A 57,671-nucleotide genomic window follows, 5' to 3' on the forward strand; every position below is an offset into this window, starting at 1 on the left:
TCATATGCCGGGAATCAACGGGATCCAGGCAATGCGGGAAATACGAAAATTCAATACGACAGCACTTTTTTATGTAGTATCTGCTTATGACAAGTTTGATTATGCAAAAGAGGCGATCGATCTTGGCGTGGAGCGTTATCTGACAAAGCCGATCTCCAAGGCAAAGATCATCTCCGCGGTGGAAGAAGCCATCGAGAAGGTGGATAAGAAGAGAAATCAGAGAAGCAACCTGTTGAAGATCCAGGAAAAACTGGAAACGGTCATCCCTGTTGTGGAAAACAGCTTTGTAGGAAGCCTTTTGTTCCAGCAGGAGGAACAGACAGCAGACTACTACCGGCAGCTTCTGGATATCGAGGAAAAACAGGGCTATGTCATGGTCATCCAGTTTGGCCAGTCGTATGAAAATGGTAGGCTGATAAGCCCTGTCGGAATGAATGTGAAAGCACAGAGTTTTTATGATGAGCTGAGGGATGTGGTGAAATCCTCTTTTTCCTGTGCAGTGGGATCGGTGATGTCAAACCGTATTCCGGTGATCGTGCCGTGCAGCCTGCCTGAGAATCCATATGAAGAAAGGATCGACCTCGTGGAACAGGCGAGAAATCTTGTGTCAAGGCTGGAAAACAGGATCGATGCCAGATTTCGTATCGGACTTGGCAGGATCAGACCTATGCGGGAATTGGAGCGCTCTTACCGTGAAGCACTCCGCGCGCTGAACGGAAGCAAGAGCAGAGTGATCCATATCGAGGACCTTTCGCAGAACGGTGTTTATGATGAGGAGTTTCCTGTCGATATGGAGAAACGGATCTTCCGTTATCTTGGTGATGGGGACGAAAAGAAATGTGTACAGGAGCTGAATACGTTCTTTGACTGGATGCTGGAACATTACGCGGAGGATATGAACAACATCCGTCTGAAGGTTCTGGAATACATTATCTGGGGCGAAAAGATCGCTTTTGAGGCAGGTGCTGTCAACTATGGATTCAGCTACAGGCGGGATTATCTGGATGTAGCGATGGCATGCAGCGGTTACGAAGAACTCAGAAGCTGGTTTCTGGATAAGATGGTCAACATCTGTCGTTCCATCCGTGATCAGAAAGAGGAACAGTCGAATTCCGCTGTCAAAAAGGCAATGCTCTACATCCAGGAAAATTTCAGCAAGGACATTTCACTGGATGAAGTTTCCGGTCAGGTAAATATCAGCCCTTATTATTTCAGCAAGATCTTCAAGGAGGAAACGGGCGAGAACTTCATTGAATATCTCACTAGGATCCGAATAGAAAAAGCGAAAGAATTCCTGAAACAGCCGGAAGTCAGCGTCAAAGAAGCCGGCGTAAAGAGCGGCTATACAGACCCGAACTATTTCAGCAGGATCTTTAAGAAGCAGACAGACATGACTCCAAGTGAATTCAAGACGAGGTACGGAAAATGAAAAAGAAAAGAGGGATAGCTCTTCTTATAACTGCCCTGATGTTTGTTCTTTGCGTGACAGGATGCGGAACACAGAAAATTGAGACAACAAAAAAAGAAACAACAGAAGAAAAGAAACTCCAGATCGGACTCAGTTTTGATTCCTTTGTGATCGAGAGATGGCTTCGCGACCGGGATATGTTCGTATCTACGGCACAGGGGCTTGGGGCAGAAGTAAATGTCCAGGTGGCAGGCGGTGATGTGGATGAACAGATCTCACAGATCGAATACTTTATCCAGAAGGAAATGGACGTGATCGTGATCATCCCGATCGACGGAGATGCTCTGTATGATGTGGTAAAAGAAGCGAAGGACAAGGGGATCAAAGTAGTCTGCTATGACCGGATGATCGCAAATGTGGATGCAGACCTCTATATCACGATCGACAATGAGATGGTAGGAACCCTGATGGGAGAGGCTTTGGTCGAGGCATGCCCGGACGGTGGAAATATCTTCGCGATCAACGGTTCTCCTACGGACAAAAATGTAGAGGAGGTAGAACTTGGTTTCCGTAAGGCTCTGAAAGGAAGCAAACTCAAGATCGCCTATACAGGATACTGTGATAACTGGCTCGCTGAGATGGCAGCAACGCATGTAAACAAAGGCCTTGAGGTGACAGACGACATTGTGGGCGTGATGTGCGGCAATGATGATCTGGCAAGCCAGGCAGTCAAAGTCCTGGCAGAAAACCGTCTCGCAGGACAGGTGGCACTGGTTGCGCAGGATGCAGACCTGGCAGCCTGCCAGCGGATTGTAGAGGGGACACAGACCATGACAGTCTACAAACCGATCGAGCAGGAGGCAAGCACAGCGGCGATCCTCGCAGTGGCACTCGGAAACGGTACAGACATTACCTCAAAAGACTGTGAGATCCCGGTCACAGAGACCACAGATGACGGTTCCGGCGAGATCCCATATTACAAGATCACACCGATCGCAGTGACTGCAGAAAACATGGACGAAGTCATCGTGGATGGAGGATTCCATTCAAAAGAAGATGTATATCTGAATGTAAAAGAATAAAAGAGATGTAATAAGAAAAGGAACCTCGTACAGCGCTTTGGAACAGGCTGTGCGGGGTTCCTTTTTGAAGGCTTTGATTTAGATGACCGGCAGAAAGTTACTGCTCGATCCCTTCCATATAGGAATTATAGATATCGGGATTGATCTTTTCCCTGATGGAATCGTAAACGCCCTGAGAAGCCTCGCGGATCTCTTTGCGTGTCTCATCAGAAAGTTTGATGATCTGTGTTCCGCTGTCCTCGATCACGGCGACTTTGTCTGCGATTCTGGCATCGGACTGTTCTCTTGCGTATTCTGTGGCAAGCTGGGCAGCCTCTGTCATGATCTCCTGTTCATCCTCCGGAAGATCCTTGAAGAAATCGTCATTGACGATCAGGGAGATCAGATGCGGAAGATGGTTGGTTTCTACAACATAATCCTGCTGTTCATAGAGATTGTTGGAAACGATGACCTCGTATGGGTTTTCCTGTGCATCGATGGTGTGCTGCTGCAGGCCGATGTACACTTCGCTGAAACTCATCGGGGTTGGGTTTGCACCAAGCGCTTTCCAGAAAGCAAGATGGTAGCTGTTTTCCATGGTACGGATCTTCTGGCCTTTAAAGTCTGCAAGGCTGTTGACCGGTTTGTTTGTACTCATAACACGGAAGCCCTGGTCTGCCATACCAAGAAGATGATAGCCGCCTTCGGTATAGACGTCGCTGATCAGGCTGTTGAACTGTGGATCGTCGATCTTTTTACGGCAGTCATCCAGAGAATCGAATACGCACGGAAGGTCAAATACAGCAAGGTCGCTCATGAAGGAAACCTGAGGTGCAGTATTCTGAACGACAAACGGAATGTCGCCGTCTGCACAGGTCTCCAGAAGGTCACGGTCACCGCCGAGGGTGGAGTTTGCGTAAACCTGAATCTTCATTTTGCCGTTGCTTAAGTCTGAGACTTCTTCTGCAAACTTCTCGGCGAAGATCTGTGTTACGGTATCCTCCGGGCTGGCGGTTGCCAGCGGCCAGGAATAACGCTGTACTTCTTCATCGGAAGAGCCGCAGCCGGTAAGGGCAACGCTCAGGATTCCAGCTGCAGCCAGTACCGGGACTGTACGGAGGATACGACGGATTTTTTTGTCTGAATTATAAGTAGTAAATTTTTTCATCTTTCTCCTCCTATAAGATTCCAATTGAGATCGCCGGAATAAAAGTGATCAGAAGAAGGGCGATTAGGAAGAATACGATCATTGGCATGGCTTTTTTGGCGATTGCCATGACTGGAACATCGGTAAGGGAACTTGCAACGAACAGATTGACTCCAATTGGAGGAGTAACAAATCCGATGGCAAGGTTTACAACCATGATCACACCAAACTGGATCGGGTCCATACCGATCGCCTGCACGATAGGGAGCAGAATCGGTGTAAGGATCAGGATTGCCGGTGTGGTATCCATAACCATTCCGACAATCAGGAGGAACAGGTTGATGATCAGCAGGATCGCAACCGGGCTGTGGAAGTTGTTCAGGATAAATTCACTGACTGTCTGTGGAACCTGCATCAGAGTCAGGACTCTGGAGAATGCAGTGGAAGCAGCCAGGATGAAGAGGATTGGGGTGAAAGTACGGATCGCTTCCACCAGGATTCCCCAGATATCGCGGATATGGATGCTCTTGTATACAAAAAGGCTGATGATCAGTGCATAAAATACAGAGATAACAGCGGCTTCTGTCGGAGAAGCGACACCGCTGTAGATACATCCAAGGATGATGACCGGGCTCAAGAGAGCGAAGAAGCTTTCTTTGAGCACTTTCAGAAGTCCTTTGTCATGAAGCTCCTGAACTTCGGCATGGATCTTGGCTTTGTCCTCGCCGTAGCGTTTGCAGTGATAGATCGCATAGATCATGAGCAGGGCTCCGATCATGAGGCCAGGGACGATTCCGGCAAGGAACAGGTCGCTGACGGAAGCACCGGATGCCATACCGTACATGATGAACGGGATACTCGGAGGGATGATAACCCCCAGGCCTCCGGCAACGGCAACGATTGCAGTGGAAAATGTCAGGTCATATCCCAGATTGGTAAGGATCGGGATGGTCATACTTCCTACGGCTGCAACAGTAGCCGGAGCAGATCCGGAGATCGCACCGTAGAAAAGGCAGGTTACGATAACGGCACACGGCATTCCTGCTGTGAATTTACCAAGAAAGTAAGCGAAAACATCGAATAATTTCTTGGAGATGCCGCCTTTTGCCATGATGATACCGGACAATACGAACATTGGGACGGCGAGCAGCGGAAAAGAATCCAGACCGCCGAACATCGCACGGATCAGATATTTGGCACCTACCGTAAAGGAAGGATCACAGATGGAAGGAAGAACAGATGTAATTCCCAGTGTGATCGATACCGGAACAGCGATGACCAGTAATAAAACAAAAATGATAAATAAAACAACGACTGGCATTAGTGTTCCTCCTCATTTGAATTCTTGATGGTGTTGATACGGTTGTCAATTCCTGCACCGATGGCCTGTTCAGCAGGAGATTCTGCATTTGCCTGGATGAAGGACTCTGGTGTGTTGCGCTCCGGGTGAGCCGGGTCAAAGACATTTTCACCTCTTGCTACGCGGAACTCGATGATCCAGCGCTGCAGGACGCGGAATGCGACCAGGATGAAAGATACGAACGGAGCCGCCTGAATGTAATACATCGGGATGCCGCAGGCCGGGGAAAGCTGTCCGCTGTGCACAGAAGACATCATATAGGACCAGGCAAACGGGATCATGTAGATAAAGAAGATGAGTTCGAAGGTGTGGTTCACAACCTTGAAGATCGCCTTGCCTCTGCGTGGGAAAATTGCAACAAACTGTTCGATCTTGATCGACAGGCATTTCTTGCTGCAGTAGCTGACGCTCAAAAAGCCGCACCAGATAAACAGGTATCTGGTGAGTTCCTCAGACCAGGACAGGGACATTCCAAGAACGTATCGGCATAATACCTGAATACCCATGATCAGTGTCATGGCGATCAGAAAAATGACCAGAATAAATTCTTCGAGGTTTTCGTCCAGCCAGTGAAGTGTTTTTTTCATGGATGACCTCCCTTAAAAGTAAATATAGATGCTTTTCCACAATAACTGTTTAATGCTTTACAGTTATAAAACACCGGTATTTCTATTGTAAATAAAAATACCGGCGTTTTCAAGAAGTAAATATTATATAATGCGATTTGGCTATATTACATAGCGTTATGAAGAAGTCCAAGGACTGTGTTCAGATCGTTTACTCCCATCTGTCCCGGTGCGGATGCTTTCTTTGCTGCACCAAAAGTCATGGAAGAACCAAATACTTCACCGCAGAGACGGCTGATAACGCCGGTGCCTGCCATGGACATTGTGATGATCGGTCTGTCTGCATAGTCTGTAGCCATTTCCTCTGTTGCAGCCAGAAGTGTGAGAACGTCTTTCTTGTTCTGTGGCATAACTGCAATTTTCGGAATGTCTGCGTTCATGTCCTGCATCTTGCGGAGACGATAGATGATATCTGCTTTTGCAGGAGTCTTGAAGAAGTCGTGGTTGGAAGCGATAACCTTAACGCCTGCTGCGTGAGCACCGTCGATGATCTTCTTAACAATCTCATCACCTGTGAAGATCTCTACGTCGATCAGATCTACATATCCGGTCTGAGCTGCTTTGATGTTGAGTTCTGCATAAGCTTCCGGCTCGATCGCTTTCTCGCCGCCTTCTTTGGAAGTACGGAATGTCATAAGAAGCGGGATGTTTCCAAGTGCTGCACGAAGATCCTTGAGTACATCTTCTACTTTTGCAAAATCAAAAACGCCTTCAAACCAGTCTACACGCCATTCAACAACATCAACCGGAATAGAATCAAAGGTTTTTGCTTCTTCGATGATGTCTTCTTTTGTAACACCAACGATAGGAACGATAATCTTCGGTGCGCCTGCGCCGATCTCGATATCACGGATTTTTACTGTATTCATGATTTGGGTCCTTTCTATTTAGTTGGCTTTTCACCCTTGGTTTTCATTTTAGTTCTCTGCTTCAGCAAGTGCAACCATTTTTTTGTAACGGATGTTTACATACAGTCCAAGTACAACACCGACTGCTGTAAGAACGATGTTCATTGTCATAACCTGAGATGGCTGCATTTTGGATGCTGCTGTCAGGATCGTGTAGTTGCAGAGGGAAGATGCGATCATAACGAGCGCGGTTACAGTTCCCTTGATTTTAGGGAAGAGCATGTTGCATACGGAAGTTGCAATCTGCAGAAGTCCGCCTGCGCCTGCCCATCCGATGATGAATGCACCGGCGATCATAAGTGTCTGGCTCTGTCCCATAAGTACAACGATCAGAGTTGCAAGGCAGATAACCGGGTAGATCACGATAAAACGAACGTCTTTGATCTTTCTTGTGAGCAGTGCTGTTACAACAAGTGCGATCAGGGTTCCTGCTGAGTAATAGGTCTGCATGATAGACGGGTCAGCCCAGCCTACGTTTTCTTTTGCAAAGTTCTGTGCACAGTTCAGCCATAACTGGAAAGTACCTGTGCAGGTGAATCCGATCAGGATCATAGCTATGGATTCAAGTGAGAAATGAGTATGTTTCAGGCTGTCGATAAGTCCTTCTTTCTTGCCGGCTGCTTTCTGGTCTGCATCCGGAAGCGGGAACAGGAATACCAGTACAAAAAGTACAAGGTAGATGATTCCACATCCGAAGAATAAACGGTTGTAGGAAGTAAGTCCTGCAGCAGTAGTAGCTACGGTTGCACCGAGTACGAATGGAAGCATCATCTGAGCGATAGCGATGAAGAATTTGATTCCCATTGTAGCAACGCCAGGAGCTTTGTAGATGATCTCGGAAACTGCCGGGTAGATACCTGTATCAAGGAATGAGTTTGCGATACCGCCGACGATCGCGCATACATAAGCGATTGTGTATCCGCCGTTTGTTCCGGCATTAAATGCGAGTGCCAGACCGACCAGATAGATCGCATAGGAAGCACTTCCAATCGCTGTGGAAATACGGCGTCCTAATTTGTCTGAAAGCGGGCCTGCAAAAGGAAGGGCGATCAGTCGTCCAAGACCTAATGCTGCTGAAATTGCGGTGATTGCCATGGCTTCCACACCCCATGCGGTTGCCAGAGCTTCCTTAATAACTGCCTGTCCTAAGATAGAACATCCAACACCGTGGATAAAATAGTTCAAGTACAGGATCAATGCACTTGGCAGGTACTTTTTGTTCATGGTTCTCTCCTTTTCCTGTGAAACATTTGTTTTTTTTACTTGTGTTTTGTTCTGTCACAAACAATGAATGCCTTTTTTAATGAAAAGCTTTTATCAAAAGCCTGTTAAAAAAATAACATTTATCTGTATTTTAACAGGTACAATTCGTGTAGTCTAATGCTTTTAAAGCGAAAAACCAATGCATTGAATGCATTAATGTGATATACTAGGAACAAAATTATAATGATTAATGAAAGTAGAAATCCGGGACAGGATATTGGGGAATATATTTATATAGGAGGAATCAATCATGACACTGAATCAGATCTTGTATTTTCAGAAGGTCGCACGGCTGGAAAATTATCATCAGGCAGCAGAAGAACTGTATATTTCGCAGCCGTCTCTGAGCCGTTCCATGGCAGCCCTCGAGAGCGAGCTGGGAGTTGCTTTATTTGAAAAAAAAGGCAGGGGCGTAACACTTACAAAAGCGGGCAAGCTTTTTCTGGAACATGCAGACAGGATTGCAGGAGACTGTGACGTGGCAGTGGGGAAAATGCAGGAACTTTCTTCAGATGGCGGAAAGATCGATATCGGTTATATTTTTCCGCTTGCGGGGCATTATATTCCTCATAAAGTAAGGAAATTTCTGAACCAGGAAGAAAATAAGAACGTAGTCTTTAATTTCTGGCAGAATCATACACCGGCAATTGCCGAGAAGGTTCGTACAGGCGAGCTGGACGTTGGTTTCGGCGGTTATCTCAAGATGGATGATATGGAGTTTTTTCCGCTCAGCGCACAGGAGCTGGTGATCATCACGCCGAAGGAACATCCCCTTTCAGAGATGCAGGAAGTTCCGCTGGTGGAACTGGACCATTACCCGGTGATCGGCTATGAGAGTGCATCCTGGATGGGAACTTATGCCAAGTATCTGTACAGGAAATATCAGGTAAATCCGAATACGATCGTGGAATGTCCGGATGAATATTCTATAGTATCTCTGGTAAGGGAGAATTTTGGTATCGCACTGATGCCGCAGACGGATATCCTTCTGAATGCAGACGGCATCAAGATCCACAAGATCATGGGGCTTGAGATCTACCGCCAGGTTTTTATGTTCTGGATGAAAGACAGATATCGTCTGCCGGCAGTGGAGCGTTTTATCAAATATATGAAGGAACAGCAGGCAGATGATGCAAATGATACCGAAAACGTATCAAAAATTTATTTGAAAGATATTGTTAATTTTTAATACAAAGAGTTATGATAAAGGTGTCACAAACAAAGGATGGCCACTCACATTATGAATATGATGTTAAATGAATAAGGAGATTATTTCATGAAGAGTGAATACCCAAAGATTTTTGAACCTATAACAATCAAAAGAACTACTATCAAGAACCGTATCGCAATGACCCCGATGGGAACAAACTATGGTGAGACAAGCGGTGAGATGAGTAACCGTCACATGAATTATTACTCACTCCGCGCAAAAGGCGGCACAGGTTTAATCATTCTGGAAAATGCCAACATTGAGTATCCGGTAGGATCCAACGGCACCAGCCAGATCCGTATCGACCACGACAGCTTTATGCCGCGTTATTATCAGCTCGTAGAAAACCTTCATAAGAATGGTGCTACAGTAGCGATCCAGGTAAACCACGCCGGAGCTTCAGCCTCTTCTGCAAGAACCGGAATGGAGACCGTTTCTTCTTCCAATATCCCGACAAAGGCCGGCGGAGAAGTTCCGCGTCCGATGACAAAGGAAGAAATCCTTACAACTGTTAAGAAATATGGAGAGGCTGCAAAGCGTGTCCAGGCGATCGGTTTCGATGCGATCGAGATCCACTGCGGACATTCTTATCTGATGAGCCAGTTCATCTCCCCTTACTATAATAAGAGAACAGACGAGTTCGGAGGTTCCGTAGAGAACCGTCTTCGTTTCCCGCGTATGGTACTCGAAGAAGTTCGTAAGAACGTAGGACCTTGGTTCCCGATCATTGTTCGTATCTCCGCAGAAGAGAGAGTACCGGGTGGAAACACTCTGGAAGACACTCTGGAATATCTGGAATATCTCGATGAGTTCGTAGATATGTACGATGTTTCCTGTGCCCTGAACCCATCTCTTCAGTATCAGATCGACTCCAACTACCTTCCGGATGGATGGAGATCCTACATGGCAAGAGCCGTAAAGGACAAATTCAAGAAACCGGTTATCAATGCAGGTAACTACCGTGATCCTAAGATCGTCGAGAAAGTTCTCGAGAGCGGCGATGTAGATATCGTCGGAATGGGACGTGGCCTTATCGCAGAGCCAAACTGGGTTAAGAAAGTTGAGAATGGCGAGGAAGATCTTCTTCGTAAATGTATCTCATGTAATGTTGGATGTGCCGGAAACCGTATCGGTGTTAACCGTCCGATCCGTTGTACAGTCAACCCGGCTGTACCGGAAGGCGATATCTATAAAGCACTCAAAGTCAACAAGAACTGCAATGTTGTAGTTGTTGGTGGTGGTACAGCAGGTCTGGAAGCTGCATGTACAGCAGCAGAAGTAGGCTGTAACGTATTCGTTCTGGAGAAGAAGGATCACCTTGGAGGTCTCTCCACATTCATCTCAGATCTTCCGAGCAAGACCCGTATGAAAGATTTCCCGAAATATCTGGAAGCCCGTGCAGCCAGACTGAAGAATCTTTATGTTTTCCTGAACACAGAAGCAACTGTTGACAAAGTAAAACAGTTCAAACCGGACATCGTTGTAAACGCAACAGGTTCTGTACCGCTTGTCCCGCCGATCAAAGGTCTCAAAGAAAACATCGAGGCCGGAAACGTGGCTACGATCTTTGATATGATCAACAACCTGAACGCCGGCAAATATCCGGATGAAGCATGTAAGGGCAAAAAGGTCGTTGTAGTCGGCGGTGGATCCGTTGGACTTGACGTTATCGAATATTTTGCACCTCGCGGAGCAGAGTGTACGATCATCGATATGCTTCCTCAGATCGGTATGCTTGCAGACCCGATCACCAAATGTTCCATGCGTGAGACTCACGACAAATATGGTGTTAAGGAATATGTAAACACAGCACTTCAGGAAGTGAAGGAAAATGCATTCACAGTAAAACTTCCGGACGGACAGATCAAGGATATGGAATTCGACCTCGGCTTCAACTGCCTTGGAATGCGTTCCAACAACCCGGTACTTCCGGAACTTGAAGAAGCTTTCAATGATACAGATACTTATGTATACACCATCGGTGATTCCGTTCGTGCCCGCCGTATCATGGAAGGTACCATGGAAGGCCGTGCAGTACTGAACGTACTGGAGTCTCAGGGATTCCTGCATCTGGAACCACTTGAATAAATGATACCAAGGGAGCAAAGTTTTTATTAAAAAGAAAAGAGGAAAAAATCATGCCAAACGTAACAGGACATACAGAATTAGTAGGATTAATGGCTTACCCGATCCGTCACACACAGTCTCCGACAACTCATAACCTCGCATACGACAAAAACGGCGATGACGTTATCCAGCTTGCATTTGAAGTAGACAACGATTCCCTCAAAGACGCTGTTCAGAGTATCCGTGCTCTCAAAATGCTTGGATCCAACATCTCCATGCCGAACAAAACTGTTGTTCACAAATATCTGGACGAAGTTGATGAAGCTGCCAAATTATGCGGTGCTATCAACACAGTTGTAAACATGCGTGACGAAAACGGACAGGTTACAGGAAAACTCAAAGGCTACAACACTGACGGTATGGGATACTGGCAGGGACTCAAAGAAGAAGGCATTGATTTCAAAGGAATGAAGATGGTTCTGATCGGAACCGGCGGAGCTGCTACAGCAATCGCAGTACGCGGAGCTCTTGACGGAATCGCAGAGATCGAGATCTTCAACATCAAAGATAAATTCTACAGCCGTGGAGAAGAGATCGTTGACCTGATCAACAAGAACACAAACTGCAAAGCTACAATGAATGACCTTGCAGATCATGACCTCCTCAAAGAAAAAATGCATGCAGCAGATCTGTTCTGCGATGCAACAGGTGTAGGAATGCACCCACTGGAAGACCTTTCCAACATCCCGGACACTTCTTTCTTCAAGAAAGATCTGATCGTAACTGACACAGTTTACGCACCACGCGAAACTGTTATGATGAAACAGGCAAAAGAAGCAGGATGCGAAAAAGTTTACAATGGTATGAGCATGATGCTGTTCCAGGCACTCATCGCCATCAAACTTTACACTGGAAAAGATACTCCGGTAGATTACATGAAAGAAAAACTTGGAATCTAAATAGAAACCAGGAAAGCCATGGGGATGAAACTTCGTCTCTGTGGCTTTTTTAAATGTTCTGCTTGCTTTATCACTTTAAAGTGTGTATAATGAGAGCTATATACAGGTGAGCGAAATCGCCAAATTTTGATACGCGGAAAGGAATATGGATTATGTCAAAACATATCACAGGACACACCGGATTATTATGTTTACTTGGAAGCCCGGTCGCACACAGTGTTTCTCCGGAAATGCACAATGAAGCATGCGATCAGCTGGGGCTGGATTATACATATCTTGCATTTGATGTACCGGAAGATAAGATGCCGGAAGCAGTTCAGGGGCTTCGTACCATGGGCGCAAGAGGCTGGAACATTACCATGCCGGGCAAGAATATCATGTGCAAACTTGCAGATAAAGTATCTCCTGCATCTGAGATTTCAGGAGCATGCAATACGATCGTTAATGATAACGGCGTGCTGACTGCTTACACAACAGACGGTGTTGGATTTATGAGAGCAGTTGCTGAGAACGGTGTAGATATCATCGGCAAGAAAATGACTCTTCTCGGTGCCGGCGGAGCAGCTACAGCGATTCTGGTACAGGCTGCACTGGATGGCGTAGCAGAGATCAATGTGTTTAACGTGAGAGACAACTTCTTCGGAAGAGCTGAGGAGATCGTTGCGAAACTGAATGAGCGCACAGACTGCAAGGTAACTCTGCATGACTTCTCAGATCCGGAAGTACTTCGTGCTTCTATCGCAGAGAGCGCAATCCTTGTAAATGGTACTTCTGTTGGAATGGCTCCGAATGTAGACAGAACGATCATCACAGATACAAGTATGTTCCATAAGGATCTGTTTGTATTCGATGTAATTTACAATCCGCAGGAAACAAGACTGCTCCGTGAAGCAAAGGAAGCAGGATGCAAGACTGGTAACGGTATGTATATGCTGCTGTATCAGGGAGCTGCGTCCTTCAAGCTTTGGACGGGTGAGGAGATGCCGGTGGAGATCATAAAGGAGAAGTATTTCTCTTAGGAAGAGGAAATGTTTGGCTTGAGAAGCCGAAAATAATCGCCAAGGGGACTTCGCAGTCCCCTCGGCACACCCCTCGCCTGGGCTTTCGACGGGACGAATGGTAGTAGGAAAGATACAGAGTTCTTCGTTGTGGAGGACGGGAGGGTGTTGACTTTACTGAGGTTGAAAATTGTGAGGTTATGATTGAGTTAAGGTGGTTTTCGTAGAGGGTGATGCCATCTTTTTTTTGTTTCTTTTTTTATTTGTAGTGGTGAAGATGGAATGGAGGTGTAGGAGAATGGAATCCAGATCAGATGAACTTTATCATGTGTTGTGCGAAAAGGGGTATCCGGACGACTTTTGCCGGGAAATTGCTTATAGGCAGATGAATACGGATTATACGGCTACGCGGATGTTAGGCTACCTCTACCGGGTCTCTGATCCCCGCCCGGAGGACGTAGTAGACGAAATGCTCGCAATCCTGATCGACCGCGAAGCGATTATCAAAAAGAAAGAACTGGAGCACGCTCAGGCAACTATAAATCACGTTTATCGAGAAGGACTGTGAAAATATGAAAACATTAGAGCAATTCAAAGCAGAACAAATGACAGATAGGGAATTCGCTACGAAGTACGAAAAGATTCGCCTTGAACTTGAGAATGAAAAAACAAAAATAGAGGCAGAATATGAATTGAAAAATAATGTGGAATAATAAGAAAAAAGCACTGAAATCATGATGATGTCATGAGTTCAGTGCTTTTTTCTGTTACAGACTACTTAAGAAATGAAAGATCAATCTCCCCATCGAAAACGGTAGTAGCCGGTCCTGTCATATATACAAGGTTTTCCTGGGGGTTCCAGAGGATCTGGAGGTCGCCGCCGAGGAGTTTGACGGTGACTGGTTCACCTTCATCGACGAGTCCGTTCAGAGTGGAGGCTACGGCTACGGCGCAGGCACCGGTGCCGCAGGCGAGGGTTTCGCCGGAACCGCGCTCCCATACACGCATCTGGAGCGTGTGGCGGTCGATGACTTTGACAAATTCTGTGTTGATACGGTCCGGGAAATCAATGTGATTTTCGAATTTCGGGCCGATTTTTTCGATTTCGAGATTGTCGATATCATCCATATATACGATCGCATGTGGATTTCCCATAGAAACACCTGTGATACGGTAAGTAGTACCATCCACATCCAGCGGCTCGTTAATGACCTGCTCTTTGCCGGAAACAATCGGGATCTGGTTTGCAGTCAGGATCGGTGAGCCCATATTTACTTTAACCAGGGCAACCTTGCCGTCATCCCCAAGTGTCAGATCCAGATACTTAATACCGCTCTTGGTTGCAACAGAGATGCTGGTTTTGTCGATAATGCCGTAATCATAAGCATACTTGGCAACGCATCTGATCCCATTTCCGCACATAGCACCCTGAGAGCCATCGAGATTGTACATATCCATTTCACAGTCTGCCACATCAGACGGTTTGATCAGAATTAGACCATCTGATCCGATTCCGAAATGGCGGTCGCTGACGAATTTTGCCACCGCAGACGGATTGGTTACTGTTTCCTTGAAGCAATTCACGTATACATAATCGTTGCCGATCCCGTGCATTTTTGTAAATTTCATATAAATCCTCCTGTTTATTAAATATTCTCCCCATTCAGTTGCAATATCTTTAGTAAAACGCTGGATAAACTTTCCAGCACCATAGAACCATAGTATAACGGAAAAATGTTATAGTTTTGTGAAGATTAACTAAAAAATACTCAAAATTCTTATGAATAACGCCTAAACACTTTCTATAATAATCCGGAATCTACGGAACCAGCTCCTGCATCTTTGGAAACGGTCCGAGACTGCGTTTCAGAATTCCAGTCACCTGTGCGATCAGAATACCATAATTCGTGATCGGCACGCCCTGATCCTGGCAGCATGCGATGCGGTATTTCATTTCGCGTTCATTCAGCATGCAGCCGCCGCAGTGAACGACCATTTTATAGGAAGAAACATCATCCGGGAATTCTGTGCCGGAAGTAAATTCAAATACAGGTTCTTTTCCTGTATAGTTTCGGATCCACTCAGGCATCTTGCAGGTTCCAATATCTCCACATTGACGATGATGCGTACATCCTTCTGCGATCAGGATATGGTCGCCATCCTCGATAGAAGAAAGTGCGGCAACGCCTTTCAGCTGTGTCTCCAGTTCTCCTTTATATCTTGCAAAAAGAATAGAAAACGAAGTCAGAGTGATATTCTCCGGCACATCTTTTGAAACACGCGCAAATGCCTGGCTGTCAGTGACAACCAGTTTCGGACAGACACCCTGCGCCAGAAAATGATCCAGAGTACTTTTTAACTCCGTATCCCGCACAACAAGGGAAAGTGCGCCACGTTCCAGAATATCACGGATCGTCTGCTGCTGCGGCAGGATCAGACGGCCTTTCGGTGCGGCCTTGTCGATCGGGACGACCAGGATCACCAGATCAAGCGGCTCGATCAGATCCTGGATCAGTGGATACTGGTGTGTATCTTCCGGTTTCAGAGTGGCGATCTTTTCTTTTAGTTCCTGGATGTTCATGCCATCAGCTGCACTGGCCAGAACTTCCCCGGCGCGGACTGACATTGCGAGATTCTTGATCTCTTCGACAGAAAGAAGATCAATCTTATTGTAAACAACAAGATACGGAATGTGCTTCTCATGGAATTTATGAAGAAGCGCAAATTCCTCTTCACCCTTTCCAGTGGTGCTGTCCACGACCAGGATCGCAATATCCGTCTTGTTCAGGACCTGATAGCTTTTGCGCACGCGAAGCGCACCAAGTTCGCCCTCATCATCAATCCCCGGTGTGTCAATGACAACCACAGGGCCAAGCGGCAGCAGTTCCATGGATTTGTATACAGGATCCGTCGTAGTTCCCATCACAGAAGAAACGATCGCAAGATCCTGTCCGGTCACAGCATTGATCACACTCGATTTCCCGGCATTTCTTTTTCCAAAAAAACTGATATGTACCCGTTCAGAAGCAGGTGTCTGATTCATTCCCATAACTCTTCCCCCTTTGCCTTCGAAAAAAGATTACAGAAAATAATCCGAAAAAACAGGAAAAATTTACTGCAATATTTTAAATTATGAAAGTGTTTCTTTCTATTATAAGAAAATACAGAAAAATATGCAAGTATGAGAAGTGCATTTCTGCGTAAAAAGCGACAATGCTAAAATTTTTGTATTGCACTAAAAGAAAGAATTGCTTGTATTTTCTGCGGATTATGATACAATAAGAAAAATGAAGAGGAATTATGCATTTTTTCTGCATAAATATTCCAGGAAAACGAGGAGGAAAAGAAGATGAACTTAAAGAAAATCACAGCAATCGCTCTTGGTGCAGTTATGACTGTATCTATGGCAGTACCGACATTTGCAGCAGACGATGTAGAGACCGTTACAGATGGCAAACTTACAGTAGCAACAAGCCCGGACTTTGCACCGTATGAATTCTATTCTATCGATGATGACGGCAACCCGACACTGGCAGGATTTGACATGGATCTGGCTAAGTACATCGCAGACAAGATGGGACTGGAACTGGAAGTAGTTCCGATGGACTTTGACGGTGTATTAAGCGAACTTGCTCAGAAGAACGTAGACCTTGGCATGGCTGGTCTTTCCCCAGATCCGGCACGTGAGGATGCTATGGAGTTCTCAGACCTGTACTATCAGGGTGGACAGTCCTTCGTAACTGTCAAAGACAAAGCAGATCAGTTCAAATCTCTTGAAGATGCAAACAACAAGGATTACTCCATCGGAGCACAGACAGGTTCTATCCAGCTTGATCTTGCAAACGAGAACACACCGGATGCTGATATCGTATCTCTTCCTAAGGTTACTGACCTTATCACAGAGCTTCTGACAGGTAAGATGGATGGTGCATTCATCGAGACAGCAGTAGCAGAGAGCTATCAGAAGAACTATCCGGATCTTGTGATCGTATGTGATGTACCGTATGATACCGTAGGATCTGCAATCGGTGTTTCAAAAGGAAACGATGCACTTCTCAAAGCTGTAAACGCAGCGATCGCAGATGCACTTGATGACGGTTCCATGGACAAATTCATCGCAGATGCAACAGAGCTTGCAGCAGGTCAGACATATGAAGGAACACTGGACGACAACGGTGCAGTTCCGGAGACAGATGACACTGCAGAAGATGCTGAATAAGCAGATCAACCTGACTGGTAATACAAGCAATGGATAATGGATTCCTCCCCAGAACTGATGGGGAGGAATTTTGCTGACGATCAATTTATTACATTATTAAGAAAGGAATTTTTATGGACAGTTTTATTAAATTATCTAATTTTGGCAAAATTGCCCCATATGCACAGCTGTTCAGACAGGGACTTCTGGTAACTGTACTGTTATCCCTGTTCACCGTTGCGATCGGTTTTGTGCTCGCACTGATCCTTGCGCTGATGCGTATGTCAAACATCCGTCCGTTCCGCGCTCTCGCAGTAGACCGTAATGGACATCTGAGAGAGGGAGGACCGCTGGTATGGCTCTCAAAATTCAATCCCCTTTCTTTTATCGCAACTGCATACGTTGAGATCCTTCGTTCCACACCTGTACTGGTACAGATCTTCATCATCTACTATGGTGTGTTCGGAATGATCGACCTTCCGTCTTTCCAGATGTTTGGATTTATCAAATTCAACAGATTTTTCCCTGGTGTCGTTGCACTTGGAATGAACTCCGGTGCTTACCTCTGTGAGATCATCCGTGCAGGTATCCAGTCCATCGATCAGGGACAGACAGAGGCAGCCCGTTCTCTGGGACTTTCTCAGACAATGAACCTGCGTTACATCATTCTTCCGCAGGCACTCAAGAATATCCTTCCGGCGATTGCAAATGAATTCGTTGTTATCATCAAGGAATCTGCGATTACATACACCATCGGTGTACAGGATATCATGTCTGCAGTAAACGCAGTCAAAGGTGCGACCTTTATCATCATCGAGCCTCTGCTGGTAGCAACAGCGATCTATTTCTGCCTGTGCTTCCCGACCTCCAAACTGATCGCATATTTCGAAAGGAGAATGAGCCATGGCGACAAACGATAGTATGATCCAGGTAAAAAACCTCAAGAAACATTATCACAGGGGCGCGATCAAGGCTCTGGATGATGTGACAGTCAACATCAACAAAGGTGATGTTATGGTAGTCATCGGACCGTCAGGTTCCGGTAAATCCACTTTTCTTCGAAGCCTGAACCTTCTGGAAGAGCCGACAGACGGTGAGATCATCTTCAACGGTGTGGATATCACCAAGAAGAAATACAAGGACGCTTCCGGCAAGACTGTAAAGCTCAACATCGACGATCTTCGTCAGAAAATGGGAATGGTGTTCCAGCATTTTAACCTGTTCCCGCATATGACGATCCTTGACAACATGACCCTGGCACCTATGAAGGTCAAAGGTGTTTCCAAAGAAGATGCCGAGAAAAAAGCTCTGGAGCTTCTTGCACGTGTAGGACTTGCTGACCGTGCCAATGCATATCCGATCCAGCTTTCCGGCGGACAGAAACAGCGTGTTGCGATCGTCCGCGCACTTGCAATGGAACCGGAAGTCATGCTGTTTGACGAGCCGACTTCCGCACTTGACCCGGAGATGGTAGGAGAGGTTTTGGATGTTATGAAAGAACTTGCGAAGGAAGGCATGACCATGGTCGTGGTAACACACGAGATGGGATTTGCAAGAGAGGTTGGAAACCGTGTACTTTTTATGGCAGACGGGAAACTTCTCGTAGACGGAACACCGTCAGAAATCTTTGATAACCCGAGCAACCCGCGTCTGCAGGAATTTTTATCCAAAGTTTTATAAAATCAACAAAGATTAACGAGAAGGTAACCGGAAGATTCTGGTTGCCTTTTCGTGAATAAAGATAAATCATGTCGAAAGAAGGTATTATATTATGACAGCAGAAAAACAGTCTGCACTGCAGACGATCGAAGAAAAAAAATCTCTGATCACCGGTATCGCAGATAAGATCTGGGGATTTGCAGAGCTTTCCCTCCAGGAATTTAAGTCAGCCGAAACCTACTGCGAAGCTCTGGAAAAAGAGGGATTCGAAGTGGAGCGTGGAACCAGCAATATCGAGACGGCTTTTGCGGCATCTTATGGCCACGGACGTCCGTATATCGGAATCCTCGCAGAGTATGACGCGCTTTCAGGGCTTTCTCAGGAAGCAGGTGCAACTGAGCGAAAAGAGATCCACGTCGGCGGTAACGGCCATGGATGCGGACATAACATCCTTGGTGCAGGAGCTTTTGCGGCAGCACTTGGAGTGAAAGCATATCTTGAGAAAAATGACATTTCCGGAACCGTGATCCTCTATGGCTGCCCGGGAGAAGAGGGCGGTGCTGCAAAGGCATTCATGGCGCGTGACGGAGTCTGGAAAAAACTCGACGCAGCCCTTACCTGGCATCCGGAAGACGTCAATGAAGTTGCAACCGGTTCCTCCAACTCCTGTATCCAGACACAGTACAAGTTTACAGGAATCGCCTCTCACGCGGCAGGAGCCCCGGAGATGGGACGAAGCGCCCTTGATGCAGTAGAACTTATGAATATTGGCGTGCAGTTTTTGAGAGAGCATATGAGCGACAAGGCAAGGATCCATTATGCGATCACAGACGCAGGCGGATGCAGCCCGAACGTGGTACAGCCTCGTGCAAGCGTCCTCTATATGGTACGTTCCAATCATGTGGCTGAGGCGGTAGAACTCCAGAAACGTGTCGACAAGATCGCAGAAGGCGCGGCTCTGATGACGGAGACTACTTACGAGAAGAAATTTATCGACGGACTCGCCGATACCGTGAGCAACTTTGCCCTTGAGCGCGTCCTCTATAAAAACTTCAAAGAACTGGGCGTTCCGCAGTACACAGACGAGGAGAATGCTTTCGCAGATGCACTCGTAGAAACCTACGATCACAGCGCGGTTCCTGGTGTTGCGGCAGAAAACGACGAGGAAGCGAAAGAACAGGTGGAGAAGATGCAGAAAGAATATGGACATGCAATGAATGCATTCCTGACACCTCTCTATCAGAAAGATGCGTTCAAAGCAGGGTCTACGGATGTTGGAGATGTAAGCTGGCTGACCCCGACAGCACAGATCCACGTTGCGGCATGGCCAAACGGCTGCCCGGGACACAGCTGGCAGAATGTTTCCTGTGACCGCACAGAGATCGGTCATAAAGCGGCCCTGTGTGCAGGAAAAGTCCTCGCAGCGACCGCGATCGATCTGTTTGAAGATACTTCACTTCTGGATGAAGCAAGAGCAGAGTTTGAAAAACGTACAAAAGATGGATATGTATGCCCGATCCCGAAAGATGCAGTGCCGGTCATCCCGGACTGATCTGGACGATAAAAGAAGATAAAAAAGAACCGGCTCCGGTGCAGGATAAAGCACACGGGAAACCGGTTCTATTTGATTACGGAATAAAATCCTGTTATTCGGCTTCTTCCATTTGGGCACGAAGGGCACTTAATTCCTTCATTTCCTTATAACAGTATTTGATGATCTCCTTACGGGTGATGATGCCAATAAAAGACCCCTTGTCATCTATGACAGGAACATAGTTCTGGTTGATGGCACGATCCAGAAGATCCTCCATATCTGCGTCCGCATGAACCGGCTTGTAAGTGGCACGGCGCGGGATCGCCATGATGGAAACATCCTCCATCTGCTTCAGGTCTGTGATATTGATGTTGAGACGCTTGATTCCCCACAGAAGATCTCCCTCGGAGATCGTTCCGGTGTATTTACCCTCTTTGTTAAGGATTGGGATACAGGAGAATTTTCGGTGCTCCATCTTCTCGACGGTCTGACGAAGTGTTTCGTCCTCAAATATATAAGCAACGTCACTCTTAGGTGTTAAAAAAAACAAAATATTCACAATCAGTACCTCTGTCTTTCTATACTCATTCAGTGTATCTGGCTTGGTTTATAGTTCAGATGCTCTTATTATGATAGTATGCAGGGTACAGAATGTCAATTGTTTAAATATTAAAAATTGGTGAAAAATCACTATAAATCCTGAAAAATAAGAAGGTTTTACAGCAGATTTACTCCGCCTTCCTCTGCTGCTTTGCGCACAGATTCCGGCCAGATGGATACATGTACTTCACCGATATGAGCTTTGCGGAGGAAGAACATACAGATACGGGACTGGCCGATACCGCCGCCGATGGTATATGGCAGTTCTTTGTTAAGGATCGCTTTCTGGAATGGAAGCTCTCTGCGGTCGTCACAGCCTGCTTCTGTGAGCTGGGAGTCAAGAGAATCCTCATCAACACGGATACCCATAGAAGAAAGCTCCAGAGCGATATCAAGAACCGGATAGTATACAAGGATATCTCCGTTCAGTTCCCAGTCATCGTAGTCCGGGGCACGTCCATCGTGACGCTCTCCGTTGGATAAGGTCTTACCAACCTGCATAAGAAAGACAGCACCTTTCTCCTTGACGATCTTGTATTCTCTTTCCTTTGGTGTCAGATCAGGATACATGTCAACCAGTTCCTGAGTGGAAACGAAAGCGATTTCTTTAGGAAGAATCTCTTCAATGTAGTCATACTGGACAGCCATGTATTTCTCTGTCTTGCGGAGAACGCTGTAGATGGAGCGAACGGTGTTGATCAGAGTTTCCATGGTACGTTCTTCTTTGGAGATGATCTTCTCCCAATCCCACTGGTCTACATAGACGGAGTGGATGTTGTCGAGATCTTCATCACGACGGATCGCGATCATGTCAGTATACAGTCCTTCGCCGTGAGCGAAGCCATATTTTTTGAGTGCGTAGCGTTTCCATTTGGCAAGGGAGTGTACGATCTCAGCGTTTTCTTTTTCTTCCTGTCCTTTGATGTCAAAGCTTACAGGACGTTCTACGCCATTCAGGTTATCGTTGAGACCTGAAGACGGGGATACAAAAACCGGTGCAGAAACACGAAGAAGATTCAGCTTCTGGGCGAGGGTCTGCTGGAAAAAGTCTTTGACTGTTTTAATTGCAACCTGTGTATCATGCAGACTCAGATCTGAATGATAACCGGCAGGGATTTTAATTTCATCCATAATATTTCCTCCTCAAATTTTACTAGGCTTAATTATAGCAAGAAATTTTCTGTATTGCAATTTTAACCTTGCATTATTTTGAAAATGAGTCTAAAATAAATGTTACTGTCCGCATGATCTGACCACGTAAATGATGTTTGGATGACGGTCCACAGGTGACTTTATGCGGTGCAAACAAATGTTCAGAATATGGCAAAAACAAGGGGAAATTTCAGACAATAAAAAATGAAATATCCCCTTTTATTTTACATGATGTTGTGGTATACTCTCATAAGCAATACAAGATATGGGGAAGGCGAAAAGAATAGAAAAGCCTTATATTATAGCAAACAGGAGAGACAAAGGTATGATCTATGTAATCAAAAAAGACGGCACAAGAGAAGAATTTGATCCGCAGAAGATCGTCAAGGCGGTAAATAAATCAGCCGCACGTATTCTTTATAAATTTTCAGATGAAGAGAAGGAATTTATCTGCCAGTTCGCGCAGGAACATGCAGATTCTCTTGGAAAGAATGAGATCGAGATCCAGGAGATGCACAATATCGTAGAGGGCGCACTGGAGCGTGTGAATCCGGCGGTTGCCAAGAGCTACCGTGATTACCGCAACTACAAGCTGGATTTTATCCATATGATGGATGATGTCTATACCAAGAGCCAGGCAATCCGCTATATCGGTGACAAGAGTAATGCAAATACAGACAGCGCTCTTGTTGCTACCAAGAGAAGCCTGATCTTTAACGAACTGAACAAGGAATTATACAGGAAGTTTTTTATGAACCGCAATGAGCTGCAGGCATGCAAGGACGGATACATCTATATTCACGATCAGTCTGCACGACTGGACACGATGAACTGCTGCCTGTTTGATGTGGGGGCAGTTTTAAGCGGCGGTTTCGAGATGGGGAATGTCTGGTACAACGAGCCGAAGACACTGGATACTGCATTTGATGTCATGGGTGATATCATCCTGAGTACAGCAGCACAGCAGTACGGTGGCTTTACAGTGCCGGAGGTCGACAAGATCCTCGGACCATACGCACAGAAGAGTTATGACAAATACGTCAGCGAATTTATGAAATACTCCGATGAGAACTGGACCGGCAGAGAAGAGAGAGCTATCGAGTACGCGCTGGACAAAGTCCGGAGAGATTTTGATCAGGGATGGCAGGGAATCGAGTACAAGCTGAATACGGTAGGTTCTTCCCGTGGTGACTATCCGTTTGTTACTGTGACACTCGGACTTGGTACAGGTCAGTTCGAGAAGATGTGTAATATTTCTCTTCTGCAGGTGCACAAGGGCGGTCAGGGTAAGAAAGGCCATAAGAAGCCGGTTCTTTTCCCTAAGATCGTATTTCTGTATGATGAGAATCTTCATGGACCGGGCAAACCGTGCGAGGACATCTTTGAGGAGGGCGTTGACTGCTCCTCCAAGACCATGTATCCGGACTGGCTTTCTCTGACTGGCAAGGGCTATATCGCAAGCATGTACAAGCAGTATGGCAAGGTTATCAGCCCGATGGGATGCCGTGCATTCTTAAGTCCATGGTATGAGAGAGGCGGCATGTATCCGGCAGATGAGAATGACAAGCCTGTATTTGTAGGACGTTTCAATATCGGTGCAGTCAGTCTTCATCTTCCGATGATCCTGGCGAAAGCAAGAGCAGAGAGCAGAGATTTTTACGAGGTTCTTGATTTTTACCTGCAGATGATCCGAAATCTCCACATCCGCACCTATGAGTACCTGGGACAGATGAGAGCATCCACGAACCCGCTTGCTTACTGTGAGGGCGGTTTCTACGGCGGTCATCTCAAACCGAACGAAAAGATCGGCAAGATCCTCAAACCGATGACAGCTTCCTTCGGGATCACAGCCCTGAATGAGCTTCAGGAGCTTTACAACGGCAAATCTATCCGCGAGGATGGACAGTTTGCACTGGAAGTACTGAAATATATCAATGCCAAAGTAAACCAGTTCAAGCAGGAGGACGGATACCTCTATGCGATCTACGGAACACCGGCAGAGAGCCTCTGTGGTCTTCAGGTTGAGCAGTTCCGCAAGATGTATGGAATCGTAGAGGGTGTTTCTGACAGACCGTATGTCAGCAATAGCTTCCACTGCCATGTTACCGAGGATGTGACTCCGATTGAGAAACAGGATCTGGAGGGACGTTTTTGGGAACTCTGCAACGGCGGTAAGATCCAGTATGTCCGTTATCCGATCGGCTACAACAAAGAAGCCATCCGTACCCTGATCCGCAGAGCGATGGACCTGGGCTATTATGAGGGTGTAAACCTTTCTCTGGCTTACTGCGATGACTGCGGTCACCAGGAGCTGGAAATGGACGTATGCCCGGTATGCGGCTCACGTAACCTGACAAAGATCGACCGTATGAACGGATATCTTTCCTATAGCCGTGTTCATGGTGACACACGATTGAATGAAGCGAAGATGGCCGAGATCGCAGAGCGTAAATCTATGTAAGCAGATAGAGTTTTAAGTATACAAAAAGAGTACAGATATGACGAAAGTGAAAGTCATGTCTGTACTCTTTTTGGTATATAAGGAGAAATTTATTTCTTCTTAGGTGTTACCGGCGGCAGCTCGCAGTAGTAAGCGATGCCAAGTGGTGTTACAAGAAGCGGGTGGACAGGACGGTAGACCGGAAGTTTGAGTTTCTTCTCGAATACGGTCGTGAATTCTTTGAAGCTGGCAGAACCGCCTACGACGTAAACCGCAGGGACCTCATATCCCTGGAGAAATCTTTCGGTGATTGTTGCCATCTTCTCAACAGTAGCCTTGATAACAGGAAAAATCTCAGCTTCCTTTTCAGGGTCAGTCTTGAGAACTTCAGCGTCCTCGTAAGGAATCTTGTAATGACCTGCAACGGTCATGGTCATGTGGCTTCCGCCTGTTGCCTCATCGTCGGTATAGATGACCTTGCCATCCTTGAGGATGCTGATTCCGGTAGTGCCGCCGCCGACATCGACAACTGCACCGTCAGTGATCTTGAGCACGGCAGAAGCAGCAGTCGGTTCATCTACGATGTTGGTTACTTCAAAACCGGCTCCTTCGAGGACATAGCCGATGCTTTTGATACTGCCCTCGGAAACTCCTGGAGGGATCGCTGCGGCACCGTAGAGAAGCTCCGTGCCGAGTTTTTCTTCAAGCTCATTTTTAAGTTTGGTGACAAGCTGAACGGATTCATAATAATTGACGATCACACCGTCACGGATCGCATGGGAAGGAGCAGAAGCTCCGGCAATCGGGCGGTTGTTGCTGTCCACAACAGCAAGTACGGTATTAGCAGTACCAAGGTCAACGCCGACTTTGAGCCTGCCACGGTAATTTTTGCATTCGCCGGTCCGCACCAGTTCTGCAAAATTAGATAAAGTTCTGTTTTTTAGTTCCATTTTTGCTACTCCATTTCTGCGAAAAAATATCGAATCTGCTATTTATTATATAGGAAATGACAGAAAAAAACAATGAATGGAGGAGAAAACTTTGAAAATTGTGCGACTGCTTTGGAGAGAGACAAAAAAGAGCTGCCAGTAACATGGCAGCCCGTAAATGCAGGATCTGGATGGTTTTATAAGGTTTTTGACAGTCCCTTCATATAGGTGATCGCCAGAGTTTTGTCCTCCGGACTCAGTGCAGTAAAAAGTTTCAGACACTGTGCCTGGTCAGAAGTAAGCCCTTTGCTGCTGTTTCCTGGATCAAAAAAGTCGGTAATGGAGATGCCGAACCCGGAGCAGAGTTTCTGCAGAGTAGGAAGGGAAGGCATATTATGTTTGTTTATCATTGTACTGAGCGTGGAATACGCGATTCCGGATACTTTCGCCAGTTGATAGTAAGACCAGTTACGCTCATCACATAATTCCTGGATACGATCCAAAGGATTTAATTCTGTCATTATAAGTCACCTCATCGTCATTTGTGCGTGTAAAAAACTAGTAAATACTTCCTATATATATTAACGAAATAGTGCCTAAGTGGAAAGATTAGATTAAACGACACAAATGACACGCTGATACGATGCACAAAAGAAGAACGCCGCCTGCACGGGATGCACAGGGCAGCGTTCTGATATGGTTGGGGGATATACCGTAATTATTTGAGGATAGTTCCGGTTTTTTCTCTGTAGCCGTCTTTGGCGTGAGCGATGTCCGTGATGATCGCACGGCGGTTTTCGCCTTTGCTGAGGAAGGAAAGACCTGCCTCGATCTTAGGAAGCATGGAGCCTGCAGCAAACTGACCTTCATCGATGTATTTCTGTGCTTCTTCTGCGGAAAGCGCACCGAGGTAGGTTTCATGGTCAGTATCTTTGTTGAGGCTGACTTTCTCAACACTAGTGAGGATCAGAAGAGTATCTGCGTTCAGCTCCTCTGCAAGAAGTCCGCTTGCAAAATCCTTCTCAATGATGGCACTTGCACCATGGAGGTTGATTCCCTGTTCCATAACAGGAATTCCGCCGCCGCCGGCTGCGATCACGACCTGACCGGCATCTGTAAGGGCACGTACTGTCTCGATCTCGACGATGCGCTGCGGCTTCGGAGCTGCAAGGATACGGCGGTATTCGCCAGGTGCAGTCTCGGTAACAAAGTTACCCTTATCTTCCTCTGCCTCCGCTTCCTCTGCGTTGAGGACACGACCGATCACCTTCTCAGGTTCACCGAAAGCATCATCGTATGGATCGATAACAACCTGGGTCAGGATCGTGGCAACCGGTTTGTAAATACCGCGGGAGATGAGCTCAGCACGGATCGCATTCTGGAGGTCATATCCGATGTAACCCTGGCTCATGGCAGAGCAGACAGACATCGGAGCAAAAGTGTAATCCGGATGTGCTTTACCGAATTCATTCATTGCTGTGTGGATCATGCCGACCTGTGGTCCGTTACTGTGGGAGATGACAACACGTGTGCCTTCTTCTACAAGATCTGCAATTGCTTTAGCAGTTTCTCTGGTAGCAAGTTTCTGTTCTGGAAGTGTTGTGCCAAGGGCTTTGTGACCAAGAGCAACAACTACGGTTTTTTCGCTCATATGGATTCCTCGTTTCTTTTCAGTTTTGGTATAACTTGGTGTGAATAATTATCTATATTATAAAAGAATGGGCGTGGAATTGCAATAAAAAGATAGAATACATCCCCTTGGCATGATATACTGACAGAATAGGAGGTTAAAAGCATGAACTATACAATCAAAAATCAGAAACTAACTCTGGAGATATCATCCAGAGGAGGGGAATTTCAGTCGATCCGTGACGCACAGGGCAGAGAATATCTCTGGCAGGGGGATGCTGCAACATGGACAGACAGAGGACCGAATCTTTTTCCTTATATAGGAAGGATGACCGATCAGAGTTATACATACCAGGGACAGACGTATCATATGGATATACATGGATTTCTTCCAACTGCAGAGCTGAACCTGGTGGAACACAAAGAAGAGGAACTGACACTGAGACTGGAGGATTCACCGGAAACGGAAAGACAATATCCGTTTAAATTTGTGCTGGATATTACATGGAAACTGGAAAATGAAAAAATTTCGATTACTTATCTTGTAAAAAATACAGATGACAAAACCATATATTTTGGCATCGGAGGACATCCGGGTTTTCAGATCCCGTTTGAAGATGACCTGAAATTTGAAGATTATCGAATTGATTTTGGCGAGGGAGCCAAACCACGCCGCATCCTTCTTTCAGAGGACTGTTTTGTACTGGAAAAGGATGAACCATTGCAGCTTGTACAGGGGCGATACCTGAATCTGGAACATACATTGTTCGACAATGATGCGATCGTATTAAAAAATATGCCAGAAGAAATAAGGATCAACAGTGAAAAAGGCGAGAAAGAGATTCGAGTTGCATTTCCGAATATGGATTATCTGGGATTCTGGCACTGGCCACATGCGGAAGTAGATTATATGTGTGTAGAACCATGGAGTTCCCTTCCTTCCCGCAAAAATATCGTAGAAGATTTGGAGAAACAGAAGAACCTGCATGCTTTGAAATCTGGAGAAGAGTACAGAAACATATGGAGCATTATGCTCACTACACTAGATAGGATAAAATAATACAAAAAGGAGACGGCAGTTATGAAAAGATCAGAAATCAACAAAGCATTAAAAGACTTGGAAAATATGCTGAGGGAATATCGATATTTCCTTCCGAAGTTTGCAGATTTCACGCCGGAAGAATGGAAATCAAAGGGGCATGAGTTTGATGAGATCCGTGACAACATGCTGGGATGGGATATCACAGATTATGGTCTCGGAAAGTTTGATGAAGTAGGATTTTCACTGTTTACGATCCGTAACGGAAATCTTAAGATGCAGGATAAATATAAAAAACCATACGCAGAAAAATTTCTCTATTTAAAAGAGGGACAGTACGCTCCGAATCATTTTCACTGGTACAAGATGGAGGATATCATCAACAGAGGCGGTGGAAACATCCTGATCCGTGTTTTTAATTCTCTGCCGGATGAGTCTATTGATAAGCAGAATGATGTGACAGTCCATATCGACGGAGAGACCAGAGTAGTTCCGGCAGGCACGCAGGTCCGCCTGGAACCGGGAATGAGCATCAGCATTATGCAGGGAATGTACCATGATTTTGAAGTAGAACCGGGAACAGGTGCAGTCCTGATCGGAGAAGTCAGCCAGTGTAATGATGACAATACCGACAACCGCTTCGAACCGCCAGTAGGTCGTTTCCCGGAAATTGAGGAAGACGAGCCGCCATACCGTCTTCTGTGCAATGAATACCCGCCTGCACCGGAGAAATAAAGACATAAGGAAAAGCCGCCTGAACTCAGGCGACCTGTTTCCTTAACTTTTTTGAGGGGGGAGATAGAGAGTGGTTATTCATCTATCCAAGACCTATTATAAGAAATAAATGTGTGCAAACTGTGTACGGATTCTAAAAGAAATCGAAATTTTATAAATAAATCTTAAATAAATTTTATAATTACAGGATATCCTTGTATATATGAGCAGAACATGTTACATTCATTAAGTCGGAATCTTATTTCGCAGGATTCCATTTGAGAGTTATTTTTTCTTATCGTCGTTCGACGAAAACATTCCATTTTTGATTAGATCTGTAAACAGAACGGAAGGGGAGATGCCTATGACTGTGTGAACATATTCCTGGACAGAAACAACAGTAAAGCAGAGTAAAAAGGAGTATGTTTTTATGAAAAATAAAATATGGAGAAACTGGAAAATGACAGGTGCAGCCCTTATCATGTCCTGTTCGCTTCTGATGGGAAGTGGGAGTGCGGTTCTGGGAGCAGAGTTGGCGGAAAGTGATATTTTTCTGGAAGATGCGGAAGAAATAAATCCGCCCGAAGAGTCTGAGACAGAACAGGAGCTGGATTTGGCAGAAGTGGTGGATGAGATAAGGACAATGGAAGCAGCGGAAACTCTGGAAATAACCGAAATACCGGAAATTACAGAATCTCCCACTGCAACAGATATACCGCCGTTCACCGATTCGGAGGAAAAGGATCAGACACCATCGTACAAAATGTGGATAACCCCGCAGCAGACCCAGATCAAAGCAGGGAAAGAACTGCTCTATACGATCTCAGTGGAAAACACGGGCAAATGTCCTCTCAAAAACATCTGTCTTCAGAGCACTTTTTCGGATACATCGCTGGAGGGAACATGGGAAGAAGCGGAAGATGCAGAAATCCAGGAAAAGAACCTGAAACTGGAAAAGCTGGAAACAGGGATAAAAAAAGAATTTTATTTTTCTGTACAGCTTCCAGAGACACAGTCGGGAAAGATCTGCCTGTATCTGAATGGAACTGCAGAGTATGAAGAGGAAGAAACGGGCGAACTTCGAAGCCTTGTCTCAGTGGAACAAAGCAGTGAGACAGAAATCCTCCCGCTCAAAGCAGATTTTCAGGTCACAAAGACGGCTGACCGCACAATGGCAGTGCCGGGAGATAAAGTCACTTTTCAGATATGCATCCGAAACACCGGGGAGAGGACACTTCACTCCGTGGTAACGACAGAAAAATTTCAGCTTCAGAATGTTTCGGTGCGGTTTCTGGAAGCAGAAGGGATCGTACTGAACAAAGCCAGGACGAAAGCACGGATCGAGAAGATCGAGCCAGGGTGTTCTGTGGGGCTTCTGGCGGAGGTGACGCTTCCGGAGAAACTGAAAGACCAGAAACTTGTAAATGAGGTCAGCGTGACAACAACAGAAACAGGGGAACGAAAAGTAACATCAAAGACTGAGATCGAGGTATACAGGACAGCAGAGACACCAACACCAGAACCAGAGGCAGTTTCAGATGAAGGTGCACCAAACCAGAATGCAGAGAAAAAAGGGCAGGCAGCTTCCACGCATCCAAAAACCGGGGATCCCATGAAGCCTGTCCTGTGGCTCATGATGATCCCCGGTTCCCTTCTCGCGGCTGGCTGGGTGCGCAGCCGGATGCGAAACTAGATTAAATAAGATTACAGATTACAGGATATCAATGTGTTCTCCTGCAAGAGCTTTGTTCATGCTTCGAACAGCACAGAATTTACCGCACATACTGCAGGTATCACTGTGGTCGTCCTCCGGAAGACGGTCGTCGCGGATCGCTTTGGCTGTCTCCGGGTCGAGGGCGCAGGCAAACTGTGCATCCCAGTCAAGAACACGGCGTGCATCAGCCATCTTGTCATCGATATCTCTGGCGTGCGGGATACCTTTGGCGATATCTGCCGCATGGGCTGCGATCTTGGAAGCGATGATTCCCTGTTTAACATCATCAACATTCGGAAGTGCCAGATGTTCAGCCGGTGTTACATAGCAGAGGAAAGCAGCTCCGTTCATAGCGGCAACGGCACCACCGATCGCTGCTGTGATGTGGTCATAGCCAGGTGCGATATCTGTAACGAGAGGTCCAAGTACATAGAATGGAGCACCCATGCAGATAGTCTGCTGTACTTTCATGTTGGCTGCAACCTGATCGAGAGGAACGTGTCCCGGTCCCTCGACCATAACCTGTACGTTGTGATCCCATGCGCGTTTGGTGAGCTCACCAAGACGGACAAGCTCCTCAATCTGGCATACATCAGTAGCGTCAGCAAGGCATCCCGGACGGCAGGCATCTCCGAGGGAGATCGTCACATCATGCTCTTCACAGATATCAAGGATCTCATCGAAGTATTCATAGAACGGGTTTTCTTCGCCGGTCATGCTCATCCATGCGAAGACAAGGCTTCCGCCACGGCTTACGATATTCATTTTACGTTTGTGCTTCTTGATCTGTTCGATAGTCTTGCGGGTGATTCCACAGTGAAGAGTAACGAAGTCAACGCCATCTTCTGCGTGCAGACGGATCACATCGATGAAATCATGAGCAGTCAGTTCAGAGAGGTCTCTCTGATAGTGGATGACACTGTCATATACCGGAACAGTTCCGATCATTGCCGGACATTCATGTGTCAGTTTCTGACGGAATGGCTGTGTGTTTCCATGGCTGGAGAGGTCCATGATCGCTTCAGCACCGAGGTCTACGGCTTTCATGACTTTCTGCATTTCAATGTCATAATCCTTGCAGTCTCTGGATACACCAAGATTTACATTGATCTTGGTGCGGAGCATGCTTCCGACACCTTCCGGGTTCAGGCAGGTGTGGTGTTTGTTCGCACAGATGGCAACCTTACCTTCTGCTACGAGCTGCATCATTTTTTCTACAGGCATGTGTTCCTTTTCTGCAACGGTTTTGATCTGTGGTGTTACGATGCCTTTTCTTGCGGCATCCATCTGAGTTGTATACTGAGTCATAAGTTTCCTCCTGTTTATGTAAAATTTAAAAGTGTTTAATTGTAAAAATAAGAAGTATGCTGTCCACCGAGGGCATGGTCTACCGGTCCGTGACCATTTCCGAGATCAAGGTTTACCCGGAGTGCTTCTGTAAGATATTCCTTGGCTTTGGCAACAGCATCACCGAGGGAATATCCCTTGGCGAGATTGGCTGCGATCGTGCTGGAAAGCGTGCAGCCTGTTCCGTGTGAATTCGGATTGTCAATACGTTCACCTTTGATCCAGAGCGTTTCGTCTCCGGTGTAGAGGAGATCGTTTGCATGGTCGGTTCTGTGTCCGCTTTTGAGAAGAATCGCACAGTGGAATCTTGCAAAAAGCTCCCGGCATGCGTGTTCCATGGAACTGTCATCATTGATGAGAAGTCCGGTCAGAACCTCAGCCTCCGGGATATTCGGTGTGATGAGCTCTGCCAGCGGGAAAAGTTCTGCCTTGAGTGTTTCTTCGGCTTCCGGTTCCATCAGACGATGTCCGCTTGTAGACACCATGACCGGATCCAGGACAATATGTTCCGGTTTGTACTGGCGGAGTTTGGCAGCAACACATTCCATAGCCTCCGGGGACGGAAGCATGCCGATCTTGACGGCATCCGGGAAAATATCAGAAAATACGGCATCCATCTGTGCGGCGATAAAATCAGCCGGTGTTTCCAGAATCCCATATACTCCGGTAGTGTTCTGGGCAGTCAGGGCAGTGATCACACTGGAAGCGTAGACACCGTTCATGGTGATCGCCTTGATATCCGCCTGAATGCCTGCGCCGCCGCTGGAATCGCTTCCTGCGATAGTCAGTACTGTTTTCTTTTTCATAGTGGTTCTCCTCCTGTTGCAAATAATTTTTTTATAAACGAGCGGAAAAAAATATTTTCTGCTCGGTCATATCCATGAGTGACATGTGGAACTGTGCGATGCCGCCGCTATTCTGATCTGTATGTCTTCCGGCTTCCTCTGAAATTTCCTTCCAGAGCTGACCGGCCGTGGACGCTGCCTCGAAGGCAGATGCTTCGCTGCAACAGAACAGGGCACACAGGGCAGAGAGCATGCAGCCGCCGCCCGTGATCCGGCAGAGCCTTGGATCGCCGCCACTAAGCAAAATGGTCTGTTCGCCGTCTGATACGACATCTGTTTTTCCTGTAATAAAAAAGGTGCAGTTATAAAGTCTGGCAGCAGTCCGCGCGAGTTGTGTCAGGTCCTGCGCATCCATATGCAGGCTGCTTTCCACGCCGCCGTGGGAAAAATGTGTTTCCTGTTCCGAATGAAAAGAACAGAGTACAGCCGCTTCTTCCTGATTGCAGCGGACCACAGCCGGATGCACATGATCCAGAAGCTTCCGGAGTTCTCTCCGGCGAAAAGAACTTCCGCCCACACCGACCGGATCGAGAACAACAGGATGACCAAGCTGATTGGCACGTTTCCCGGCAAGGATGCACGCCCGGATCTTGGCTTCATCAGGGACACCGGTGTTGAGAAGGGTTCCCTGACAGAAAGTAGTGATCTCAGCAGCCTCCTGTTCATCCTGCGCCATCACGGCACTTCCGCCGGCAGCGAGAAGGATGTTTGCAACATCATTCATCGTGACCGGATTGGTCAGACAGTGGATCTTTGGTTGTTTCCTAAGGATCGCAGCCAGAATTTCGTTTCTTTCCATAAATTACCTCATTACTGTGTCAAGCACCTGGCTTTTCTCGAAGATGCGGAGAAGCACATAGGCGAGGATGCTGCCTGCCAGAGTGGAGATAAAGAACGGGATCATGTATACCGTAAATCCGGCAGGGGCAAGTCCCATGGCGAAACGTGCAACCGGGTAAGCGGCAAGTCCGCCGAGAACGCCGGTTCCAAGTGCTTCCGCAGCACAGGTGAGACTTAATTTCCTGGTGAAATGGTACATAAGTCCACAGCACAGGGCTCCGACCATGCTTCCCGGAAAAGCAAGAAAACTTCCGATCCCGAGCAGATTTCGAATCAGGCTTGCACAGAATGCAATGCCGATCCCCCACCACGGTCCGAGAAGGACGGCAGAGAATACATTGACCATATGCTGTACCGGAGCACATTTGCTTCCGGCAACCGGAACACTTAAGAAGCTTCCAACTACGGCTGCTGCTGTCAGTACACCGGCAACGGCGAGCTTCTGTGCGGCATGTGTATTGCTCTTTGACATTGGTTTGACCTCCTTTGTTAATTATGAAACATCTGGTCTGAAAAATTAGCGCAAAAAAAGGAGAAATCCGCGGGGAAATTCTCCTGAAAAATCTTCGGTATTTCCCTACGTTGGCATTATCCAAATCAGGTTATGGGTCGAAACCAGTCAGTTTCCTCTCAGCCAGCTTCAGCCAGCTCCCCTGTTTCATATATTTTACGCTACTATTATACAGCCCATTACAGGATATGACAAGAAAAAATTCGGACCGCTTTTTATAAAAAACGGACACAGACCGGACATTGAAAAAGACTTCGACCTGTGATATCCTATAATGGAGTATATCCCGAAGTGAGGAGGATCAGAATAAATATGAAAGTTTCATCATTATTAGAGAGATTGGAATATACCTGCTGCCAGGGCAGCGTGGAGCAGGAAGTCAGTACTGTAGAGTATGATTCCCGCAAAGTGATCGAGAATTCTCTGTTCATCTGTATCAAAGGTGCAGTTGTGGACGGACATAAATTTGTACCGGATGTAGTTGCGAAAGGAGCAAAGACACTGGTAGTCCAGGACGATGTGGAAGCACCGCAGGATGTCACTGTGATCAAGGTAGAAGATACACGCTATGCAATGGCGTTCATTTCTGCCGCATATTTCGGACATCCGGCAGAACAGCTCAAGACCATCGGAATCACAGGAACCAAAGGAAAGACCACAACCACCTACATGGTCAAATCCATCCTTGAAAACGCCGGATACAAAGTCGGCTTGATCGGAACCATCGAGGCGATCATCGGTGACGAGGTGATCCCGGCAGCCAACACAACTCCGGAATCTTTTGTCGTTCAGAAATATTTCCGCAAGATGGTAGATGCAGGATGTGACTGTGTAGTAATGGAAGTTTCTTCACAGGGACTGATGCTTCACAGAACACAGGGCTTTGTTTTTGACTACGGTATCTTTACAAATATCGAACCCGATCATATCGGACCGAACGAGCACAGAGATTTCGCACATTATCTTGCCTGCAAATCCATGCTTCTCCGCCAGTGCAAAGTCGGCATCGTAAACCGCGATGATGAGCACTTTGAGAAGATTATCGAAGGCCATACCTGCAATCTGGAGACTTATGGATTTTCACCGGAGGCAGACCTTCGCGCAGAAGATGCACATATGGTCGGCGGCAAGGGATATCTGGGAATTTCCTACCATGTCAAAGGTCTTATGGACTTCCCGGTAGAAATCGATATTCCAGGTAAATTCAGCATTTACAATTCCCTGACTGCGATCGCCATCTGCCGTCATTTCAAGGTTTCCCAGGAAAACATCATCAAAGCTCTCAAAGTAGCGAGAGTCAAAGGGCGTATCGAGATGATCAAGGTATCCGATGAGTTTACTCTGATGATCGACTATGCACACAATGCGATGGCGCTGGAGAGTCTTCTCACAACTCTGAGAGAATATCATCCGCACAGACTGGTGTGCCTGTTCGGCTGTGGAGGAAACCGTGCAAAATCCCGTCGTTATGAAATGGGTGAGGTTTCCGGAAGAATGGCAGATCTGACTATCATTACTTCAGACAACCCGAGATTCGAGGAGCCACAGGCGATCATCGACGACATCAAGACAGGAATTGCCAAAACAAACGGCAAATACGTAGAGATCTGTGACCGTAAGGAAGCGATCGCCTATGCGATCCATCATGGAGAGCCGGGCGATATCATTGTCCTTGCCGGAAAGGGACATGAAGATTACCAGGAGATCAAAGGAAAGAAGTATCCTATGGATGAAAGAGTTCTGATCGCAGAGATTCTGAAGGAGGATCAGGAAAAAGATCAATGATGTATGCAGATATCATTGTAGATATTTCCCATGAGAAACTGGATCGGAGTTTTCAGTACCGCGTTCCGCAGGAACTGGAAAGCCAGATCCATATAGGAATGGTGGTATCCATTCCTTTTGGAAATGGAAATCATGAGCGCAGAGGTTATGTGATCGGACTTTCCCGGGAGCCCAAGCTGGCCCCGGTAAAGATCAAACCGTTTAAGGAAATCTGCAGCAGCGAGGAAACAACAGAGGAAAAACTGATCGCCCTTGCTGCATGGATGAAAGAACGATATGGTTCCACGATGGCACAGGCACTCAAGACGGTCCTTCCAGTAAGAGAAAAAGTCAAATCCAAAGAAAAACGCTATGTTCTTCTCAATATTGACAGAGAAGAAGCCCTTGCCCTTGCACAAAATCTCGAAAAAGGCAGATGTAAAGCGAGAGCGAGACTTCTTCGGGCACTCTGCGAGGAACCGAAACTTGACTATACCAGAGCTTCGAAAGAACTGGGCATGACTGCGGCAGTGATCGCACCTCTCGTTGAGCAGGGACTTGTCCATATCCAGCAGGATGAAATTTACCGCATTCCGATAGAGGAAGGTTCGATCCCAAGGGAGAAACTGTCAAGTCTTACTGAGGCACAGCAGGAAGTCCTTTGCCAGATCCAGGAGGAATGGCAGAAGGAAACTCCGCGTCCGGTATTGATCCACGGTGTCACCGGAAGCGGCAAGACGCAGGTTTATATGAAACTGATCGAGCAGGTAGTAGCACAGGGAAAACAGGTGATCGTACTAATCCCGGAGATTTCCCTGACATACCAGACAGTACGCAGATTTTATGGATGGTTTGGAGAGAAGGTTTCGGTCCTGAATTCACGATTGTCCATGGGTGAGCGGTATGACCAGTTTCGAAGAGCAAAGCGCGGAGAAATCCAGATCATGGTGGGACCGCGTTCCGCTCTTTTTACACCTTTTTCCAACCTGGGACTTATCATAATTGATGAGGAACATGAGCAGACTTATAAGAGTGAGAACAGTCCACGTTATCATGCGAGAGAGGTGGCTGTGCAGAGGGCAGCGCAGGAAGGTGCACATGTGGTCCTTGGTTCAGCGACGCCGTCCCTGGAAGCATACAGCAGGGCGGTTTCCGGCGAATATCTGCTGACGAAGCTGACGGCCCGCTTTGAGGATCGTCCGCTTCCGGAAGTATCGGTTGTGGATCTCAGGGAAGAATTAAAAGCAGGGAACCGTTCGATCCTGAGCCGTAAACTGAAGGGTTCCCTGGAGAAACGTCTGAGAAATAATGAGCAGTCCATTCTGTTCCTGAACAGGCGCGGGTACGCGGGCTTTGTTTCCTGCCGTTCCTGTGGGGAGGCTCTTAAGTGTCCACACTGCGATGTCGCACTGACAGAACATAACAATGGAAAGCTGGTCTGCCACTACTGTGGCTATGAGAGACCGCGTGTGGAGCAGTGTCCGTCCTGTGGTTCGCCTTATATCGGCGGTTTCAAAGCGGGAACACAGCAGATCGAACAGGTCCTTCACAAGACTTTTCCGAAAGCCCGTGTTCTCCGCATGGATTACGACACTACAAGAAATAAAGGAAGTTATGAGCAGATCCTGTCATCTTTTGCCGCCCATGAAGCGGATATCCTGGTGGGAACCCAGATGATCGTCAAGGGACACGACTTTCCGGATGTGACTCTGGTTGGTGCAGTGGCGGCTGACCTTTCTCTGAATGCGGCCGATTATCGCTGTGCAGAGAGGACATTTCAGCTTCTGACTCAGGCAGTTGGAAGGTCTGGACGGGGCAATAAGCCGGGAGAGGCAGTGATCCAGACATACCATCCGGAACATTACAGTATCCAGACCGCGGCAACCCAGGATTATGAAGCTTTTTACCGCGAGGAGATGAGCTACCGTCTTCTGATGGATTATCCGCCGGCGGCACATATGCTGTCGATCCTTGCTGCGGGAGAAGATGAGGAACTTTTGAGCCAGGGCATGGATTATCTCGGACGATTCGTAGAACGGATCGGGGAAAAATACCACCTTCACGTGATCGGTCCTGCCTATGCATCCGTCGGGAAGATCAACGATGTCTACCACAAGGTCATCTACCTGAAACATCAGGAAGAACGTGTGCTGATGGACATCAAGGATAAAGCAGAAAAATATATCGAAGTAAATTCCGGTTTCCGGAAATTATATATACAGTTTGATTACAGCTAGTGTACTGCGTCATTCTGCGAAATGTGAGTGATACAGTACACTAATATATAAAGGACAAAAGAAAGGAAGAAAGAAATGGCACTCAGAACAATCAGAACAGAAGGAGATCCGGTACTGAGAAAGGTAAGCAAACCGGTAAAGGAAGTTACACCAAAGATCGTAACTTTAGTAGATGACATGCTTGATACCATGTATGAAGCGATGGGAGTAGGACTTGCAGCACCGCAGGTCGGAATCCTCAAGAGAATCGTAGTTATTGATATCGGGGATGGTCCGATCGTCCTGATCAATCCGGAGATTCTTGAAACCTCCGGCGAACAGACAGGAGACGAAGGATGCTTAAGCGTTCCGGGCATGGCAGGACAGGTGACCCGTCCGAACTATGTCAAAGTAAAGGCAATGAACGAAGACATGGAAGAAGTGATCTACGAAGGAACAGAACTTCTCGCAAGAGCTTTCTGCCATGAGATCGACCACCTCGATGGCAAGATGTACACAGACCTGGTAGAAGGAGAACTTCACAGAACCAGCTATGACGAGGATGAGGAATTTGAGGATTTCGAATAACAGACGAAAAAAGGAGCATATTATGAAAATAGTTTATATGGGAACTCCGGATTTTGCAGTGCCGCCGCTTGCCGCACTGGTAAAAGCCGGATATGAGGTCACGGCAGTTGTGACACAGCCGGACAAACCGAAGGGAAGAGGCAAGACACTTATGCCAACTCCTGTCAAAGAAGAAGCCATGAAACATGAAATTCCGGTTTACCAGCCGGCCAAAGTACGTGATCCGGAATTTGTGGAGACACTTACAGGACTTGCACCGGATATCATCGTTGTGGCAGCTTTTGGACAGATCATCCCGAAGACAATCCTGGATCTTCCGAAATATGGATGTATCAACATCCATGCTTCCCTGCTTCCGAAATACAGAGGTGCAGCACCGATCCAGCAGGCAGTCATTGACGGAGAGAAAGAATCCGGCGTGACGATCATGAGAATGGGAACCGGTCTGGATACCGGAGATATGATCTCCAAGATCGTTGTACCAATCGAGACAGAGGAAACAGGCGGCAGTCTTTTTGATAAACTTGCACAGGCAGGGGCTGATCTTCTGATGGAGACACTTCCTTCTATAGAGAACGGAACTGCTACTTATGAGAAACAGCCGGAGGAAAGCCCGACCCCGTATGCAGCGATGATCACCAAGAAAATGGGACTTATGGATTTTTCAAAGAGTGCCGAAGAACTTGAGAGACTGGTCCGCGGCCTGAACCCGTGGCCGAGCGCCTACACCTTCCTCAATGGAAAAACACTTAAAGTATGGAAATCCACAGTAGAAAAGGGCGCAAATGGTGGAAAAACCACACCGGGAACGATCACAGCGGTGGATAAAACAGGAATCCACGTAGCCTGTGGAGAAGATGTTCTCGTCCTTCGCGAAGTACAGCTTGAGGGAAAGAAGCGTATGGAAACAGATGCTTTCCTTCGCGGCTATCAGGTAACTGAGGAAACCATGCTGACAGATCATAAGGAGTGATAATATGTACGGATATGGATACTATGGATTTGATTGGACGTATCTTCTTCTGATCATCGGAATGCTTCTGTCTCTCGCGGCATCTGCAAAGCTCAAAAGCACCTTTGCCCGTTATAAGAGAGTAAGAAGCGCATCAGGACTTACCGGAGAAGAAGCAGCCAGAAGGATCCTTTACAGTGCCGGGATTACAGATGTACAGGTAAGACCGGTAGCTGGAAGCCTGACAGATCATTATGATCCGCGGACAAAGACGGTAAATCTCTCCCAGGATATTTACGGTCAGACTTCTCTGGCAGCAGTCGGAGTTGCAGCACATGAGTGTGGTCATGCCATCCAGCATGCGACCAACTATGCACCGCTGGAGATGCGGAGCGCGATCGTTCCGGCAGCAAATATCGGAAGCAGTCTTTCCTGGCCGCTGTTTCTGATCGGACTTTTTGCAGGCATCCGCCCGCTGGTAACAGCAGGTATCGTGCTGTTTTCACTGGCAGTGCTGTTTCAGCTTGTGACACTTCCTGTTGAGGTCAATGCATCTGCAAGAGCACTCAAGATGCTTCAGAGCACAGGAATCCTTGGGGCAGATGAGACAAAGGGAGCCCGCAAGGTGCTGACTGCAGCTGCCATGACATATGTTGCAGCACTTGCGGCATCTATTTTACAACTTTTGAGACTTGTGATACTGGCAGGAGGAAGACGAGATGACTAGTGGTATCAATACAAGAGAAATGATATTGGAGATCCTCCTTCAGATCAATGAAGAAGGAGAACACAGCCATATTGCGATCCGCAATGCGCTTTCCAAATATCAGTTCCTTCCGAAGCAGGAGAGAGCCTTTATTACCAGAGTCTGTGAGGGGACTCTGGAATACAGGATCCTCATTGACTATATAATAGATTCTTTTTCAAAGATCACCGTGGACAAGATGAAACCGCCGATCCGTGAGATCCTCAGGAGCGCGGTGTATCAGCTGAAATTCATGGACAGAGTGCCGGACAGCGCAGTTTGCAATGAGGCTGTGAAACTTGCCCAGCGAAAGGGATTTTACAACCTGAAACCTTTTGTGAACGGCGTGCTCCGGACGATAGCGAGACAGATGGATGAACTTGAATATCCTTCGAGAAAGGTAAATCTGGTCCGTTATCTTTCTGTCAGATATTCCATGCCGGAACCACTTGTTCTGCGCTGGCTGAATGATTATGGCGAGGAAGTCACAGAGAAGATGCTGGCGGATTTTCTGGAAGAAAAACCGATCACTGTACGCTGCCGTACATATCTGAATTCTGTAGAGGAGACCTGCGAAAGCCTCCGAAACCAGGGTGTAAAGGTAGAACCGGCGCCGTATCTTCCGTATGCATTCAGGATTTCTGATTATAACCACATTCTTGCACTGGATGCATTTATCGAGGGTAAGATCGTGGCACAGGATGTAAGCTCCATGCTTGTTTCCGAGATCGCAAACCCGCAGAAAGGTGATTATATCATCGACATGTGTGCGGCACCGGGCGGTAAGAGCATTCATCTGGGAGACAAGATGGAAGGCTTTGGAACCGTGGATGCAAGAGATGTCAGCCGGTATAAGGTTGAACTGATCCAGGAAAATATCCACCGCACCGACTCCATCAATGTACAGGCACATGTGCAGGATGCGACAGTGTTCGATGTGGAATCTGAGTGCAAGGCAGATATCGTACTTGCAGATGTACCATGTTCCGGCTACGGTGTGATCGGTAAGAAACCAGAGATCAAATATCGTTCTACTGCACAGAAAGAGGAAGAACTGGTGATCCTCCAGAGAAACATTCTGGACAAGGCAGCAGAGTATGTGAAGCCGCGCGGCGTTCTGATCTTCAGTACCTGTACGATCGCCAAAGAAGAAAACGAAGAAAATATGATGTGGTTTATGAACAACCATCCATTCAAACTGGAAAGCATTGATGAGTTTGTTCCGGATGAACTCAAATCCGAAACGACCAGCCTCGGCTACCTGCAGCTGCTTCCAGGCGTTCACGGAACGGATGGATTCTTTATGGCAAAATTCAGAAGGAAATAAAAATGACAGACATAAAATCAATGACCGTCGAAGAACTGAAGGGGCTTATGGCAGAACTCGGAGAGAAACCTTTCCGCGCAAAGCAGATCTACAGCTGGCTGCACGAGCATCTGGTCACTTCTTACGACGAAATGGAAAACATTCCAAAGAGCCTCAGGCAGAAGCTGGAGCAGTATCCGATCACGGTTCTGGAGACACTGGATGTCCAGATATCCAAGATAGACGGCACCAGGAAATATCTGTTCCGCCTGTCTGATGGAAATATGATCGAGAGTGTTCTTATGAAATACAAGCACGGCAACTCTGTCTGTATCTCTTCTCAGGCGGGGTGCCGTATGGGATGCAGATTCTGTGCTTCCACGATCGGCGGACTTACGAGAAACCTGCTTCCGTCAGAGATGCTGGATCAGATCTACAGAATCCAGACATCACTTGGCGAGCGTATATCCAATGTGGTTGTGATGGGAACCGGCGAGCCGATGGACAACTATGATAACCTTCTTCGCTTCATACATATCCTGACGGAAGAAGGCGGTATCCACATCAGCCAGAGGAACCTGACAGTATCTACCTGCGGCCTTGTTCCACAGATCTACAAGCTTGCAGACGAGAAACTTCAGATGACGCTTGCTGTATCTCTTCATGCGCCGAACGATGAGAAAAGGCGCGAGCTTATGCCGATCGCCAATAAATACTCGATCGATGAGCTTCTGGAAGCCTGTCGGAATTATTTTGACAAGACAGGCAGAAGGATCACCTTTGAGTACAGCCTTGTAGCAGGCGTAAATGACAGTAAAGAGAATGCAAAAGAGCTTGCAGGCCGTCTTAAGGGACTGAACTGTCACGTAAATCTTATCCCGGTCAATCCGGTCAGAGAGCGTTCTTTCGTGCGTTCTACCCGACAGGCTGTTGAGAATTTCAAAATAAATCTTGAAAAATACGGAATAAATGGTACTATTAGAAGGGAAATGGGCAGCGATATTGACGGTGCCTGTGGTCAGTTAAGAAAACGTTACATGGAAAAAACAGAAAGTGAGAAGTGACATGAGGGTATATTCAGCTACGGATGTAGGGCAGAAGCGGAAGATGAACCAGGACTATGTGTTCGTTTCCGAAACCCCTGTAGGAAATCTCCAGAATTTGTTCGTTGTTGCCGATGGAATGGGCGGTCATAATGCGGGAGATTACGCTTCCTCTCATGCCGTTCAGACTTTGGTAGAAGAGATTCAAAAGGATGCAGATTTCAACCCAATCAAGGTGATTCGTCATGCCATTGAGAAAGCCAACACAGAGATCCTTGAATGCGCCAGGAGAGAAGAAGCACTGCGCGGGATGGGAACGACGATCGTGGTGGCTACGGTCGTAGGCCATTATCTATATGTGGCAAATGTTGGTGACAGCCGCCTGTATATCATCCAGGGAAAGATTCGCCAGGTTACGAGGGATCATTCACTTGTAGAAGAGATGGTCAGACTCGGAGAGATCAAGCGGGAAGAGGCGAGAAATCATCCGGACAAAAACATCATCACAAGAGCACTTGGTGCAGAGAGAACCGTAGATATTGACTTTTTTGACCTGAAGATGGAACCGGGCAGTACCATCCTTATGTGTTCCGATGGTCTGAGCAATATGGTAGAAGACAGCAAAATCGAAGAAATTATACTGAACCAGAATGAGGAACTGCCGCAGAAGGGTGAGAGACTTCTGAGAGAAGCCAACCAGAACGGTGGTAAGGATAATATTGCAGTTGTACTGGTAGAACCATTCACGAATGAGGTGGAAAAATGTTAAAGACGGGAACGATCATAGCAGAACGTTATGAAATTTTAGGAAAAATAGGTACCGGCGGAATGGCCGATGTCTATAAAGCAAAGGATCATAAACTCAACCGCTTTGTTGCGGTCAAAGTATTAAAACCGGAATTCAGAGAGGATACAACTTTTATCCGCAAATTCCGCAGCGAGGCACAGGCAGCAGCCGGCCTTACACATCCGAATATCGTCAATGTATTTGATGTAGGAGATGACGGCGGTGTATATTACATCGTCATGGAGCTGATCGAAGGAATCACTCTTAAGGAATATATTGCCAAGAAGGGGAAACTTTCCATCAAAGAAGCGACCAGTATTGCCATTCAGGTATCTATGGGACTGGAAGCAGCACATAACCATGGAATCGTACACCGTGATGTCAAACCGCAGAATATCATCATTTCTACAGATGGTAAAGTAAAGGTAACAGATTTCGGAATCGCGAGAGCCGCATCTTCCAATACGATCAGCTCCAATGTGATGGGATCTGTACACTACAGCTCACCGGAGCAGGTGCGCGGCGGATACAGTGATGAGAAGAGTGACATCTATTCTCTTGGTATCACACTTTATGAGATGGTCACAGGCAGGGTTCCGTTTGACGGAGATACTACAGTAGCTATTGCGATCAAGCATCTGCAGGAAGAGATGGTACCGCCGAGTGTGTACACAGAGAATCTTCCATACAGTCTGGAGCAGATCATCCTGAAATGTACCCAGAAGAGTGTTGGCCGCCGTTACGAGAAAATGGAAGATGTCATTGCAGACCTGAAACATTCACTGATCGATCCTCAGGGAAATTTTGTGACATTATCTTCCGTGGACAATGAAGCCAAGACAGTGGTGATTTCAGACGAAGAACTGGGAGAAATCAAGAATACTCCACGTGCATCTTCAAAGAAATCAGATGTAGAAGATCTGGAAGATGAAATTTATGATACAGATTATGACAGCGATGACGAGGACTATGAGGAAACTCCGGCTGGTAAGAAATCTGACAGGAAAAAGAAGAAAAAGGGACCGAACTCAGCAGTAACTATCGTTGCACTTCTTGCAGGCGCAGTTGTCCTGGTGGGGGCAATTTTTGTGATCGGCAAGGCTGCCGGCATCATCGGAAGTGATGGGGCAGAAACCACACCGCAGACAGAACAGGCAGCAGATACAGCAGACGAAGACGGAATGGTTACTGTTCCGGTTCTGGTAGGCAAGACAGAGGAAGAGGCTTCTACTCTTCTGGAAGAAGAAAAGCTTGGCAAGCAGATGATGGGAGAAGAGAACTCCACGCAGGAAAAGGGACGAATTTCTTCTCAGGATATTCCGGCAGGAACCAAAGTTGAACAGTATACAACTCTGAAATATTATATCAGTAAAGGTCAGCAGGAAATCACAGTACCAGGTGTTTCCGGCCAGACAGGAGTAGATGCGCAGCAGACGCTGGAAGATCTTGGACTTACTGTAACCGTACAGAAAGAATACAGTGAAGCAGATGACAGTGGATGGCCGCTTACAGAACCAGGATATGTTATGGCCGTATCACCGGAAGCTGGCACAAGCATGACAGCAGGCGGATCAGTAACCCTGACAGTCAGCCGTGGTCTGGATTATGGTGATACTGCACAGATTCCGTATGTAGTAGGAATGACTAAGAATGAAGCGATCACTACACTTGGTAAATGGGCAGACATTCAGATTACAGAACAGCAGAGCAGTGAAGTGCCGGCAGGACAGGTCATCTCACAGGATCCATCTGCAACTTCAGAGGATGGGGACACCGCATACGGCAATCCGGATGAAACGATCTCTATCGTAGTAAGCAGCGGCAATCAGGCTCCGGCAGATACAACAACTACAACAGATACAACAACAGACAGTGCTTCCACAGCAGATACGGCGCAGCAGAGCACAGCTGCTGCAAACGGCGAAGTATGGAAATGTACGCAGACACTGAATACTCCAAATGGATATCAGGGTGGTGCAATTCGTCTGGAACTGATCCAGGAAGTAAACGGAGAAACAACTTCTACTAAAGTGGTTGACGGAGAGGCGATTACATTCCCGTATACGTTGGATATTACAGGTGCGTCAGGAGTCAGCGAAGGAACATTGTATGTATCAGAGCTGATTGACGGAAACTTCCAGCAGCTTGGTTCTTATCCACTGACTTTCAAGAAAGCAGAGTAATTCATGCAGGGTAAAATTATCAAAGGAATTGCCGGGTTTTATTATGTTTACGGAGAGAACGAAGTGCTTTATGAATGTAAAGCCAAGGGTATTTTCCGAAAGGATAATCAGAAACCACTGGTTGGTGATAATGTAGAGATTACAGTATTGAATGAACAGGAACGGGAGGGGAACCTGACCAGGATCCTCCCCCGCAAAAATTCCCTGATCCGCCCGGCAGTTGCCAATGTGGATCAGGCATTTGTGATTTTTGCAATGGACAATCCAAAGCCGAATTTCATGCTGCTGGACCGTTTCCTGATCATGATGGAACAGGCAGACATTCCGGCAATCATATGCTTTAACAAAAAAGATCTTGCAACAGAAAAGGAAACACAGGAGCTTTATCAGACCTACCAAAGCTGTGGATATCAGGTTCTTCTCACCAGCGCACTGGAGGAGGAGGGTATTGACGAGATTCACAGAATCCTCAAAGGTAAAACAACGGTCGTGGCAGGACCTTCCGGCGTTGGCAAGTCATCTCTGACGAATCTTCTCCAGGCAGAAGTTCAGATGGAGACAGGTGAGATCAGCCGAAAACTCAAACGAGGAAAGCATACGACCAGACATTCGCAGGTTATCCCGGTAGGAGAGAATACATTTCTTATGGATACGCCGGGATTTTCTTCCCTGTATCTTATGGATATGGAAGAACAGGAACTCAAGGACTATTTTCCGGAGTTTCGCAAGTATGATGACCAGTGCCGTTTTCAGGGCTGTCGTCATATCCACGAACCGGGATGCAGAGTAAAGGAAGCTCTTGAACAGGGCGAGATCAGCAGGATCCGGTACGAAGATTATCTTAATTTATATGAAGAATTGAAAGAGAAAAGGAGATATTAAATGGAATATCAGTTGTGCCCGTCTATTTTATCAGCGGATTTTAACCGTCTGGGCGAACAGATTCAGACATTGGAGAAACAGGGAGTGAAATGGCTTCATATTGATGTTATGGACGGAGATTTTGTACCGAGTATTTCTTTTGGAATGCCGGTGATCCGCTCTATCCGCAAAGAATCAAAGATGTTTTTTGATGTACACCTTATGGTAAGCGCACCGGAACGTTATATTCAGGATTTTGTAGACTGCGGCGCGGATTCTATTACCATTCATGCAGAGGCGTGCGAGGATCTGGAACGTGCGATCGAACTGATTCGTGATGCAGGTGTCAAAGTTGGTATTTCCATCAAACCGGCGACCCCGGTCAATGACATCAGCCATCTCCTGGAAGATGTGGATATGGTACTTGTCATGACGGTTCAGCCTGGATTTGGCGGACAGAAGTATATTCCGGAATGTACAGAAAAGGTTCAGGAACTCAAAGAGATCATAGACAGAGAAGAACTGAATGTAGACATTCAGGTAGATGGAGGAATCAATGATTCTACTATGGAAACCGCAATGCGTGCAGGTGCAAACCTTCTTGTTGCAGGTTCTTACGTGTTTAATGGTGATCTTGAATCAAATGTACAGAGAATCCAGCAGAAGATGCAGGATATCAGCGAAAAGTTAAATTGAGGCATAATATGAAAGATACGATCATCGTAAGCGGGGGCAATATCCATAAAGATTTTGCCCTCGATTTTTTGAAAAAAAACAAAACAGAGAATACCTGTCTGATCGCAGCAGACCGTGGCGTGGAATTCTTTATGGGAACAGATCTGGAACCGGATGTGGCAGTGGGAGACTTTGACAGTCTTTCTGCGGAGGGCGCGAAATATATGGAAACTCTCAAACATACGGAAATTCGCAGACTGAAGCCAGAGAAGGACGATTCCGACACACAGTCAGCAGCAAATTATGCGATCGAACAGGGAACAGAACGTATTATGATCCTGGGGGCGACAGGAAACCGCATCGATCATCTGATGGCAAATTTCGGTCTTCTGATGCTTGGAAAAATAAAACAGGTACAGATCGTTCTTGTTGACGCATACAACTATATGAGTCTGATCGAGAGCGGAATGATCCTTAAGAAAGAAGAGCAGTTCGGGAAATATGTCTCTTTCTTCCCGATCGAAGGAGAGGTTACAGGACTAACTCTGAAAGGCTTCAAATATCCTCTGAACAGCTATACTCTCAAAGTTGAGGACAGCGGTCTGACTGTCAGCAATGAGATCTCAGATCCTGAAGCAGAAGTCACCTTTGAAACAGGAAAACTTCTCATGATCATGTCAAGAGACTAAATGATAGACTTTTTATGACACGTGTGCTAAAATTAAGCAGAAAAATACAATCAAATAAATAACGGAATGGAGAAATAGAGCAATGAAACTTGGTATCGTTGGATTACCGAACGTAGGTAAGAGTACATTATTTAACTCACTGACAAAAGCAGGTGCAGAATCAGCAAACTATCCTTTCTGTACCATCGACCCGAATGTGGGCGTTGTTACTGTACCGGATGAGAGACTGAAACTTCTGGGAGATTTTTATCACTCCAAGAAAGTAACTCCGGCAGTCATTGAATTCGTTGATATCGCAGGTCTTGTAAAGGGCGCATCCAAAGGTGAGGGACTTGGAAACCAGTTCCTTGCAAACATCCGTGAAGTAGATGCGATCGTTCACGTAGTACGCTGCTTTGAGGATCCGAACGTCATCCACGTAGATGGAAGCATCGATCCGCTCAGAGATATCGAGACCATCAACCTTGAGCTGATCTTCTCTGATATCGAGATCCTTGAGAGAAGAATTGCCAAAGTCACCAAGACAGCACGTATGGACAAAGAAGCTGCCAAAGAACTTGATTTCCTCCAGAAAGTCAAAGCACATCTTGAGGATGGACAGATGGCAATCACAATGGAACTGGAATCTGAGGATGAGGAAGCATGGATGGGAACTTATAATCTCCTCACCTGGAAACCGGTGATCTACGCTGCAAACGTAAGTGAGGATGATCTTGCGGATGATGGAGCATCTAACGAGCATGTACAGGCTGTACGTAAATATGCAGCCGAGCAGAAGAGCGAAGTATTCGTGATCTGTGCAGAGATCGAAGAAGAAATCTCCGAGCTCGATGACGATGAGAAAAAAATGTTCCTCGAGGATCTGGGACTTAAGGAATCTGGTCTTGAGAAACTGGTAAGAGCAAGTTACAGCCTCCTGGGACTTATGAGTTTCCTTACATCAGGAGAGGATGAGACACGTGCATGGACGATCAAGATCGGAACCAAGGCTCCACAGGCAGCAGGTAAGATCCACACAGACTTTGAGCGTGGATTTATCAAGGCAGAGGTTGTTAATTACAAAGATCTTCTCGACTGCGGTTCTTATGCAGGTGCAAGAGAAAAGGGACTTGTCCGCATGGAAGGAAAAGAATATATTGTTCAGGATGGAGATGTAATTCTGTTCAGATTTAACGTATAATGAAGGTGTTTTATGAATATGTCGATTCGTTTTCCACATCTGGGCATTGACCTTGGATATGTGGGTAAAACTGTTTCGGTTTTTGGATTTGAGCTCACGATATATGGAATCCTTGTGATGGCAGGAATGCTTCTTGGACTTACTGTCGTTGTATTACAGGCAAAACGACAGAATCAGGATCAGAATCTTTATCTGGAAGCACTGATTCCAGGAGTAGTGTTCGGCGTAATCTGTGCCAGAGCATGCTATATAGCACTGAACTGGAAACTTTTTGCAGATGAACCGACACGTGCTCTCTGGGATCTGCGTACAGGTGGATTATCCTTTTATGGCGGATTTGCAGGCGGGGTGATTGCTCTGGCTGTTTTCTGCAAAATCAGGAAACTGTCATTTGGAAGGATGGCAGATACGCTCAGTATCGGCCTGGTATCCAGTCAGATGATCGGAACCTGGGGGAATTTTTTCAGCAGAGAATTTATCGGAACATCTACGGACAGCATTTTTGCGATGCAGATTCCGGTAGAGACAGTCGGGAGCATGGAACTGACATCAGAGATGCAGAAACATCTGGTCAAAGCCGGAGATGTTTCCTGGGTTCAGGTACATCCTCTCTGGTTTTATGAGAGCCTGTGGTGTCTGCTTCTTCTGGTTATTCTTCTTGCCTATACGAAGCGCAAGAAATTTCAGGGTGAGATTTTCATGAGATATCTGGCAGGGTATGCTCTGGGAAATGCGGGAATTGAATGGCTTCGGTCGGGCAGACCATATATCCCAGGTACGCATCTCCCTGTTCTTATTCCGATTTTACTTGGCATTTTTGTGATTTTCAGTATTGTTGCAACAGTTCGCCGTATTCTTTCAAAGAAACGTGAGAAGTTTCAGAAACGCAGGATGGAGGAACGGTATGCATCCGAAGAAAAGTCGTCACGCGGTTATCAGAATATGCAGAGTTTTGAGGATGTCAGTGATGAATTTCGGGGGATTTTTTCAGAAACAGGAGAGTCAACGTCTGAAACAGAGCCAGATATTACAGAAAAATCAGACGAATTACCGAAACCGATTTCAGATTCCGGACAAACAGAAGACGAGATAAAATAACAGAATTTAAAGGGAAGATTTTTCTACGGGAAGTGGGAAAATCTTCCCTTTTTTCAGGGCAGAAAAGAGCCTTATCTGCACCAAAAAAACTCAGATTCCCACTTGTAATTTAACAGTAAATGGGTTAGAATAATTTCATAAGTGGTAGAAAGTGGTGAATAGTGGTGGGGAATGGAGGGAATGTGGCAGACCTGACAGCTCCACCTGAAATGCACGAAGGGGAGAATCGTGTATTTTGAGAGCAGGTGAGTTTTATGTTCATGGGAGAATACAATCATATAATAGACGCGAAGGGGCGCCTGATTATTCCCGCCAGGTTCAGAGAACTCCTGGGAGAAGAGTTCATCCTGACAAAAGGTTTGGATGGTTGTCTTTCAATTTACCCTATGGATGCATGGGAAGCATTTGAAACAAAACTCAGAGCCTTACCACTTACAAATAAAAATGCGCGAACCTTCACACGTTTCTTTGTAGCAGGTGCCACAAACTGTGAACTGGACAGGCAGGGGAGAATTCTTGTACCTCAGACACTGAGGGAGTTTGCCGGTCTGGAGAAAGAAGTGGTACTCACAGGAAACCTGGACCGGATCGAGATCTGGAGCAAAGAAAAGTGGAGCGAGAACTGCAATTATGATGATATGGATAGTATTGCAGAAAGTATGCAGGATATGGGTATCATCATTTGAGCATTCGCCGGAAAGAAATCCAACAGGAGACGGATATGGAATTTAAACACAAATCTGTATTACTGGAAGAAACCATTGACGGCTTGAATATTAAGCCAGAAGGAATCTACGTGGATGGAACGCTGGGAGGAGCAGGGCATGCAAGTGAAGTATGCCGCAGACTTTCTGCCAAGGGGAGATTTATTGGCATAGATCAGGACCAAGATGCAATAGTTGCTGCGAGTGAAAGGCTGGCTGCCTATGAGGACAGAGTGACGATCATTCGCAGCAATTATTGTTACATGGCTAATGAAGTGCATAACCTGGGAATTCAGAAAGTCAATGGAATTGTTCTTGACCTGGGAGTTTCATCTTATCAGCTGGATAATGAGGAACGGGGCTTTACCTACAGGGTAGATGCACCTCTGGATATGAGAATGGATCAGAGACAGAGCCGTACCGCCGCTGATATTGTCAATGGTTACGAAGAGAGAGAATTGTACCGTATCATTCGTGATTACGGTGAAGATAAATTTGCAAAGAATATAGCGAAACACATTGTGGCTGCCAGACAGCAGGCACCGCTCCGCACGACCGGAGAACTGACCGAGATCATTCGCCAGTCTATCCCGATGAAGATTCAGGCAACCGGAGGACATCCGGCGAAGCGGACTTTTCAGGCAATCCGGATCGAACTGAACAGAGAACTGGATGTTCTGCGGGAGTCACTGGATGGAATGATCGACCTTCTCGATGACGGAGGCAGAATCTGTATTATCACATTCCATTCTCTGGAGGATCGTATTGTCAAGACGATCTTCCGCAAAAATGAAAATCCATGTACATGTCCGTCCGATTTCCCGGTATGTGTATGCGGCAAAAAATCCAAAGGAAAAGTTATCACCAGAAAGCCGATTCTTCCAGGTACAGCCGAGCAGGAAGAAAACCCCAGATCAAAAAGTGCAAAACTAAGGATTTTTGAGCGAAGATTTTCAGACTGAAACCAATACAGGGAGTTGAACAGGCGCAAATGGAGAGGACAAACAGGGCAGTTACAAACCGAAAAAGCAAGGTAAATGCAAGAAATGCCCGAGGAATGTATGTAGATGGAAATACAGTGAGGAGACTGCAGGAAGTACCGGCACGCAGATCGGCGGCTTCCCGTAAGCCTTCTCAGGGAAATAACAGAATTGAGACACGGACAGTGTCAGCTGGCAAGCCAAAGGTAAATCCACAGCGTCAGCGTACCAGAGAGAGGGCTGCGATGAGTATGGGGCGCGGATTTGTTGCATTTCTGGCAGTCATGAGTGTGGCAGTACTGTTCTGCTGTGTCAATTATCTTCAGCTTAAGGCTGAACTGACAGGCAAGATTAAGAATGTTGCAAGTCTCGAAACAGAATGGTCACAGCTCAAGGAAGAAAACGATGCTTATGAGAGTCAGGTGACTTCAGAGACAGATCTGAACCAGATTAAGAAGATTGCCATTGGGCGTTTGGGAATGACTTATCCTTCTGACACGCAGAAAAGAACCTACAGTGTACCAAGCAGCAGTTATGTGAGACAGTATCAGGATGTTCCTGAAAGCAAGAGGTGAGAATTTGAGCAATACCAGACCGAGGAAAACCAGAAAACCTCAAAGAAAAATTTATCATACGATGGAATTGAAGCTAGTAGGACTATTTGCAGTAGTAATACTAGCTTTAGTTTGTTTGTTAGGCAGAGTTACCTATATTAATGCCACCAGCGGAACCAAGTACAAAAAGCGGGTGCTTCTGCAGGCACAGCAGACATATCAGAGCAGTGTGCTTCCGGCAAAGAGAGGCGATATTTACGATCGAAACGGAAATATCCTTGCCACAAGCCAGAAGGTTTATACAGTGATCATGGACTGCAAAGAAGTCAATGATGAGGATCATGATTACGTAGATGCAACCGTGAATGCACTGGTAGAAGTTCTGGGACTTGACGAGGATGATATCCGCAAGAGACTTACGGATCCTGCTACAAGCTCCAGTCAGTACCAGGTCCTCAAAAAAGAAGTAACCATGGACGAAAAGAAGGCGTTCGAGGAATATGCAGATCCAGGTGAGGACAGCGGCCTTTCAGAAAAAGAACTGGAAGAGCGTTCCAATGTACAGGGAATCTGGTTTGAGGAGGATTATCTGAGAGTTTATCCTTTTAATGCCCTTGCCTGTGATACGATTGGATTTACGCTTTCAAGAGAAACAGCCGATGTCGGCCTGGAGGGATATTATAACAGTACCCTGATGGGAACAGATGGGCGTAAATACGGATATATCAACAATGATTCAGATGCTGAACAGACGATCATGGAGCCTGTTTCCGGTGAAAGTATCGAAACTTCTCTGGATGTAGGCGCACAGCAGATCGTAGAGAAATATGTCAATGGTTTCAAGTCAAGCATGGGAGCCAAGAACATCGGTGTAATTGCGATGAAACCATCAACGGGAGAGATCATTGCCATGGATGGCGGTGACAGATATGATCTGAACAATCCGAGGGATATGTCTCAGGTATATTCTGAAGAAGAAATTGCCGAGCTAAAAAAGAGCGATAAGAAGACAGTAGAAGCTCTCAATGCCATGTGGAGCAATTTCTGTGTAACAGATGCATTTGAACCGGGATCAGTTGTAAAGCCGATTGTAATGTCGGGAGCCCTTGAGAAAGGCAAGATCACAGTAAACGATACGTTCAACTGCGACGGTGGAGAGACATTTGGCGCAAATGGTGATACCTACATTAAATGTGCGGTGTGGCCGGATGCACATGGAACAGAAACGCTCCGTGAAGTTATAGCGAACTCCTGTAATGATGCCATGATGCAGATTGCAGCGCGAATGGGAACAGAATCTTTCCTTAAGGCCCAGACACTGTTTAATTTCGGTTCACGAACAGGAATTGATCTTCCGAATGAGGGTTCCGGTGTTATCCATACAACTGATACCATGGGAGAGACAGAGCTTGCCTGCTCTGCATTCGGACAGGGATTTACCTGTACGATGCTTCAGGAGATCAGTGCGATGTGTTCTGTTATCAATGGTGGATATTATTATCAGCCGCATCTTGTGACTGCAATCAAGGACAGCAGCGGTGGAACGGTCAGAACAATTGACCCTGTGCTTCTCAAGCAGACAATCTCTTCTGATATTTCGGCAAATATCAGATCCTACATGCAGGCCAGTGTACAGGAAGGTACCAGCCGTACATCGAAGGTGCAGGGATACAGCTCAGGCGGTAAGACCGGTACAGCGGAGAAACTTCCACGAGGAAACAAGAAGTATATCGTTTCTTTTATTACTTTTGCACCGGTTGATGATCCGCAGGTGCTTCTGTATGTAGTTGTCGATGAGCCGAATGCAGAGGAACAGGCAGACAGTAAATATCCTCAGTACATTGCACAGGGAATTCTGTCAGAACTTCTTCCGTATCTGAATGTTACACCGGATGAATCCGAGGACGGTACTATTCCGAAGACAGAACTCTGGGAGGGATTCAAAGGAAATCTTGTGGACGTATCCGGAAGCAGCGTGGATGCAAGTGGAAATCTCACAGATGGAAATGGAAACCTTGTAGATTTGGATGGCAACAGGATCGATGAGAGTGGTTATCTCCTTCAGGACAACGGAGAATATGTTACAGATAAGAACGGACAGTATGTGAAGTCACAGAATCTGGGAACTACTACTATTGCGAGCAGTTCTGAACAGACGGATAATACTCTCAAGGAAGCAATTTCCGATGAGAATGTTCCGGGACCGCCGGAAGACAATGAGGAAGATACCATGCAGGACAACGACATGGAGAGCGAAGGACTTACCAACGAAGAAGCAGGACTGGATTAAAGCGCAGTGATTCCCTTCGGGGGCTGGACATATAATGATATGACAGCCTCCGGAGGGATTTTTTTATGAAAAAAAACAGGACTTTTCATAAACGCAAAGTCTGGACCGTTTTTCTTTTATGTGCAGCAATGATGCTTGGGCTGGCAGGACGGCTTGTGTATCTGATGGGGTTTCGGTCGGATTATTATTACCAGAAAGCACAGGATCTCCATGAGAGAGAACGTTCCATCAAGGCGGCAAGGGGAAAAATCCTGGACGCCAGAGGAAAAGTTCTTGCCTCGAATAAAACGGTCTGTACGGTATCTGTTATCCATAGCCAGATAAAAGAACCGGAGAAAATCATTTCTTTGTTGTCGCAGAAACTGGAACTGTCAGAAGAAAGCATCCGAAAAAAAGTAGAAAAAGTATCTTCTATAGAAAGAATAAAGACAAATGTCGACAAAGCTGTGGGAGATGAGATCCGAAAGACAGGACTTTCCGGTGTGAAAGTGGATGAAGACTACAAAAGATATTATCCATATCACTCACTTGCTTCCAAAGTTCTGGGATTCACAGGGGCAGACAACCAGGGGATCATCGGACTTGAGGTTCAATATGAAGAGATTTTGAGCGGTGAAGCAGGAAAAATTCTCACAACGACGGATGCCAGAGGAATCGAACTGGATGGAATCGGAGAAAGCCGGGAAGAACCAGAAGCAGGCAACACACTTCGTACCAGCCTGGATATCAGCATTCAGGAATATGTCCAGCAGGCGGCAAAGAAAGTTATGGAAGAGAAAGAAGCGGAGAGAGTGTCCATTCTTCTTATGAATCCCCAGAATGGAGAAATCTATGCCTGTGTGAATGTACCGGAATTCGACCTGAACCAGCCGTTTACCCTGAATACAGAAGTGGATACCTCAGGATTAAGTTCTGAGAAGAAGCAGGAACTTCTGAATCAGATGTGGAGAAATCCCTGTCTGAATGATACTTATGAACCGGGGTCAACTTTCAAGATCATAACGATGGCGGCGGGACTTGAAGAGGGAGTTGTGAGCATGGAAGACCGTTTTTACTGTCCGGGCTACAAACTGGTAGATGACAGGAGAATTCACTGTGCAAACAGAAGAGGACATGGCTCCCAGAATTTTGTTGAAGGAGCGCAGAATTCCTGTAATCCGGTATTTATTGAAGTAGGGTTGCGGCTCGGCGTGGAAAAATATTATAAATATTTCCGAAAATTTGGACTTCTGGAAAAAACGGGTATTGACCTTCCGGGAGAGGCAGGTACGATCATGCATCAGGCAAAAAATATGGGAAATGTAGAACTGGCAACTGTTTCGTTCGGGCAGTCTTTTCAGATCACACCGATCCAGCTTGCAACGACAGTAAGTTCCCTGATAAACGGTGGGAGAAGAATTACGCCGCATTTTGGAGTAGCGGTGGAAGATGAAAACGGAGAAGTCATTCAGGAACTGGAATATCCGGTAAAGACAGGGGTCCTTTCGGAAGAAACTTCCGAGAAAATCCGTTATATTCTGGAAAAAGTTGTCTCGCAGGGATCTGGCAAAAATGCTGCGATCGAAGGTTATACGATCGGGGGAAAGACAGCGACTTCACAGACACTTCCGAGAAGTGCAAACCGTTATATCTCCTCTTTTCTTGGATTTGCACCTGCTGAGAATCCCCAGGTACTGGCACTGTGTATTATCCACGACCCCAAAGGCATTTACTATGGCGGAACGATCGCAGCGCCGGTCGTGCGGACGATCTTTGAAAACGTTCTTCCATATATGGGGATAAATGGAAGGAATCAGGAAGAGTGAAGCGTAACATAGGGTTGCGAAATACGCCAAAAAGCCTTATAATCAAACATGACAAAAAACAAAAGAATGATAAGAGGTGTGAGGATGAATTATCAAGTTGTAATCCCTGTACTGATCTCCTTTGTGATCAGTGTGATCTTGGGACCGATCATCATCCCGTTTCTGAGAAAACTCAAGATGGGACAGACAGAACGTGTGGAAGGTGTGCAGTCGCACCTGAAGAAAGCGGGTACCCCTACCATGGGAGGTATCATTTTTCTGATAGCTACTGTTGTAACATCCCTGTTCTACGTAAAAGATTACCCGAAGGTGATCCCGGTACTGTTTCTGACACTGGGATTTGGTATCATCGGATTTCTGGATGACTACCTCAAGGTAGTTCTGAGACGTTCTGACGGTCTTCTTCCATGGCAGAAATTTTCTCTGCAGGTGGTCGTAACCGCAGTGTTTACTTATTACCTTGTAAACTATACAGACGTAAACCTGTCAATGCGTATTCCGTTCTGGACCGATCATTATCTGAATATCGGATGGCTGGCGATCCCGGTACTTTTCTTTGCCGTGATTGGAACGGTAAACGGTGTAAACTTTACCGACGGTCTGGACGGACTGGCATCCAGCGTGACACTGATCGTTGCAGTATTCTTTACTGTTGTTTCTATCGGAACAAAGAGTGGAATTGAGCCGATCACCTGTGCAGTTGTGGGTGGACTGATGGGATTTTTACTGTTCAATGTATATCCGGCGAAGGTGTTCATGGGAGATACAGGATCTCTGGCACTCGGAGGATTTGTTGCAGGAGCTGCATACATGATGCAGATGCCATTGTTTATCCTTCTGGTAGGACTGATCTATCTGGTAGAGGTACTGTCCGTTATCATCCAGGTAACTTACTTCAAGAAAACACATGGAAAACGTATTTTTAAGATGGCACCGATCCACCATCATTTTGAATTATGTGGATGGTCAGAAACAAGAGTTGTAGCCGTATTTTCTATCATAACAGCAGTTATGTGTCTGATTGCACTTCTCGCTCTGTGATCCGCATAACGACAGTTTGCAGGAGGAAACAAAAATGAATTTACAGGGAAAA

Annotated in this window: 53 protein-coding genes and 1 riboswitch (2 of these 54 cut by a window edge); of the genes, 37 read left to right on the forward strand and 16 right to left on the reverse strand. The window is 46.5% G+C overall.

Translation table 11 applies throughout. The features are described from left to right. Together DXC01_RS07070 and DXC01_RS07075 are read left to right on the forward strand one after the other, a co-directional pair. Window positions 1-1,429, forward strand: the 3' portion of a protein-coding gene (locus tag DXC01_RS07070; protein WP_022215386.1) for a response regulator. It extends 167 nt beyond the left edge of the window; only the last 1,429 of its 1,596 coding nucleotides appear in the window; its start codon lies beyond the left edge, outside the window; it ends in the stop codon at window positions 1,427-1,429. Beyond that, complete coding sequence (locus DXC01_RS07075) at window positions 1,426-2,490, forward strand: substrate-binding domain-containing protein (RefSeq protein ID WP_118698611.1); 1,065 nt, start codon at window positions 1,426-1,428, stop codon at window positions 2,488-2,490. Before DXC01_RS07070 ends, DXC01_RS07075 begins: the two co-directional genes overlap by 4 nt. A 97-nt stretch (window positions 2,491-2,587) precedes the next feature. On the opposite strand, the gene DXC01_RS07080 is transcribed toward DXC01_RS07075, so the two are convergent. The 5 genes from DXC01_RS07080 to DXC01_RS07100 form a co-directional block, all read right to left on the reverse strand. Beyond that, complete coding sequence (locus tag DXC01_RS07080; protein WP_118698612.1) at window positions 2,588-3,637, reverse strand: TRAP transporter substrate-binding protein; 1,050 nt, start codon at window positions 3,635-3,637, stop codon at window positions 2,588-2,590. A 10-nt stretch (window positions 3,638-3,647) separates the two neighbouring features. Continuing rightward, window positions 3,648-4,937 (reverse strand): TRAP transporter large permease, encoded by a 1,290-nt coding sequence (locus tag DXC01_RS07085; RefSeq protein WP_022215383.1) that lies wholly within the window; start codon window positions 4,935-4,937, stop codon window positions 3,648-3,650. After that, the gene (locus DXC01_RS07090; RefSeq protein ID WP_022215382.1) at window positions 4,937-5,563 is read right to left on the reverse strand and encodes a TRAP transporter small permease; all 627 of its coding nucleotides are present in this window, start codon (window positions 5,561-5,563) and stop codon (window positions 4,937-4,939) included. The genes DXC01_RS07085 and DXC01_RS07090 overlap by 1 nt, the downstream gene beginning before the upstream one ends. A gap of 146 nt (window positions 5,564-5,709) precedes the next feature. Further along, window positions 5,710-6,471, reverse strand: a complete 762-nt coding sequence (gene aroD / locus DXC01_RS07095; protein ID WP_022215381.1) for a type I 3-dehydroquinate dehydratase — start codon at window positions 6,469-6,471, stop codon at window positions 5,710-5,712. A gap of 48 nt (window positions 6,472-6,519) precedes the next feature. Then, window positions 6,520-7,734 (reverse strand): MFS transporter, encoded by a 1,215-nt coding sequence (locus DXC01_RS07100; protein ID WP_022215380.1) that lies wholly within the window; start codon window positions 7,732-7,734, stop codon window positions 6,520-6,522. Window positions 7,735-8,023: 289 nt separating this feature from the next. Here DXC01_RS07100 and DXC01_RS07105 point away from each other — a divergent pair, with 289 nt between their 5' ends. From DXC01_RS07105 to DXC01_RS20105, 6 genes are all read left to right on the forward strand, one after another. Next, complete coding sequence (locus tag DXC01_RS07105; RefSeq protein ID WP_022215379.1) at window positions 8,024-8,962, forward strand: LysR family transcriptional regulator; 939 nt, start codon at window positions 8,024-8,026, stop codon at window positions 8,960-8,962. 87 nt (window positions 8,963-9,049) lie between these two features. Further along, window positions 9,050-11,071, forward strand: a complete 2,022-nt coding sequence (locus tag DXC01_RS07110) for an oxidoreductase (RefSeq protein WP_118698613.1) — start codon at window positions 9,050-9,052, stop codon at window positions 11,069-11,071. A 47-nt stretch (window positions 11,072-11,118) separates the two neighbouring features. Continuing rightward, window positions 11,119-12,009 (forward strand): quinate/shikimate dehydrogenase, encoded by an 891-nt coding sequence (locus DXC01_RS07115; RefSeq protein WP_334290851.1) that lies wholly within the window; start codon window positions 11,119-11,121, stop codon window positions 12,007-12,009. 152 nt (window positions 12,010-12,161) lie between these two features. Beyond that, window positions 12,162-13,028 (forward strand): shikimate dehydrogenase, encoded by an 867-nt coding sequence (gene aroE, locus DXC01_RS07120; protein WP_118698614.1) that lies wholly within the window; start codon window positions 12,162-12,164, stop codon window positions 13,026-13,028. Between the two features lie 277 nt (window positions 13,029-13,305). Further along, on the forward strand, window positions 13,306-13,575 hold the full coding sequence (locus DXC01_RS07125; RefSeq protein WP_118698615.1) for a hypothetical protein: 270 nt from the start codon (window positions 13,306-13,308) through the stop codon (window positions 13,573-13,575). Between the two features lie 4 nt (window positions 13,576-13,579). Then, window positions 13,580-13,720 carry a hypothetical protein gene (locus tag DXC01_RS20105; RefSeq protein WP_158565281.1) on the forward strand — a complete coding sequence of 47 codons (141 nt, stop codon included), beginning with the start codon at window positions 13,580-13,582 and terminating at the stop codon, window positions 13,718-13,720. 61 nt (window positions 13,721-13,781) lie between these two features. On the opposite strand, the gene dapF is transcribed toward DXC01_RS20105, so the two are convergent. After that, window positions 13,782-14,636 (reverse strand): diaminopimelate epimerase, encoded by an 855-nt coding sequence (gene dapF / locus DXC01_RS07130; RefSeq protein WP_118698616.1) that lies wholly within the window; start codon window positions 14,634-14,636, stop codon window positions 13,782-13,784. Between the two features lie 190 nt (window positions 14,637-14,826). Further along, complete coding sequence (hydF, locus tag DXC01_RS07135) at window positions 14,827-16,056, reverse strand: [FeFe] hydrogenase H-cluster maturation GTPase HydF (RefSeq protein ID WP_118698617.1); 1,230 nt, start codon at window positions 16,054-16,056, stop codon at window positions 14,827-14,829. A 300-nt stretch (window positions 16,057-16,356) separates the two neighbouring features. Between hydF and DXC01_RS07140 the strand changes: the two genes are divergently transcribed. The 4 genes from DXC01_RS07140 to DXC01_RS07155 all read left to right on the forward strand — a co-directional run bounded on the left by DXC01_RS07140 (window position 16,357) and on the right by DXC01_RS07155 (window position 20,416). Continuing rightward, the gene (locus tag DXC01_RS07140; protein ID WP_022215371.1) at window positions 16,357-17,226 is read left to right on the forward strand and encodes a transporter substrate-binding domain-containing protein; all 870 of its coding nucleotides are present in this window, start codon (window positions 16,357-16,359) and stop codon (window positions 17,224-17,226) included. 113 nt (window positions 17,227-17,339) lie between these two features. Then, window positions 17,340-18,125, forward strand: coding sequence for an amino acid ABC transporter permease (locus DXC01_RS07145; RefSeq protein ID WP_022215370.1), 786 nt, complete (start codon window positions 17,340-17,342; stop codon window positions 18,123-18,125). Beyond that, a complete protein-coding gene (locus tag DXC01_RS07150; RefSeq protein WP_022215369.1) occupies window positions 18,109-18,885 on the forward strand; it encodes an amino acid ABC transporter ATP-binding protein in 777 nt (258 codons plus the stop codon). Before DXC01_RS07145 ends, DXC01_RS07150 begins: the two co-directional genes overlap by 17 nt. A 91-nt stretch (window positions 18,886-18,976) precedes the next feature. Next, complete coding sequence (locus DXC01_RS07155) at window positions 18,977-20,416, forward strand: M20 family metallopeptidase (protein WP_118698618.1); 1,440 nt, start codon at window positions 18,977-18,979, stop codon at window positions 20,414-20,416. Between the two features lie 94 nt (window positions 20,417-20,510). Here the strand turns inward: DXC01_RS07155 and DXC01_RS07160 are convergent, their stop codons facing one another. Both DXC01_RS07160 and asnA read right to left on the reverse strand, forming a co-directional pair. After that, on the reverse strand, window positions 20,511-20,957 hold the full coding sequence (locus DXC01_RS07160; protein WP_022215367.1) for a CBS domain-containing protein: 447 nt from the start codon (window positions 20,955-20,957) through the stop codon (window positions 20,511-20,513). Window positions 20,958-21,115: 158 nt separating this feature from the next. Further along, window positions 21,116-22,129: an aspartate--ammonia ligase gene (gene asnA / locus DXC01_RS07165; RefSeq protein ID WP_022215366.1), complete on the reverse strand. Its 1,014-nt coding sequence runs from the start codon at window positions 22,127-22,129 to the stop codon at window positions 21,116-21,118. A gap of 346 nt (window positions 22,130-22,475) precedes the next feature. Between asnA and nrdD the strand changes: the two genes are divergently transcribed. Next, a complete protein-coding gene (gene nrdD / locus DXC01_RS07170) occupies window positions 22,476-24,611 on the forward strand; it encodes an anaerobic ribonucleoside-triphosphate reductase (protein ID WP_118698619.1) in 2,136 nt (711 codons plus the stop codon). 89 nt (window positions 24,612-24,700) lie between these two features. Here nrdD and eutJ read toward each other — a convergent pair whose 3' ends face one another. The 3 genes from eutJ to arcC all read right to left on the reverse strand — a co-directional run bounded on the left by eutJ (window position 24,701) and on the right by arcC (window position 27,170). Then, a complete protein-coding gene (gene eutJ, locus DXC01_RS07175) occupies window positions 24,701-25,540 on the reverse strand; it encodes an ethanolamine utilization protein EutJ (RefSeq protein WP_022215364.1) in 840 nt (279 codons plus the stop codon). Between the two features lie 176 nt (window positions 25,541-25,716). Further along, on the reverse strand, window positions 25,717-26,040 hold the full coding sequence (locus DXC01_RS07180; RefSeq protein ID WP_022215363.1) for a helix-turn-helix domain-containing protein: 324 nt from the start codon (window positions 26,038-26,040) through the stop codon (window positions 25,717-25,719). Between the two features lie 197 nt (window positions 26,041-26,237). Then, on the reverse strand, window positions 26,238-27,170 hold the full coding sequence (arcC, locus tag DXC01_RS07185) for a carbamate kinase (RefSeq protein WP_022215362.1): 933 nt from the start codon (window positions 27,168-27,170) through the stop codon (window positions 26,238-26,240). A 144-nt stretch (window positions 27,171-27,314) separates the two neighbouring features. On the opposite strand from arcC, the gene DXC01_RS07190 reads away from it, so the two are divergent. From DXC01_RS07190 to DXC01_RS07200, 3 genes are all read left to right on the forward strand, one after another. Further along, on the forward strand, window positions 27,315-28,208 hold the full coding sequence (locus tag DXC01_RS07190; protein ID WP_118698620.1) for an aldose 1-epimerase family protein: 894 nt from the start codon (window positions 27,315-27,317) through the stop codon (window positions 28,206-28,208). Between the two features lie 21 nt (window positions 28,209-28,229). Then, complete coding sequence (locus tag DXC01_RS07195; protein WP_118698621.1) at window positions 28,230-28,922, forward strand: D-lyxose/D-mannose family sugar isomerase; 693 nt, start codon at window positions 28,230-28,232, stop codon at window positions 28,920-28,922. Between the two features lie 409 nt (window positions 28,923-29,331). Continuing rightward, entirely contained in the window at window positions 29,332-30,594 is a 1,263-nt protein-coding gene (locus DXC01_RS07200; protein WP_022215359.1) for a DUF11 domain-containing protein, read from the forward strand. Window positions 30,595-30,612: 18 nt separating this feature from the next. On the opposite strand, the gene thiC is transcribed toward DXC01_RS07200, so the two are convergent. From thiC to thiW, 4 genes are read right to left on the reverse strand one after another with little or no spacing between them, the layout of a single operon-like run. Next, on the reverse strand, window positions 30,613-31,923 hold the full coding sequence (gene thiC, locus DXC01_RS07205) for a phosphomethylpyrimidine synthase ThiC (RefSeq protein WP_022215358.1): 1,311 nt from the start codon (window positions 31,921-31,923) through the stop codon (window positions 30,613-30,615). A gap of 35 nt (window positions 31,924-31,958) precedes the next feature. After that, on the reverse strand, window positions 31,959-32,768 hold the full coding sequence (gene thiD / locus DXC01_RS07210; protein WP_118252091.1) for a bifunctional hydroxymethylpyrimidine kinase/phosphomethylpyrimidine kinase: 810 nt from the start codon (window positions 32,766-32,768) through the stop codon (window positions 31,959-31,961). A gap of 31 nt (window positions 32,769-32,799) precedes the next feature. Further along, on the reverse strand, window positions 32,800-33,606 hold the full coding sequence (locus tag DXC01_RS07215; protein WP_118698622.1) for a hydroxyethylthiazole kinase: 807 nt from the start codon (window positions 33,604-33,606) through the stop codon (window positions 32,800-32,802). Window positions 33,607-33,609: 3 nt separating this feature from the next. Next, entirely contained in the window at window positions 33,610-34,119 is a 510-nt protein-coding gene (gene thiW, locus DXC01_RS07220; protein ID WP_022215355.1) for an energy coupling factor transporter S component ThiW, read from the reverse strand. Window positions 34,120-34,204: 85 nt separating this feature from the next. Next, window positions 34,205-34,312: riboswitch (TPP riboswitch) on the reverse strand. Between the two features lie 158 nt (window positions 34,313-34,470). Between thiW and DXC01_RS07225 the strand changes: the two genes are divergently transcribed. The 21 genes from DXC01_RS07225 to murD all read left to right on the forward strand — a co-directional run. Then, entirely contained in the window at window positions 34,471-35,943 is a 1,473-nt protein-coding gene (locus tag DXC01_RS07225; RefSeq protein ID WP_022215354.1) for a UDP-N-acetylmuramoyl-L-alanyl-D-glutamate--2,6-diaminopimelate ligase, read from the forward strand. Next, window positions 35,940-38,159 (forward strand): replication restart helicase PriA, encoded by a 2,220-nt coding sequence (gene priA / locus DXC01_RS07230; RefSeq protein ID WP_173906786.1) that lies wholly within the window; start codon window positions 35,940-35,942, stop codon window positions 38,157-38,159. Before DXC01_RS07225 ends, priA begins: the two co-directional genes overlap by 4 nt. Window positions 38,160-38,234: 75 nt before the next feature. Next, a complete protein-coding gene (gene def / locus DXC01_RS07235; RefSeq protein WP_022215352.1) occupies window positions 38,235-38,726 on the forward strand; it encodes a peptide deformylase in 492 nt (163 codons plus the stop codon). Between the two features lie 22 nt (window positions 38,727-38,748). Next, window positions 38,749-39,699 carry a methionyl-tRNA formyltransferase gene (gene fmt / locus DXC01_RS07240; protein ID WP_118252089.1) on the forward strand — a complete coding sequence of 317 codons (951 nt, stop codon included), beginning with the start codon at window positions 38,749-38,751 and terminating at the stop codon, window positions 39,697-39,699. 4 nt (window positions 39,700-39,703) lie between these two features. Continuing rightward, complete coding sequence (locus DXC01_RS07245) at window positions 39,704-40,405, forward strand: zinc metallopeptidase (protein WP_022215350.1); 702 nt, start codon at window positions 39,704-39,706, stop codon at window positions 40,403-40,405. Next, window positions 40,398-41,750 carry a 16S rRNA (cytosine(967)-C(5))-methyltransferase RsmB gene (rsmB, locus tag DXC01_RS07250; protein WP_022215349.1) on the forward strand — a complete coding sequence of 451 codons (1,353 nt, stop codon included), beginning with the start codon at window positions 40,398-40,400 and terminating at the stop codon, window positions 41,748-41,750. Before DXC01_RS07245 ends, rsmB begins: the two co-directional genes overlap by 8 nt. A 2-nt stretch (window positions 41,751-41,752) precedes the next feature. Next, window positions 41,753-42,793 (forward strand): 23S rRNA (adenine(2503)-C(2))-methyltransferase RlmN, encoded by a 1,041-nt coding sequence (gene rlmN, locus DXC01_RS07255; RefSeq protein WP_022215348.1) that lies wholly within the window; start codon window positions 41,753-41,755, stop codon window positions 42,791-42,793. A gap of 1 nt (window position 42,794) precedes the next feature. Then, window positions 42,795-43,541, forward strand: a complete 747-nt coding sequence (locus DXC01_RS07260) for a Stp1/IreP family PP2C-type Ser/Thr phosphatase (protein ID WP_022215347.1) — start codon at window positions 42,795-42,797, stop codon at window positions 43,539-43,541. Beyond that, complete coding sequence (gene pknB, locus DXC01_RS07265) at window positions 43,535-45,742, forward strand: Stk1 family PASTA domain-containing Ser/Thr kinase (RefSeq protein WP_118698623.1); 2,208 nt, start codon at window positions 43,535-43,537, stop codon at window positions 45,740-45,742. Before DXC01_RS07260 ends, pknB begins: the two co-directional genes overlap by 7 nt. 3 nt (window positions 45,743-45,745) lie before the next feature. Then, a complete protein-coding gene (gene rsgA, locus DXC01_RS07270; RefSeq protein ID WP_118698624.1) occupies window positions 45,746-46,624 on the forward strand; it encodes a ribosome small subunit-dependent GTPase A in 879 nt (292 codons plus the stop codon). Beyond that, window positions 46,625-47,299, forward strand: a complete 675-nt coding sequence (gene rpe / locus DXC01_RS07275; protein ID WP_118698625.1) for a ribulose-phosphate 3-epimerase — start codon at window positions 46,625-46,627, stop codon at window positions 47,297-47,299. It begins immediately after the preceding gene. An 8-nt stretch (window positions 47,300-47,307) separates the two neighbouring features. Continuing rightward, window positions 47,308-47,967: a thiamine diphosphokinase gene (locus tag DXC01_RS07280; RefSeq protein WP_022215343.1), complete on the forward strand. Its 660-nt coding sequence runs from the start codon at window positions 47,308-47,310 to the stop codon at window positions 47,965-47,967. An 82-nt stretch (window positions 47,968-48,049) separates the two neighbouring features. Then, window positions 48,050-49,147 carry a redox-regulated ATPase YchF gene (ychF, locus tag DXC01_RS07285; RefSeq protein WP_022215342.1) on the forward strand — a complete coding sequence of 366 codons (1,098 nt, stop codon included), beginning with the start codon at window positions 48,050-48,052 and terminating at the stop codon, window positions 49,145-49,147. Window positions 49,148-49,159: 12 nt separating this feature from the next. Then, window positions 49,160-50,245, forward strand: coding sequence for a prolipoprotein diacylglyceryl transferase (locus DXC01_RS07290; protein ID WP_022215341.1), 1,086 nt, complete (start codon window positions 49,160-49,162; stop codon window positions 50,243-50,245). Between the two features lie 254 nt (window positions 50,246-50,499). Beyond that, a complete protein-coding gene (gene mraZ / locus DXC01_RS07295) occupies window positions 50,500-50,931 on the forward strand; it encodes a division/cell wall cluster transcriptional repressor MraZ (protein WP_022215340.1) in 432 nt (143 codons plus the stop codon). Between the two features lie 35 nt (window positions 50,932-50,966). Beyond that, window positions 50,967-51,911, forward strand: a complete 945-nt coding sequence (gene rsmH, locus DXC01_RS07300; RefSeq protein WP_022215339.1) for a 16S rRNA (cytosine(1402)-N(4))-methyltransferase RsmH — start codon at window positions 50,967-50,969, stop codon at window positions 51,909-51,911. A 29-nt stretch (window positions 51,912-51,940) separates the two neighbouring features. Continuing rightward, on the forward strand, window positions 51,941-52,504 hold the full coding sequence (locus tag DXC01_RS07305; RefSeq protein WP_022215338.1) for a cell division protein FtsL: 564 nt from the start codon (window positions 51,941-51,943) through the stop codon (window positions 52,502-52,504). A 4-nt stretch (window positions 52,505-52,508) separates the two neighbouring features. Beyond that, a complete protein-coding gene (locus DXC01_RS07310; RefSeq protein WP_243111568.1) occupies window positions 52,509-54,773 on the forward strand; it encodes a peptidoglycan D,D-transpeptidase FtsI family protein in 2,265 nt (754 codons plus the stop codon). Between the two features lie 65 nt (window positions 54,774-54,838). Further along, window positions 54,839-56,578, forward strand: coding sequence for a peptidoglycan D,D-transpeptidase FtsI family protein (locus tag DXC01_RS07315; RefSeq protein WP_022215336.1), 1,740 nt, complete (start codon window positions 54,839-54,841; stop codon window positions 56,576-56,578). Window positions 56,579-56,662: 84 nt separating this feature from the next. Next, window positions 56,663-57,619 (forward strand): phospho-N-acetylmuramoyl-pentapeptide-transferase, encoded by a 957-nt coding sequence (mraY, locus tag DXC01_RS07320; protein ID WP_118698626.1) that lies wholly within the window; start codon window positions 56,663-56,665, stop codon window positions 57,617-57,619. A gap of 34 nt (window positions 57,620-57,653) precedes the next feature. After that, window positions 57,654-57,671 carry the 5' end (the start) of a UDP-N-acetylmuramoyl-L-alanine--D-glutamate ligase gene (gene murD / locus DXC01_RS07325; protein ID WP_118698627.1) on the forward strand. The gene runs 1,341 nt beyond the window's last position, so the window shows 18 of its 1,359 coding nt (coding positions 1-18); the start codon lies at window positions 57,654-57,656; the stop codon falls past the right edge of the window.

The sequence above is a fragment of the Blautia sp. OM07-19 genome (assembly GCF_003481595.1).
Taxonomy (GTDB): domain Bacteria; phylum Bacillota; class Clostridia; order Lachnospirales; family Lachnospiraceae; genus Blautia_A; species Blautia_A intestinihominis.

Bases quoted from the DNA above. Each gene is read 5' to 3' on its own strand.
- DXC01_RS07260 (WP_022215347.1), top strand. From the start codon at position 42,795: ATGAGGGTATATTCAGCTACGGATGTAGGGCAGAAGCGGAAGATGAAC.
- DXC01_RS07280 (WP_022215343.1), top strand. From the start codon at position 47,308: ATGAAAGATACGATCATCGTAAGCGGGGGCAATATCCATAAAGATTTT.
- fmt (WP_118252089.1), top strand. From the start codon at position 38,749: ATGAAAATAGTTTATATGGGAACTCCGGATTTTGCAGTGCCGCCGCTT.
- DXC01_RS20105 (WP_158565281.1), top strand. From the start codon at position 13,580: ATGAAAACATTAGAGCAATTCAAAGCAGAACAAATGACAGATAGGGAA.
- DXC01_RS07075 (WP_118698611.1), top strand. From the start codon at position 1,426: ATGAAAAAGAAAAGAGGGATAGCTCTTCTTATAACTGCCCTGATGTTT.
- DXC01_RS07180 (WP_022215363.1), bottom strand. From the start codon at position 26,040: ATGACAGAATTAAATCCTTTGGATCGTATCCAGGAATTATGTGATGAG.
- DXC01_RS07190 (WP_118698620.1), top strand. From the start codon at position 27,315: ATGAACTATACAATCAAAAATCAGAAACTAACTCTGGAGATATCATCC.
- arcC (WP_022215362.1), bottom strand. From the start codon at position 27,170: ATGAGCGAAAAAACCGTAGTTGTTGCTCTTGGTCACAAAGCCCTTGGC.
- rsmH (WP_022215339.1), top strand. From the start codon at position 50,967: ATGGAATTTAAACACAAATCTGTATTACTGGAAGAAACCATTGACGGC.
- DXC01_RS07140 (WP_022215371.1), top strand. From the start codon at position 16,357: ATGAACTTAAAGAAAATCACAGCAATCGCTCTTGGTGCAGTTATGACT.
- rlmN (WP_022215348.1), top strand. From the start codon at position 41,753: ATGACAGACATAAAATCAATGACCGTCGAAGAACTGAAGGGGCTTATG.
- nrdD (WP_118698619.1), top strand. From the start codon at position 22,476: ATGATCTATGTAATCAAAAAAGACGGCACAAGAGAAGAATTTGATCCG.
- rsmB (WP_022215349.1), top strand. From the start codon at position 40,398: ATGACTAGTGGTATCAATACAAGAGAAATGATATTGGAGATCCTCCTT.
- mraY (WP_118698626.1), top strand. From the start codon at position 56,663: ATGAATTATCAAGTTGTAATCCCTGTACTGATCTCCTTTGTGATCAGT.
- DXC01_RS07110 (WP_118698613.1), top strand. From the start codon at position 9,050: ATGAAGAGTGAATACCCAAAGATTTTTGAACCTATAACAATCAAAAGA.
- thiW (WP_022215355.1), bottom strand. From the start codon at position 34,119: ATGTCAAAGAGCAATACACATGCCGCACAGAAGCTCGCCGTTGCCGGT.
- DXC01_RS07125 (WP_118698615.1), top strand. From the start codon at position 13,306: ATGGAATCCAGATCAGATGAACTTTATCATGTGTTGTGCGAAAAGGGG.
- DXC01_RS07200 (WP_022215359.1), top strand. From the start codon at position 29,332: ATGAAAAATAAAATATGGAGAAACTGGAAAATGACAGGTGCAGCCCTT.
- DXC01_RS07145 (WP_022215370.1), top strand. From the start codon at position 17,340: ATGGACAGTTTTATTAAATTATCTAATTTTGGCAAAATTGCCCCATAT.
- DXC01_RS07195 (WP_118698621.1), top strand. From the start codon at position 28,230: ATGAAAAGATCAGAAATCAACAAAGCATTAAAAGACTTGGAAAATATG.
- ychF (WP_022215342.1), top strand. From the start codon at position 48,050: ATGAAACTTGGTATCGTTGGATTACCGAACGTAGGTAAGAGTACATTA.
- DXC01_RS07225 (WP_022215354.1), top strand. From the start codon at position 34,471: ATGAAAGTTTCATCATTATTAGAGAGATTGGAATATACCTGCTGCCAG.
- DXC01_RS07090 (WP_022215382.1), bottom strand. From the start codon at position 5,563: ATGAAAAAAACACTTCACTGGCTGGACGAAAACCTCGAAGAATTTATT.
- DXC01_RS07085 (WP_022215383.1), bottom strand. From the start codon at position 4,937: ATGCCAGTCGTTGTTTTATTTATCATTTTTGTTTTATTACTGGTCATC.
- rsgA (WP_118698624.1), top strand. From the start codon at position 45,746: ATGCAGGGTAAAATTATCAAAGGAATTGCCGGGTTTTATTATGTTTAC.
- mraZ (WP_022215340.1), top strand. From the start codon at position 50,500: ATGTTCATGGGAGAATACAATCATATAATAGACGCGAAGGGGCGCCTG.
- aroD (WP_022215381.1), bottom strand. From the start codon at position 6,471: ATGAATACAGTAAAAATCCGTGATATCGAGATCGGCGCAGGCGCACCG.
- aroE (WP_118698614.1), top strand. From the start codon at position 12,162: ATGTCAAAACATATCACAGGACACACCGGATTATTATGTTTACTTGGA.
- dapF (WP_118698616.1), bottom strand. From the start codon at position 14,636: ATGAAATTTACAAAAATGCACGGGATCGGCAACGATTATGTATACGTG.
- DXC01_RS07080 (WP_118698612.1), bottom strand. From the start codon at position 3,637: ATGAAAAAATTTACTACTTATAATTCAGACAAAAAAATCCGTCGTATC.
- DXC01_RS07155 (WP_118698618.1), top strand. From the start codon at position 18,977: ATGACAGCAGAAAAACAGTCTGCACTGCAGACGATCGAAGAAAAAAAA.
- DXC01_RS07215 (WP_118698622.1), bottom strand. From the start codon at position 33,606: ATGGAAAGAAACGAAATTCTGGCTGCGATCCTTAGGAAACAACCAAAG.
- DXC01_RS07105 (WP_022215379.1), top strand. From the start codon at position 8,024: ATGACACTGAATCAGATCTTGTATTTTCAGAAGGTCGCACGGCTGGAA.
- DXC01_RS07305 (WP_022215338.1), top strand. From the start codon at position 51,941: ATGGAGAGGACAAACAGGGCAGTTACAAACCGAAAAAGCAAGGTAAAT.
- priA (WP_173906786.1), top strand. From the start codon at position 35,940: ATGATGTATGCAGATATCATTGTAGATATTTCCCATGAGAAACTGGAT.
- rpe (WP_118698625.1), top strand. From the start codon at position 46,625: ATGGAATATCAGTTGTGCCCGTCTATTTTATCAGCGGATTTTAACCGT.
- asnA (WP_022215366.1), bottom strand. From the start codon at position 22,129: ATGGATGAAATTAAAATCCCTGCCGGTTATCATTCAGATCTGAGTCTG.
- DXC01_RS07315 (WP_022215336.1), top strand. From the start codon at position 54,839: ATGAAAAAAAACAGGACTTTTCATAAACGCAAAGTCTGGACCGTTTTT.
- DXC01_RS07150 (WP_022215369.1), top strand. From the start codon at position 18,109: ATGGCGACAAACGATAGTATGATCCAGGTAAAAAACCTCAAGAAACAT.
- pknB (WP_118698623.1), top strand. From the start codon at position 43,535: ATGTTAAAGACGGGAACGATCATAGCAGAACGTTATGAAATTTTAGGA.
- def (WP_022215352.1), top strand. From the start codon at position 38,235: ATGGCACTCAGAACAATCAGAACAGAAGGAGATCCGGTACTGAGAAAG.
- eutJ (WP_022215364.1), bottom strand. From the start codon at position 25,540: ATGGAACTAAAAAACAGAACTTTATCTAATTTTGCAGAACTGGTGCGG.
- DXC01_RS07245 (WP_022215350.1), top strand. From the start codon at position 39,704: ATGTACGGATATGGATACTATGGATTTGATTGGACGTATCTTCTTCTG.
- thiD (WP_118252091.1), bottom strand. From the start codon at position 32,768: ATGAAAAAGAAAACAGTACTGACTATCGCAGGAAGCGATTCCAGCGGC.
- DXC01_RS07100 (WP_022215380.1), bottom strand. From the start codon at position 7,734: ATGAACAAAAAGTACCTGCCAAGTGCATTGATCCTGTACTTGAACTAT.
- hydF (WP_118698617.1), bottom strand. From the start codon at position 16,056: ATGGGAATGAATCAGACACCTGCTTCTGAACGGGTACATATCAGTTTT.
- thiC (WP_022215358.1), bottom strand. From the start codon at position 31,923: ATGACTCAGTATACAACTCAGATGGATGCCGCAAGAAAAGGCATCGTA.
- DXC01_RS07290 (WP_022215341.1), top strand. From the start codon at position 49,160: ATGAATATGTCGATTCGTTTTCCACATCTGGGCATTGACCTTGGATAT.